Annotated in this window: 45 protein-coding genes (2 of these 45 only partly in view); 24 read left to right on the top strand and 21 right to left on the bottom strand. The window is 70.2% G+C overall.

Annotated elements, in window-relative coordinates; genetic code table 11:
• The 3 genes in view from RB614_RS09815 to RB614_RS09805 are tightly spaced (at most 48 nt apart) and all read right to left on the bottom strand, a layout consistent with a single transcriptional unit that may run on beyond the window.
• A protein-coding gene (locus RB614_RS09815; RefSeq protein WP_308712085.1) for a citryl-CoA lyase crosses the window boundary here: on the bottom strand, positions 1–511 show its 5' portion. The gene continues 293 nt to the left of window position 1, outside the view; only the first 511 of its 804 coding nucleotides appear in the window; the start codon lies at positions 509–511; its stop codon lies off the left edge, out of view.
• Entirely contained in the window at positions 508–1,683 is a 1,176-nt protein-coding gene (locus RB614_RS09810) for a CaiB/BaiF CoA transferase family protein (protein ID WP_308712084.1), read from the bottom strand. Before RB614_RS09810 ends, RB614_RS09815 begins: the two co-directional genes overlap by 4 nt.
• A 48-nt stretch (positions 1,684–1,731) precedes the next feature.
• A complete protein-coding gene (locus RB614_RS09805) occupies positions 1,732–2,535 on the bottom strand; it encodes an IclR family transcriptional regulator (protein ID WP_308712083.1) in 804 nt (267 codons plus the stop codon).
• A gap of 155 nt (positions 2,536–2,690) precedes the next feature.
• On the opposite strand from RB614_RS09805, the gene RB614_RS09800 reads away from it, so the two are divergent.
• From RB614_RS09800 to RB614_RS09765, 8 genes are all read left to right on the top strand, one after another.
• Positions 2,691–4,181, top strand: a complete 1,491-nt coding sequence (locus RB614_RS09800; protein ID WP_308712082.1) for an aldehyde dehydrogenase family protein — start codon at positions 2,691–2,693, stop codon at positions 4,179–4,181.
• Positions 4,178–5,947 (top strand): thiamine pyrophosphate-binding protein, encoded by a 1,770-nt coding sequence (locus tag RB614_RS09795; RefSeq protein WP_308712081.1) that lies wholly within the window; start codon positions 4,178–4,180, stop codon positions 5,945–5,947. Before RB614_RS09800 ends, RB614_RS09795 begins: the two co-directional genes overlap by 4 nt.
• A gap of 32 nt (positions 5,948–5,979) precedes the next feature.
• Positions 5,980–7,140 carry an ABC transporter substrate-binding protein gene (locus RB614_RS09790; RefSeq protein ID WP_308712080.1) on the top strand — a complete coding sequence of 387 codons (1,161 nt, stop codon included), beginning with the start codon at positions 5,980–5,982 and terminating at the stop codon, positions 7,138–7,140.
• Positions 7,141–7,206: 66 nt separating this feature from the next.
• Positions 7,207–8,076, top strand: coding sequence for a branched-chain amino acid ABC transporter permease (locus RB614_RS09785; RefSeq protein ID WP_308712079.1), 870 nt, complete (start codon positions 7,207–7,209; stop codon positions 8,074–8,076).
• On the top strand, positions 8,073–9,899 hold the full coding sequence (locus RB614_RS09780) for a branched-chain amino acid ABC transporter ATP-binding protein/permease (RefSeq protein ID WP_308712078.1): 1,827 nt from the start codon (positions 8,073–8,075) through the stop codon (positions 9,897–9,899). Before RB614_RS09785 ends, RB614_RS09780 begins: the two co-directional genes overlap by 4 nt.
• Positions 9,896–10,606 carry an ABC transporter ATP-binding protein gene (locus tag RB614_RS09775; protein WP_308712077.1) on the top strand — a complete coding sequence of 237 codons (711 nt, stop codon included), beginning with the start codon at positions 9,896–9,898 and terminating at the stop codon, positions 10,604–10,606. Before RB614_RS09780 ends, RB614_RS09775 begins: the two co-directional genes overlap by 4 nt.
• Before the next feature lie 3 nt (positions 10,607–10,609).
• On the top strand, positions 10,610–11,473 hold the full coding sequence (locus tag RB614_RS09770; RefSeq protein ID WP_308712076.1) for a DMT family transporter: 864 nt from the start codon (positions 10,610–10,612) through the stop codon (positions 11,471–11,473).
• A 105-nt stretch (positions 11,474–11,578) separates the two neighbouring features.
• Positions 11,579–13,684 carry an outer membrane protein assembly factor BamB family protein gene (locus RB614_RS09765; protein ID WP_308712075.1) on the top strand — a complete coding sequence of 702 codons (2,106 nt, stop codon included), beginning with the start codon at positions 11,579–11,581 and terminating at the stop codon, positions 13,682–13,684.
• A 4-nt stretch (positions 13,685–13,688) separates the two neighbouring features.
• Here RB614_RS09765 and RB614_RS09760 read toward each other — a convergent pair whose 3' ends face one another.
• A complete protein-coding gene (locus tag RB614_RS09760; protein WP_308712074.1) occupies positions 13,689–16,460 on the bottom strand; it encodes a TIM barrel protein in 2,772 nt (923 codons plus the stop codon).
• A 371-nt stretch (positions 16,461–16,831) separates the two neighbouring features.
• On the opposite strand from RB614_RS09760, the gene RB614_RS09755 reads away from it, so the two are divergent.
• Entirely contained in the window at positions 16,832–18,832 is a 2,001-nt protein-coding gene (locus RB614_RS09755; RefSeq protein WP_308712073.1) for an alpha/beta hydrolase family protein, read from the top strand.
• Here RB614_RS09755 and RB614_RS09750 read toward each other — a convergent pair.
• From RB614_RS09750 to RB614_RS09740, 3 genes are all read right to left on the bottom strand, one after another.
• Complete coding sequence (locus tag RB614_RS09750) at positions 18,773–19,543, bottom strand: SDR family NAD(P)-dependent oxidoreductase (protein WP_308712072.1); 771 nt, start codon at positions 19,541–19,543, stop codon at positions 18,773–18,775. The two genes, RB614_RS09755 and RB614_RS09750, sit on opposite strands and share 60 nt — an antisense overlap.
• A gap of 64 nt (positions 19,544–19,607) precedes the next feature.
• Entirely contained in the window at positions 19,608–20,234 is a 627-nt protein-coding gene (locus RB614_RS09745; RefSeq protein WP_308712071.1) for a TetR/AcrR family transcriptional regulator, read from the bottom strand.
• Between the two features lie 193 nt (positions 20,235–20,427).
• Complete coding sequence (locus RB614_RS09740) at positions 20,428–21,051, bottom strand: TetR/AcrR family transcriptional regulator (protein WP_308712070.1); 624 nt, start codon at positions 21,049–21,051, stop codon at positions 20,428–20,430.
• Between the two features lie 190 nt (positions 21,052–21,241).
• On the opposite strand from RB614_RS09740, the gene RB614_RS09735 reads away from it, so the two are divergent.
• A complete protein-coding gene (locus tag RB614_RS09735; protein WP_308712069.1) occupies positions 21,242–23,578 on the top strand; it encodes an MMPL family transporter in 2,337 nt (778 codons plus the stop codon).
• A gap of 72 nt (positions 23,579–23,650) precedes the next feature.
• Here the strand turns inward: RB614_RS09735 and RB614_RS09730 are convergent, their stop codons facing one another.
• From RB614_RS09730 to RB614_RS09720, 3 genes are all read right to left on the bottom strand, one after another.
• Positions 23,651–23,809 (bottom strand): hypothetical protein, encoded by a 159-nt coding sequence (locus RB614_RS09730; RefSeq protein ID WP_308712068.1) that lies wholly within the window; start codon positions 23,807–23,809, stop codon positions 23,651–23,653.
• 515 nt (positions 23,810–24,324) lie between these two features.
• Positions 24,325–24,762: a RidA family protein gene (locus RB614_RS09725; protein ID WP_308712067.1), complete on the bottom strand. Its 438-nt coding sequence runs from the start codon at positions 24,760–24,762 to the stop codon at positions 24,325–24,327.
• The gene (locus RB614_RS09720) at positions 24,759–25,553 is read right to left on the bottom strand and encodes an IclR family transcriptional regulator (protein ID WP_308712066.1); all 795 of its coding nucleotides are present in this window, start codon (positions 25,551–25,553) and stop codon (positions 24,759–24,761) included. The genes RB614_RS09725 and RB614_RS09720 overlap by 4 nt, the downstream gene beginning before the upstream one ends.
• A 285-nt stretch (positions 25,554–25,838) precedes the next feature.
• Here RB614_RS09720 and RB614_RS09715 point away from each other — a divergent pair, with 285 nt between their 5' ends.
• The 6 genes from RB614_RS09715 to RB614_RS09690 all read left to right on the top strand — a co-directional run bounded on the left by RB614_RS09715 (position 25,839) and on the right by RB614_RS09690 (position 31,702).
• Complete coding sequence (locus RB614_RS09715; RefSeq protein WP_308712065.1) at positions 25,839–27,116, top strand: ABC transporter substrate-binding protein; 1,278 nt, start codon at positions 25,839–25,841, stop codon at positions 27,114–27,116.
• Between the two features lie 102 nt (positions 27,117–27,218).
• Positions 27,219–28,142 carry a carbohydrate ABC transporter permease gene (locus RB614_RS09710; RefSeq protein ID WP_308712064.1) on the top strand — a complete coding sequence of 308 codons (924 nt, stop codon included), beginning with the start codon at positions 27,219–27,221 and terminating at the stop codon, positions 28,140–28,142.
• Positions 28,126–29,001 carry a carbohydrate ABC transporter permease gene (locus tag RB614_RS09705; protein ID WP_308712063.1) on the top strand — a complete coding sequence of 292 codons (876 nt, stop codon included), beginning with the start codon at positions 28,126–28,128 and terminating at the stop codon, positions 28,999–29,001. The genes RB614_RS09710 and RB614_RS09705 overlap by 17 nt, the downstream gene beginning before the upstream one ends.
• A 46-nt stretch (positions 29,002–29,047) precedes the next feature.
• Complete coding sequence (locus RB614_RS09700) at positions 29,048–30,196, top strand: mandelate racemase/muconate lactonizing enzyme family protein (protein ID WP_308712062.1); 1,149 nt, start codon at positions 29,048–29,050, stop codon at positions 30,194–30,196.
• The gene (locus tag RB614_RS09695; protein WP_308712061.1) at positions 30,193–31,146 is read left to right on the top strand and encodes a D-2-hydroxyacid dehydrogenase; all 954 of its coding nucleotides are present in this window, start codon (positions 30,193–30,195) and stop codon (positions 31,144–31,146) included. The genes RB614_RS09700 and RB614_RS09695 overlap by 4 nt, the downstream gene beginning before the upstream one ends.
• A gap of 19 nt (positions 31,147–31,165) precedes the next feature.
• On the top strand, positions 31,166–31,702 hold the full coding sequence (locus RB614_RS09690) for a carboxymuconolactone decarboxylase family protein (RefSeq protein WP_308712060.1): 537 nt from the start codon (positions 31,166–31,168) through the stop codon (positions 31,700–31,702).
• Positions 31,703–31,713: 11 nt separating this feature from the next.
• Here RB614_RS09690 and RB614_RS09685 read toward each other — a convergent pair whose 3' ends face one another.
• The 3 genes from RB614_RS09685 to RB614_RS09675 all read right to left on the bottom strand — a co-directional run bounded on the left by RB614_RS09685 (position 31,714) and on the right by RB614_RS09675 (position 34,627).
• Positions 31,714–32,556, bottom strand: a complete 843-nt coding sequence (locus tag RB614_RS09685) for an SMP-30/gluconolactonase/LRE family protein (protein ID WP_308712059.1) — start codon at positions 32,554–32,556, stop codon at positions 31,714–31,716.
• Positions 32,557–32,559: 3 nt separating this feature from the next.
• On the bottom strand, positions 32,560–33,588 hold the full coding sequence (locus tag RB614_RS09680; RefSeq protein ID WP_308712058.1) for a Gfo/Idh/MocA family protein: 1,029 nt from the start codon (positions 33,586–33,588) through the stop codon (positions 32,560–32,562).
• A gap of 169 nt (positions 33,589–33,757) precedes the next feature.
• Positions 33,758–34,627 carry an aldo/keto reductase gene (locus RB614_RS09675; protein WP_308712057.1) on the bottom strand — a complete coding sequence of 290 codons (870 nt, stop codon included), beginning with the start codon at positions 34,625–34,627 and terminating at the stop codon, positions 33,758–33,760.
• A gap of 103 nt (positions 34,628–34,730) precedes the next feature.
• Between RB614_RS09675 and kduI the strand changes: the two genes are divergently transcribed.
• Genes kduI through RB614_RS09660 form a run of 3 tightly spaced genes read left to right on the top strand, consistent with a single transcriptional unit; the run spans position 34,731 to position 37,062 of the window.
• Positions 34,731–35,546, top strand: coding sequence for a 5-dehydro-4-deoxy-D-glucuronate isomerase (gene kduI, locus RB614_RS09670; protein ID WP_308712056.1), 816 nt, complete (start codon positions 34,731–34,733; stop codon positions 35,544–35,546).
• Entirely contained in the window at positions 35,543–36,295 is a 753-nt protein-coding gene (locus tag RB614_RS09665) for an SDR family oxidoreductase (RefSeq protein ID WP_308712055.1), read from the top strand. Before kduI ends, RB614_RS09665 begins: the two co-directional genes overlap by 4 nt.
• A gap of 5 nt (positions 36,296–36,300) precedes the next feature.
• A complete protein-coding gene (locus RB614_RS09660) occupies positions 36,301–37,062 on the top strand; it encodes an IclR family transcriptional regulator (protein ID WP_308712054.1) in 762 nt (253 codons plus the stop codon).
• A 147-nt stretch (positions 37,063–37,209) separates the two neighbouring features.
• Here RB614_RS09660 and RB614_RS09655 read toward each other — a convergent pair whose 3' ends face one another.
• Complete coding sequence (locus tag RB614_RS09655; protein ID WP_308712053.1) at positions 37,210–38,721, bottom strand: pentapeptide repeat-containing protein; 1,512 nt, start codon at positions 38,719–38,721, stop codon at positions 37,210–37,212.
• A gap of 97 nt (positions 38,722–38,818) precedes the next feature.
• Positions 38,819–39,655: a DUF4097 family beta strand repeat-containing protein gene (locus RB614_RS09650; RefSeq protein ID WP_308712052.1), complete on the bottom strand. Its 837-nt coding sequence runs from the start codon at positions 39,653–39,655 to the stop codon at positions 38,819–38,821.
• A gap of 154 nt (positions 39,656–39,809) precedes the next feature.
• Here RB614_RS09650 and RB614_RS09645 point away from each other — a divergent pair, with 154 nt between their 5' ends.
• Positions 39,810–40,799, top strand: coding sequence for an ATP-binding cassette domain-containing protein (locus RB614_RS09645; protein ID WP_308712051.1), 990 nt, complete (start codon positions 39,810–39,812; stop codon positions 40,797–40,799).
• Positions 40,796–41,530 (top strand): ABC transporter permease, encoded by a 735-nt coding sequence (locus tag RB614_RS09640; RefSeq protein WP_308712050.1) that lies wholly within the window; start codon positions 40,796–40,798, stop codon positions 41,528–41,530. The genes RB614_RS09645 and RB614_RS09640 overlap by 4 nt, the downstream gene beginning before the upstream one ends.
• Here RB614_RS09640 and RB614_RS09635 read toward each other — a convergent pair.
• Entirely contained in the window at positions 41,514–44,654 is a 3,141-nt protein-coding gene (locus RB614_RS09635) for an ATP-binding protein (protein ID WP_308712049.1), read from the bottom strand. The genes RB614_RS09640 and RB614_RS09635 overlap by 17 nt on opposite strands.
• Before the next feature lie 64 nt (positions 44,655–44,718).
• Entirely contained in the window at positions 44,719–46,830 is a 2,112-nt protein-coding gene (locus RB614_RS09630; RefSeq protein ID WP_308712048.1) for a catalase, read from the bottom strand.
• Positions 46,831–46,977: 147 nt separating this feature from the next.
• Here RB614_RS09630 and RB614_RS09625 point away from each other — a divergent pair, with 147 nt between their 5' ends.
• Positions 46,978–48,192, top strand: coding sequence for an alpha/beta hydrolase family protein (locus tag RB614_RS09625; RefSeq protein WP_308712047.1), 1,215 nt, complete (start codon positions 46,978–46,980; stop codon positions 48,190–48,192).
• Between the two features lie 52 nt (positions 48,193–48,244).
• Here RB614_RS09625 and RB614_RS09620 read toward each other — a convergent pair whose 3' ends face one another.
• Positions 48,245–50,080, bottom strand: coding sequence for a Calx-beta domain-containing protein (locus RB614_RS09620; RefSeq protein WP_308712046.1), 1,836 nt, complete (start codon positions 50,078–50,080; stop codon positions 48,245–48,247).
• 468 nt (positions 50,081–50,548) lie between these two features.
• Here RB614_RS09620 and RB614_RS09615 point away from each other — a divergent pair, with 468 nt between their 5' ends.
• Positions 50,549–51,262 (top strand): Clp protease N-terminal domain-containing protein, encoded by a 714-nt coding sequence (locus tag RB614_RS09615; protein ID WP_308712045.1) that lies wholly within the window; start codon positions 50,549–50,551, stop codon positions 51,260–51,262.
• A 501-nt stretch (positions 51,263–51,763) separates the two neighbouring features.
• Here the strand turns inward: RB614_RS09615 and RB614_RS09610 are convergent.
• Positions 51,764–53,461 carry an LTA synthase family protein gene (locus RB614_RS09610; protein ID WP_308712044.1) on the bottom strand — a complete coding sequence of 566 codons (1,698 nt, stop codon included), beginning with the start codon at positions 53,459–53,461 and terminating at the stop codon, positions 51,764–51,766.
• 103 nt (positions 53,462–53,564) lie between these two features.
• On the opposite strand from RB614_RS09610, the gene RB614_RS09605 reads away from it, so the two are divergent.
• Complete coding sequence (locus RB614_RS09605) at positions 53,565–55,493, top strand: alpha-glucuronidase (protein ID WP_308712043.1); 1,929 nt, start codon at positions 53,565–53,567, stop codon at positions 55,491–55,493.
• On the opposite strand, the gene RB614_RS09600 is transcribed toward RB614_RS09605, so the two are convergent.
• A complete protein-coding gene (locus RB614_RS09600; RefSeq protein WP_308712042.1) occupies positions 55,487–57,487 on the bottom strand; it encodes a beta-galactosidase in 2,001 nt (666 codons plus the stop codon). The genes RB614_RS09605 and RB614_RS09600 overlap by 7 nt on opposite strands.
• Positions 57,484–57,671, bottom strand: the 3' portion of a protein-coding gene (locus tag RB614_RS09595) for a YesL family protein (RefSeq protein WP_308712041.1). It continues 568 nt past the right edge of the window; 188 of the gene's 756 nt are visible here — the last part of the coding sequence; the start codon falls outside the window, past its right edge — the gene reads right to left on this strand; the stop codon is at positions 57,484–57,486. Before RB614_RS09595 ends, RB614_RS09600 begins: the two co-directional genes overlap by 4 nt.

The following is a 57,671-nucleotide window of genomic DNA, read 5'->3' as shown; positions in this document are numbered from 1 at the left end:
CCTCGTCCACAAGGGACAGCAGCGGCTCGCGGCGGGGATCGACGGTGTGGAAGCGATGACCGAAGCCGGGCAGGTACCGGGAACGGTCCCGCCAGGCCGCGATGGCGGCCGTGGCGGCCGTCTCCAGGCTGTCGCCGCGGGCTTGGCGGGCCAGCACGTCCGCGAGCAGCTCCAGGCACTGCTGGCCGGCACCGCCGTGCGTGTCACCGAGCAGGTTGACCCCGGTCGCCACCGCGTTGTTCAGGCCCACACCGCAGGTCGCGGCGATCCGCGCGGCCGCGATCGACGGCGCGTGCGGACCGTGGTCCACCGACGCCACCAGCGCCGCCTCCAGCAGCCGTTCCTGGGTGGCGGTGGGCAGATCACCGCGCAGCATCAGCCAGATCGTCGAAGCGAAGCTGGTGGTGCCGATGAGCTCCTGGACCGGGCGGCCACGCAGCTCGATCACCCCCGGCTCGACGCGCGACACACCAGTGGCCCACCAGTCGGATACGTCCTGCACCGTGGTCATGCGGCTTCTCCGGAGGTAGCGGGATGACGCAGGTCGCTGTTGTGCTGGCCCAGCAGCGGTGGTGGGTTGGTCGGGCGCAGCGGCCGCCCGTCGACGAGCACGCCGTTGCCGCTGACCCGCAGTGTCCGGGGCGATCCGTCCGGAAACGGCAGGTCGGTGAAGAAGCCCCGATGCGCCAGCTGGTCCAGCTCGACGGCTTCCGGGACGGTCAGGATCCGCGCCGCTGGGACGCCGGCGCGCGACAGTGCGGTCTCCCACTCGGCTGCTGGCCGCTTGCGCAGTGCCGCGTTGAGTTCGGCGTTCAGCGCGGCGCGGTGGCGTTTGCGAGCGTCGCGGGCGGCAAACCGGACGTCGCCGATCAGGTCCTCCCGACCGACCAGCCGGCACAGGGTCTCGAACTGTTCCTGCTTGTTGGCGGCGATGTTCAACGGCCCGTCGGCGGCGTCGAACGTGCCGGACGGCGCGGCGGTGGCGTTCTGGTCGCCCATCGGCTCCGGCGGTACGCCGCTGACCAGATAGTTGGAGACGGCCCAGCCCATCGCGGACAGGGACGCCTCCAACATGGACACGTCGAGGAAGACGCCTTGCCCGGTGCGGGCCCGGCCGGCCAGCGCCGCCGCGATCGAGAGCGCGGCGACCAGCCCGCCGACCGAGTCACAGACCGGAAACCCGACCCGCAGCGGGGCGGTGTCGGAGGTGCCGGTGATGCTCATCATCCCGGACAGGCCCTGGATGATCTGGTCGTACGCCGGGGCCTGGCTCATCGGCCCGCTTTGACCGAAGCCCGAGATCGCGCAGTAGACCAGCCGCGGGTTGAGCTCGCGCAGCCGATCCCAGCCGTAGCCCATCCGGGCCAGCGTGCCGGCCCGGAAGTTCTCCAGCAGCACGTCCGCCTCGCCCAGCATGTGCTGAAACCGGGCCCGGTCGGCGGCGTCCTTGAGATCCAGCTCCACCGACTTCTTGCCGGCGTTCTGGGCCAGGAACGAGGCACCGATGCCTGCCTCGTTCAGCTCCGGATCCGGGCCGAGGCGTCGCGCGAGGTCGCCGTGGCCCGGGATCTCGACCTTGACCACCTCGGCGCCGAGCAGCATCAGCTGGTAGCTGCAGTAGGGCCCGGCCAGAACGTTGGTCAGGTCGAGGACCCGGACACCGCTGAGCGGTCGGTCAGGCATTCGCGTACTCCTTCGTGGGCGCCGCGGACAGGCATCCGGACCGGCCGGTCAGGCCGGACTCGCGAGGGGATGGTCGAACCCACGCTCGGACATGCGCGCCGCAACGCGTTTGAGGTCGTCGATGAAATCGGCGATCCGGTCGTCGGTGAACCGGATCGTCGGGCCGCTGAGCGACAGCGCCGCGACCACAGCCACGGAACGGCCGGTGACCGGCACCGCGACCGCGGACAGGCCCGGCTCGCGCTCACCGGCGCTGGTGGCGTAGCCGGTCTTCAGCACGCCGTCGACCCACTCGCGCAGGGTGTCCACATGCGACTCCCCGTACGGGGAACTGAGCGCCACCCGGGTGAGCAGCGCGGGGGAGGCGTCGCGCAGCAGCACCTTGGAGGAGGCACCGGCCCACATCGGCAACTCGTCGCCGACCTGCACCACGTGCCGCAGCGGCTGCGGGCTCTCCTGCTGGGCCACGCACACCCGGTAGATGTCGCGGGCGACGTAGAGGTTGACCGTCTCCCGCTGGCGGGCGGCCAGCTCGCGCATCAGCTGCTGTGTCTCCGGCGGCAGCTCCCAGGCCCGGCGAGCCAGGTGCGCCCAGCGCCACAGGCCGGGACCGGCGGTGTAGCCCTTGGCGGTGGCCCACAGCAGGCCGACCTGCTCGAGCGTCTGCACCAGCCGGATGACCGTGGTCTTGGCCAGGCCGGTCTCGTCGACGATCTCGCGGATGCTCACCACCGGCCGGGCGTCGGTCAGCAGCGACAGGATGTCCATGGCCCGCTGCACGCTGCGCACGCCGCCGGCTTCGGACACATCGGCGGCGTCCGACCGCGGTGTGGGTGCTTGGTGTTTGGTCACGGACTCCATGTTCTCGTGCCTCCCCGGACGGGTTCACGTCCGCGTAACGGTTTCGGAACCGGCTATTGCCAGCGGGCCTCGCCGCCCGTACGTTACACCTAGTCCGCACAACGGTCCAGAAGTACCGTCCAGCGGATCACTGGAGAGGATTGATCATGCTCGACAGTCCAGCTCGGCCCCGATTGCAGGACCCGGTCCGCGAGGTCGGCTGCCTGGTCGCCGGGGAGTGGATCACGGCGGGGGAGCAGTCCGAGCGCACCGGCCCCTGGGTGCGTGCCGTGGTCAGCCGGGCCCGTCAGGCGGACCATGCGGATATCGATGTCGCACGGGAGTACGCGCGCCGTGCTGCCGGCACCGTCGCCCGGCTCGCCCCAGCAGCCCGGGCCGCGGTGCTGGAGCGGGCGGCGGCGCTGGCCGGCGAGCGGCGTTCCGAGGTCGCCCGCCTGCTCGCGTTGGAGCTGGGCAAGCCACTCAAGGACGGCCTCGGCGAGATGGACCGGGTCGCCGACACCTTCGCCGTCTCGGCCGCCGAGGCCCGCCAGATCAACGGCGAGGTGCTGCCGGTCGCCGGCTGGGCCCGCGGCGTGGGCAACACGGCCTTCACCTACCGGGCGCCGGCGGGCGTCGCGCTCGCGATCACGCCGTTCAACGCACCGGCCAACCTGCTGGCGCACAAGCTCGCCGCCTCGTTCGCGGCCGGAAATACCACGATCGTCAAGCCGCCGCCGCAGGCCCCAGCGGCCTCCGCCGCCCTCGTTTCACTGCTGCTGGAGGCGGGAATGCCGCCGGAGGCGGTGCAGCTGCTGCACGGCGACGCCGAGATGGGTGCGCGGCTGTGCGCGGCACCGGAGGTAGCGGTGATCAGCTTCACCGGCGGCGCCGACACCGGCGCCGCGGTGGCCCGAGCCGCCGGCGCCAAGCGGCTGGTGCTGGAGCTGGGCGGCAACGCGGCCACCATCGTGTGCGAGGACGCCGACATCGACCACGCCGCGAAAGTGTGCGCCCGTACCGGTTACAGCAACTCGGGCCAGAGCTGCATCTCGGTGCAGCGGGTGTACGTGCACCGATCCCGCTACGAGCGGTTCGTAGCCGCGCTCACCGACGCGGTACGCGCGTTGCGGCTTGGTGACCCGCTCGACGCCGCCACCGACGTCGGGTCCATGGTGGACGACGCGGCCGCCGAGCGGGTCGTGCGGTGGACCGCCGAGGCGGTCGCCGCCGGCGCTACCGTCACGACGGGTGGCCAGCGAGACGGCGCCACGGTCGTGCCGACGGTCGTGGCCGCCCCACCCGCCGACGCCGCCGTGGTCCGCGAGGAGGTCTTCGGCGCGCTGGTAAGCGTGCTGCCGTACGACGACTTCGACGCGGTCCTGGCCACTTGCAACGAGAGCCGGTACGGGCTACAGGCCGGACTGTTCACATCGGACATCCACCGCATCGTCACGGCCTGGCGCGACCTGCAGGTGGGTGGTCTGGTCGTGAACGGCTCCTCCAACTTCCGGTTGGACCACGTGCCGTTCGGCGGGGTCAAGGACTCCGGGTTCGGCCGGGAATCGCCCCGATTCATGATCGAGGACTACACCGTCGTCAAGACGCTGATGCTGCGCGGCATCTCCCTCTGGACGGGTCAGGAAGGACAGGAATGACGCTCGACCAACTCCCCCGACCGGCGGTCACCGAACCGGCCCGGACCGGCGCCCAGGCGATGGTCGCACAGCTGGAGTCGTACGGCGTGGAGTACGTGTTCGGCCTCTGTGGACACACCAACATCGCGCTGCTGGACGCGCTTGGTCGCAGCCGGATCAAGTTCGTCATCAGCCGGCACGAGCAGGCCGCCGCGCACGCCGCCGACGGCTACGCCCGCACCACCGGCAAACCCGGCGTCCTGCTGACCCACGTGGGGCCTGGCCTGACCAACGCGGTCACCGGCGTGCTGACCGCCGCGCTCGACTCGGTGCCGATGGTGGTCATCTCCGGCGACATCCCGTCGTACTTCTACGGCCGGCACCCGCACCAGGAGGTGAACCTGCACGCCGACGCCGACCAGGCGGCCATCTTCCGCCCGTTCGTCAAACGCGCCTGGAACGTGCACCACGTGCGCGACCTGGCCCGCTTCACCGAGCGCGCCTTCTGGACCGCCACCTCCGGACGCCCCGGCGCCGTGCTGCTCAACGTGCCGATGGACCACTTCTCCCGACCCGCGCCAGCCGCGACGTACCCACTGGTCGCCGATGCCCCCGCACCGGCGTTGGCCAAGAGCGTGGCGCGGCGGATCGCCGAGGCCCTCGCGGGAGCGCGCCGCCCGCTGGTCTACGTCGGCGGTGGCCTACGCCGCGACAGCGGCGTCGCCGCGCTCCGCGCGCTGGTCGAGCACCTGGACATCCCGGTGGCCCATTCGCTGATGGCCAAGGGCACGCTGCCCGACTCGCACCCGCTGCTGTTGGGCATGCCCGGCTTCTGGGGCCTGGAGCTGACCAACGAATACACCCGCGAGGCCGATGTCGTGCTTGCGCTGGCCACCCGGTTCGCCGAGACCGACGCCAGCTCCTGGGACCGCCGGCACACCTGGCGGTTCCCGCCCACCCGGCTGATCCAGATCGACCTGGACCCGGCCGAGATCGGCCGTAACTACCCGGTGGAGATCGGCGCGGTCGCGGACGTCAACCAGGCGGTCGAGGCGATCGCCGGCGCCGTGCCCGACCTGCGGCCGGAACCGGTACACCGCCCGGATCTGCGCGAACAGATCCGCGCGGCGCGGACCAGCCTGTTTACCGCCAGCCGCGAACGAGGCCGCAGCGACCAGTTCCCGCTGCGCCCCGAGCGGATCCTGACCGACCTGCGCCAAGCTCTGCCGGCCGACGCGGTCCTGGTAACCGACGTCGGCTGGAACAAGAACGGCGTCGCCCAGTGCTACGAGCTGCCCGAGCCGGGCCGCTTCATCACCCCAGGCGGTGCCTCCACCATGGGCTTCGGCCCGGCCGCCGCGGTCGGCGCGCAGATCGCCCAGCCGGACCGGACGGTCGTCGCCCTCGTCGGCGACGGCGGGATGAGCGCCCAGTTGCCGGCCGTACCCATGGCCGTGGAGCAGGGCGCACCGGTGATCTTCGTCGTGATGAACAACCGGTCCCACGGCACCATCTCCGACCTGCAGGCCAGCAACTTCGGCCGCAGCTTCGGCTGCGACTTCCTCGGCCCCGACGGCGAGCCGTACAGCCCCGACTTCGCCGCCTTCGGCCGTTCCTGCGGCGCCGACGGATACACCATCGCCGCCGCCGAAGACCTCGAACCCGCGCTGCGGGCGGCCGTCGCGGCCCGCCGACCGGCGGTACTGGACGTTCCGATGGTCAACGAACCGGTCCCGACCCCGGGCCACTGGAACATCAAGGACATCTATCAAGGCATCTTCGACTGAACCCACCCCCGAAACCCACGAGGTGATGTGTCATGTCCCTGTTCGCCCGACGACGTGTCGCCATACTGTCCACTGTGGCCGCCGCCACGATCGCGCTGTCCGCCTGTTCGGCACCGGGTGAGGACGAGGAGTCGAGCTCGTCCGGTGACGGCCCCATCAAGATCGCTGTGGTGAACGCCCAAAGTGGACAGCTCAGCTCACTCGGAGCTTGGGAGCTCAAGGGCGTCAAGCTCGCCGTCGACGAGTGGAACAAGGCCGGCGGCGTCGGCGGCCGGCAGATCGAGCTCGGCGTCTTCGACGACCAGGGTGACCCGACGGTCGGCACCAACCTGGCCCGCAAGATCGCCAGCGAGGGCTACGTCGCGATGCTCGGCACGGCGGAGAGCGCGGTGACCATCGCGATGGCGCCGATCCTGCAGCAGGAGGAGATCCCGAACATCACCTCCGGCCAGTCGCCCGGCCTGGTCGCGGTCAAGAGCCCGTTCCTGTTCCTCAACGGACCGACCAGCACCACCTACGACGAGACCCTCGCCAAGTACATCGTCGACACCAAGGGCATCAAAAGCATCGCGGTGATTACCAACAACGGCTCCTACGGCAAGGGCGAGCACGACGCGTTCCTCAAGGCTCTGTCCAGCCGCGGTGTCACACCGGTCGCCGACCACGCGGTGACCACCGACCAGAAGGACTTCAGCGCCGCGCTGACCAGCATCCGGCAGAAGAACCCTCAGCTGATCTTCGTGGGCGCGGAGGAGGTGCAGTCGGGACTGATCGTCAAGCAGGCCCGGGACCTGGGCATCAAGGCGCCGTTCGCGGGCGCCGCACCGCAGGGCACGCCGGTGTTCATCGACACCGCCGGCGCGGCCAACGCCGAGGGCACCATCGTCAGCTCGCCGTACCTGAGCAACGAGATCAGCGACGCCTCCCGCACGTTCGCCGCCGCGTACAAGGCGATGCACGGTGAGGACGCCGAAATGCACGGTGCCAAGGCGTACGACGGCGCGCAGATCATGCTGACCGCCCTGAAGAACAGCAACCTGGCGACCGGCAAGCCGCTCGCGGATGCCATCCGGTCCACCAAACACGCCGGCCTGCTCGGCAACTTCACCTTCGACGAGACCGGCGTGGGCATCTTCGAAACCTCCATCGGCACCATCACCAGCGGCAAGCTGATCGCCGCCACCGACGCCTGACGATGTCGTGATCCCCGGGGCGGCGCTCACCGCGGCCCCGGGGTTTGCCCACCCACAGGGAGAACCATGCAAGTCACCATCCAGACGTTCATCGGAGGGCTGAGCCTCGGCGCGATCTACGCGTTGGTCGCGATGGGCTTCTCGCTGGTCTACCGCACCATGGGGCTGGTCAACTTCGCGCACGGCAACGTCGTCATGATCGGCGCCTACTTCGCCTCCACCTTCTACCTGTCCGCGAAGCTGCCGTTCGCGGCGGCGATGGTGATCGCTCTGGTGGTGACCGGCCTTATCGGCATCGTCATCGAACGCGTGCTGCGCCCGCTGGAAAACAAGGACTTCGACCTGATGCTCATCGGCACGATCGGGTTCGGCATCGTCCTGGAGGCCCTCGCGATCATCATCTGGGGCGCCACCGGCCGGGCGGTGCCCTCACCCGTGCCAGGCGCGCCGCTGGACGTGTTCGGCATCCGGATCCGCACCTACGACCTGGTCGTGCTCGCCATCGCCGCGGCCGCCACTGCCGTGCTGGTGCTGTTCCTACAGCGCACCAAGCGGGGCGCCGCGATGCAAGCCGTCGCCATGGACCACCAGGCGGCCACCGCGGTCGGCATCCACGTGGGCCGCAGCAACTCCATCGCGTTCATGATCGGCGCCGGACTCGCCGCCCTCGCCGGCGGGCTGGTCGGCCCGCTGCTGTACGTCAGCCCGGCGATGGGCGGCACGCTCGGCATCAAGGGGTTCGCCGCGGCGATCCTCGGCGGCTTCGGCAGCATTCCCGGCGCGATCATCGGCGGCCTGTGCATCGGGGTGCTCGACGGCTTCACCGCCGGCCACTTCCAGGGCTACTCGGAACTGGTCACGTTCCTGGTCTTCACCGTGATCATCATGGTCCGGCCGACCGGCATCTTCGGGGAAAGGACGGTGAACCGCGCATGAGGTACCGCGTCGGCGGCATCGCCCTGCTCGGCGTGGCCGCCTGGCTACTGCCGTACCAGCTGGACTCGTACGCCATCCACGTGGTCAACGTGATGCTGCTGTACGCGCTGCTGGCCATCGGGCTCGGCCTCGCCATGGGCATCGCCGGCCAGATCAACCTCGCCCAGGTCGCGTTCTTCGGCGTCGGCGCGTACGTCACCGCCATCCTCACCACCAAGTCCGGGTGGGGGTTCTGGGCCGCCGCGGTCGTGGCGATCCTGGCCGCGGCCGCCATCGGCCTGCTGGTGGGTACCCCCGCGCTGCGCATGCAGTCGCACTACCTGGGCATCGTCACGCTCGGGCTGGCGCTGGCCTTCACCAACTGGGTCACCAACTCCCACCTGGCCGGGGGAGCGGAGGGCATCACCGGCATCCCCCGCCCGCAGCTGCCCGGCGTCGACCTGTCCAGCGAGTACCTGTTCTACTACGTCGAACTGATCGTCTTCGCCGTCGCGTTGGCGTTCGGCATCTTCGTGGTCCGCACCCCGCTGGGCCGGCGGATGCGGGCCATGCGCGACGACGCCCTCGCCGCCGGCGCGGTCGGTGTCGAGGTGCCGATGCTGCGGATGACGGCGTTCCTGTTCGCCGGCGTGTACGGCGGTATCGCGGGCGTGCTCTACGCCGGCCTGATCCGGTACGTGGCCCCGGAGACGTTCAGCATCGCCAACATGTTCCTGCTGCTCGCCATGGTGATCATCGGCGGGCGGCAGAGCCTGGTCGGATGCGTCATCGGCGCGATCAGCCTCGCCCTGGTCCGCGAACTGCTCGTGGACTACCCGACCTACGCCCAGGTCGCCTACGGCTCGGTCGTCGTGCTCACCGTCGTGTTCGCCCCCACCGGCCTGGCCGGCCTGCCCAGGCGGGTGACGGGCTGGCTGCGTCGACGCGGCTGGCTGCCCGGCGGTGCGGCCACCGCCGGCGCGCTACGCCCCTTCCAACCCTACGGCCAGGCGCCGGCGCCCCAGGCCGGACCGATGCTCGAGGTCACCGGTGTGAGCAAGCACTTCCGCGGCCTGACCGCGTTGCAGGACATCACGCTGACCGTCCCGGCCGGACAGATCCGCGGCATCGTCGGCCCGAACGGCTCCGGCAAGACCACCCTGTTCAACGTGGTCAGCGGCCTCTACAAACCCAGCGCCGGACGGGTGGCCATCGCCGGCACCGACCTGACCGCGGCCCGCCCGTACCGCCTGGCCCAGGCCGGCATCGCCCGGACCTTCCAGAACCTGCGCCTGTTTGCCGCCCTCACCGTGCGGGAGAACGTCCTCGTGGCACTGGACCGCAGCCGGATCCGCAGCATCTGGCGGTACGCGGTCTGGCAGGTGGGCGTCTGGCGGCACGACCGCGAGCTGCGCCGCCGGGCCGACCAGATCCTGGAACGCTTCGGGCTGACCGACTTCGCGGACAGCCTGCCCGGCGCCCTGCCGTACGGCATCCAGCGCCGGGTCGAAGTCGCCCGGGCCATGGCCGCCACACCACGGCTGCTGCTGCTCGACGAGCCGGCCGCCGGCCTCAACGGCGAGGAGGTGCGCCAGCTCGCTGAGATCGTCCGCTCGATCCGCGGCGCCGGCGTCACCGTCGTGGTCATCGAACACAACATGGGTCTGGTCATGTCACTGTGCGACCAGGTCACGGTCCTGTCCAACGGGCGGATCATCGCCGACGGCGAACCGGCACGGGTCGCGGTCGACCCACACGTGATCGAGGCGTACCTCGGCGACAGCACGGTCATCGACGTACCGGCCGCCGAGGAGGCTACGCAGGCTACGGAGGTGAAGCTGTGACCACCCTCGTGGTCGACGGGCTGTCCGTCCACTACGGTGGCGTTTGCGCGGCCCAGGACATCGGGTTCACTGTCGCACCTGGACAGTCGGTCGGCATCATCGGGGCCAACGGGGCGGGCAAGACCTCCACCCTCAAAGCGCTGATGGGGCTCGTACCCCGCACGGTCCGCTCCATCCGGTTCGGCGAGCACGACCTGACCCGGGTGCCCGGCCGCAAGATGGTCCGGTACGGCATCGGCTACGTGCCCGAAGGCCGGCACGTCTTCCCCGGCCTGCCGGTGGAGAAGAACCTGCTCCTGGGCGCATACAGCAAGCCGTGGAAGGGCGCCACCCTCGACACCCTCGACGAGGTCTACACCCTCTTCCCGGTGCTCGGCGAGATGCGGCACCGGCTCGCCGGCGCCCTGTCAGGCGGGCAGCAACAGATGCTCGCCATCGGCCGGGCGCTGATGTCCGCCCCGCGCCTGATGCTGCTGGACGAGCCGTCGATGGGCCTGTCCCCAAAGCTCGTCGAAAACATCGTCGCCGTCCTGCAGAAGCTCAACCGCGACGGGCTGGGCATCCTGCTGGTCGAACAGAACGCCAAGCTGACCTTCGAGGTCACCACCGAATGCCTGGTGATGGAGAACGGGATCGTCGCCATGAACGGCACGTCCGAGCAGCTCCGGGAAGACCCCCGGGTCCGCCAGATCTACCTCGGCCTCTGACGGGTGCGCCGCGGTTCCGTCCCGCTCCTGGTGGCCTGCGGCGCGCTCTTCGGCCTGTCATACGTGTTCGTCCGCGCGGTCGTCCCGGTCCTCGGTCCGGTGCCGGTCACGGCTGGGCGCACACTGATTGGAGGGGTGCTGCTGCTGGTGGCCGCGGTCGCTGGCCGCCATCCACTACGCGGCCGTCCTTTGTGGAGCTACGCGATCCTCGGCGTACTGTCGGCGGCGGCGCCCTTCACCCTCATCTCCGCCGCGATGCTCAGCCTCAACGCGGGCACCGCCGCCGTGCTCAACGCGTCCACGCCGGCGTTCGCGCTGGCCATCGAGGCGTCCGCCGCGCGTCGGTGGCCGACCAGGCGCGCGGCCGCCGGCCTGGTGGTGAGCTGGGTCAGCGTCGCCGTGGTGATGGCCCAACGCGAGCTCGGGCTCGATCGGGACGACCTCATCGGCCTGCTTCTCGGCCTCGCCGGCGCGGCCGTGTTCGCGTACGGCGCCGCCTACGCGGCCCGCCGGTTCGGCGACGTACCGCCGCTGACGCTCGCCGCCGGACAGCAACTGGGCGCCACGGCCGCGCTGGCTCCCGCGCTGCTGGTCGTCCCTGCGCCGACCCACGTGACCGGCGTCGCCGTGGTCCAGCTCGCGGCGCTCGGCGTGCTCGGCAGCGGCCTGGCCTACCTGCTGTTCTACCGGCTCATCGACCGGGAAGGACCGGTCTACACATCGAGCGTCACCCTGCTGGTCCCGCTGTTCGGCGTCGGCTGGGGATGGCTGCTGCTCGACGAACCAGTGCCACCGCTCAGCCTTCTCGGCATGGCCGGCACGCTCCTCGGCCTGCGCTGGATGCTCACCGCCAAACGTCCCTTGTAGACAGCCAAGGCCCCTCTTGTCACGAACGTGTTAACCAGCGTACCGTGCGACCATCAAGCGGATCTATCGGTCCACCAGGTGGACCTTATCGATCAGGGGAGACCCATGGCAAAGATCCAGCGAAGAGACCTCCTCAAAGGTGCCGCCGCGACCGCGGTCGGCGTGGCCGTCACCGAGGCGGGCACCGCCCCGGCAGCGGCCGGCACCCGTGCGCGAGCGCGGTGCACGACCCCGGGCGGCCACGACTTTCCCAAGGTCGGCGGCAACCTGGGAAACCAGAACTACTCGTCCCTGGCCCGCATCCACCGCGGCAACGTCCAGCGCCTCGGCGCGGCCTGGGTCAACCGCATCGAGGGCGGCCTCAACACCGGCACCAACCAGAGCACCGCGGTCGCGGTCGACGGGGTGCTCTACATCGAGTCCGCCCTCGGCAACGTGCACGCCGTCGACGGTGCCACCGGCCAGACCCGGTGGACCTACCAGCAGACCCGCGGCAGCCTCACCCGCCGCGGGGTGGCCGTCGGCGCAGGGCTGGTCTACACCCACGGCCGCGGCAACTGGGTGATCGCGCTGGACCGACGGACCGGGCAGGTCGCCTGGGAACGGCAGGTAAACGGGTACGGCAACGTGGAGAAGGTCGCCGTCACCTACCACGACGGGATGCTCTACTGCGGCACCAACGACGGCGCCCGCGGCGCGGCACTCGCCCTCGACGCCGCGAACGGCGACGTGGTCTGGCACTTCTGGGGCACCCCCGGCCCGGGCGAGTTCGGCAACGACACCTGGGAGGGCGACTCCTGGCAGGTCGGCGGCGCCACCCCGTGGCTGCACCCGGCCCTCGACCCGGAGCTGGGGCTCAGCTACTGGACGTTCGGCAACGCCCGCGGCAACAACTCCTCACAGGACGGCTCCGCCCGCGGCGGCCAGAACCTGTTCGCCAACTCGCTCGTGGCCCTGGACCTGAAGACCGGCGCCTACCGCTGGCACTTCCAGTCGGTGCACCACGACATCTGGGACATGGACAACAGCATGGCGCCGGTCCTGGCCGACGTGCGGATCCGCGGCCGGATGCGCAAGCTCGTCGTCTACGGCAGCAAATCCGGCATGTACTTCATCCTCGACCGCGCCGACGGCAGCGCCCCACTAGGCATCGACGAGGTGCCAGTACCGCAGGAACCCCGCCAGAAGACCTGGCCCACTCAACCCTTCCCCCGCCAGGGCGGCTGGACCGAAAACCGCGTCGTCGACCAGCCACTGGGCACCGCGGTGCCCGGCGACCCCAACCGCGCCGTACCCAACTACGTGCGGGGCAAGCTCTACGACCCGCACTGGGACGTGCCGATCCTGTCCATCCCCGGCCACGGCGGCGGCGCCGACTGGAACCACCAGTCGTTCAGCCACAGCACCAAGCTCGTCTACACCGGGTACGGGTACGTGGCCGCCGCCCACTCGCTGACCGAGAGCAGCAACGGACTACGGCCGCCGGGGGAGTACATGACCGGCGGAGTGGTGGCCGTGGATCCGAGCACCAACCAGGTGCGGTGGAAGAAGCGGATGCCGTACTCCCTGGCCCACGGCAACGGCATCCTCACCACCGCCAGCGACCTGCTCTACATCGGACAGCCAGACGGCAACCTGCTCTGCCTCGACGCCAGGACCGGCCGCGAGCTGTGGCGGTTCCAGACCGGTGCGGCGATCAGCAGCAGCCCCATCGCGTACGAAGTGGACGGTGTGCAGTACGTCGCCGTGTACGCCGGCGGCACCGGTATCCCGTACGGCGACTCCGCGCCGCGCGGCGACTACCTGTGGGCGTTCAAGGTCGGCGGCACCGTCGCACCCGCCCCCACACCACCGCCGCCAATCGTGCGCCGCCCCGTCTCCGGCGGACCGGTCGAGGGGATCGCCGTCGACAACACGATCGTGCTCGCCCGCACCTACAACGCCGCGACCGGGCAGGTCGGCACCACCGAGTCGACCGCGGTCAACGCGATGGCCCCCACCCACCTACGGGTACCGGTCGGCACCACGGTCACCTTCCGCAACCCGGCCGACAACATCCACGTCCACGGCGCGACCCAGTTCTTCGAAGGCCTCTTCGACATCCGCCTCCAGCCGGGCGAGTCGTTCCAGTACACCTTCACCAAGAAGGGCGAGTACTTCTTCAACGACCCGCACAGCGCCCGCCCCACCGGCAAGGTCGAGGTGTACTGACAGCCTATGCCGCTGGCCGTCGCCGCGCCCGGTCAAGATGCTCGCGGGCCGCGGCGATGGCCATGCGAGCGTGCTCCTTCGCGCCGACCTGGGCCACGAGTGTCGCCCGGGGGATCTCCAGCGCGTACGGGATGCCGGGTGGCAGAGCGGCGAGGATGCCGTGCACGTCGATACCGCCCTCGCCGGGAAACAACCGCTCGAACCGTGCGGTGTGGATGACACCGTCGATCGTGGCGGGGACGGCGGCCGGGGCGTCGCAGACGTGGGCGAAGTGGAACCAGCCGGCCGGAAGGTCACGAAGGTCGGCGATGCTGGATCCGGATCGGGCGAAGTGCAACAGGTCGACCAGGATGCCGGCGTTGGGTTGGTCGGCTGCCCGCAGCACACGCGTCGCCTCGGTGAGGTCCGGGGTCTCGGTCCACGAGGGAAACTCGAGATCGACGGTGAGCCCGAGCGGCTTGGCCAGTTGGCACAGCTCGGCGAATCGGTCGATCTTGCGGGTGCGGTCCGGGTCGGGCAGTTGGGTGATGACGTGCCGGGCGCCCAGCTCCGCGCCCGCCTCGAGGAAACGGAGGAAGTCACGCGGCTCCTCGCGCGGGCTGATCCGGGCCAGTTCGATGTCCAGGACCTCGATTCCGGTGGCGGCGAGGCGAATCTTCGTGGTCCTCATCAAGGCCGGGTCGGTGGCGAGTGGGTGGTGCGGCTCCTGCGCGGTGACCCGGGTCAGGCGCAGGCCGACATACCGGTAGCCGGCCTCCGCGGCGGCCTCCACCAACTCGGGCGGGGACAGACTCAGCGCGGTCAGGTGCGCCAGCGAATACTCGTGTGCGCCACTGTCCCCGGCCCGCGAGCCTTCGCGGAGCGCGATCAGCCGGCGCTGCCGGTGCGCGGCCATCCGCACCGGGATGCTGCCCGCGGCGCCGTAGCCGGCGTACCCGCCGATCCGCTGCACCACCTCGAAGAACACCCGGGAGCCCAGCATCTCCGTATAGAAGTGCAGGTACTCGCCCTGGTCGTCACGGTCGTAGAGGATCGAGTTCTCGCGCAGCGCCGCCAGCGTCCGCGGCGGCGGTGCCAGGCGGGCGTCCAGGTCGTCGTAGTAGTTGTCGGGAATCTTCAACAGCGGGGCGCCGAGGTGGCGCATGGCGGTGGCGGTGGCGATCGCGTCGTCCGTGGCGAACGCGATGTGCTGCGGGTTGGGAATCGTTGGTGCCCAGGCGCCCCGGCGCAGCGGCGCGGTGTTGAGGGTGATCCGGACCCGATGGCCCGGGTCGGTCGCGGCCCGGCTGCGGATCAGGCCGAACGGCGCGGCGAGCTCGGTCGTGGTGCCGGACCGCAGCCCGAGCACCGAGCGGTAGAAGAGCGCGACCTGGTCGAAGTCGTCCACCGATTCGGTGAGCGAGATGTGGTCGGTTCCGGTCACCAAGCCGTCGGATCGTGGCGTCCGCCCGGTGGGAACGAAGTCGTGCAGCCACCCTTCGTCCGCCGCGCCGCCGCGGCAGAAGAAGACCGCGGTCCCGTCGGGGGCGGCCACCGAGCTCAGCTCGGCTTCGTCCGGTTGGCGCACCCGGGGCAGTACCGGCGCCAGCAGCCGCTGCGCCCGAAGAGCCGAAGCGGTCGGATCCGTGCTCTCCACGGCCACCGCGCAGATCGCCGCCGTCCCCGGCGGGACCGTCCTTTGTGGCGCGGAGTTCAACAGGATCCGGGCGTCGGCCTGCTCCCACAGCTGGACCGGCTTGGAGCGATGCTGTCCGCGGTGGGTGAAGCCGAGCGCGGTCAACGTCCGCGCGACAACCGGTCCGGAGATCTCGTCGACGGCAAGCTCGGTGAACACCAGGCCACCCAACCGAGGAGGCGCGGGCAAGCCGGCCGGCCGGACCACCTCGCGGCCGGCGGCGGCCGGCTCGCGGCGGTCGATGGACTCCTGAAGGACCAACAGAGATCGCATACCGTCGATCGCCGCCTGCCGCGGGTCCGCCTGGCGGTAGACGTCGTTGAACACCTCTAGCGCCCACGGGCCGGCGTACCCGGTGGTCAGCACGTGGCTGACGAAGCCGGACAGGTCGAACGACCCCAGGCCGGGAAAGAGCCGATGGTGCCGGCTCCACTCCACCACGTCCATCTTCAGCGGCGGCGCGTCCGCCAGTTGCAGGTGAAAGACCTTCGACCCGGGTATGACCCGGATTCCGCCGGGGTCGGCACCGCGGGACAACACATGGAAGCTGTCCAGGCACAGACCCAGCGCGGGATGGTCGGCGTGGCGCACGATCCGCCAGGCGTGCGCGTACGTGTTTACGAAGCGGCCCCACGCCAGAGCCTCGTACGCGATCCGCATGCCGCGGTCGGCCGCCCGTGCGGCCAGCTCGTGGAGCTGCTCGGCGGCGAGGTCATCGTCGTCGACCGCCTCCGCGCAGACCGACGAGCAGACCAGCATCGTGGCGGCACCGAGCCGCTGCATCAGGTCGAACTTGCGCTCGGCCCGACGCAGGTTCGCCTGGAGGAGATCAGGGGGCACCGCCTCGAAGTCCCGGAACGGCTGATAGAGGTCGATCGACAGGCCGCGGCGATCGCACTCCCGCCGCACCCGCTCCGGCGACCAATCCGATGCGACGAGGTCGTCCTCGAAGAGCTCCACCCCGGTGAAACCGGCCGCGGCTGCGGCCGCCAGCTTGTCCTCGAGGCTCCCGGACAGACACACGGTGGCGATGGCAGTACGCGGAGGCGTGCGCGGCTCGGCGGTGGATCCCGGCCCGCAGACCTGTGCGGCGGTGAGCATCCCAGCTGCCCTCCTGGCGACGACCGCACGTCGCGGCGTTCTTCCCGACAGAGACCTAATGTACGAACTAGTACGTTAGTTATACGCCTGCCGGGTGGGCATCGGAAGGAGGCGTGGGGCCTCCAAACCTCCGTGAAACCAGGTCTTGCCGGCCGATCGCCGTCCACGTTATGGTCTGCCTAGCAGAACTATCGGTCCACTAGATGGACCTCGTGTGAACGTATCGGCGGCAGGCCCCTCAAGTGCCTCGCCTGATCCGAACATGGCCGGTCGCGGCCGAACCTCCCCGGCTCCAGCCCCCGGCACACCGGCAACCCGGCACCCATCCATGCCACACCAGACGACTCGATCACCAGGCGAAGGGCACCGCCATGAACACAATCGACCGACGTCAGATGCTGCGGGCAACCGGCACCCTTGCGCTGACCGCGGCCCTGGCGACGCAGGCACCGGCTATGTCGGCCGCGCACGCCCATGGCAGCGGCGGCCAACCGGGCGCGGACCCCGGCGAAGCGCGCCCGCTCGACGGCCGCCCGTTCCCGGCCTACGACTACAGCCGGGCGAACAAGCTGCCGAAGGAGATGACCGGCTACTGGACGAAGTCGTTCGACATCGACGGCCAGCCACGCACCGCGAAGGTCTACATCTCACCCGAGACGCCGATCCGCTCCTACTTCACGGTCATCGCGGTCCCCGACGGCATCACCACAAGCGCCTTCCTGCGAACGTCGTCCTGGCTCGACATCGCGCGCCGGCGACAGGAGGGCCTGTTCGTCCTCGAGCCCGGCGAGGGCGGGTGGGGTGCCCCCGCGAACGAGGCCGCGTACGTCGAGGCGGCGATGGCCTTCTACCAGAGCAATCGCTACTTCTCCATCTTCGGCGAGCACTACCTCGTCGGGTACGGCAGCGGCGCACCCGCCTTGGAGGCGTGGGCGGTCGCGCATCCGCTACGGGTGATCAGCCAGGCCTACATCGACTCGGCCGGACTGAGCACCGCGTACCTCAGTTCGTACGCAGCCCAGGAGTTCGGCGGCGAGACCGAAGGCACCTACACCGACGTCGTGTTCCCTGACGGTTTCGACCTCATCCGCTACGACCAGACCGTCCTGCCCACCTGGTACATCCACCCGGACCAGCGGTCCATCGGCCCGAGCCTGGCCTACTGGAAGCGGGCCAACGACACCGTCAGCACCGGCGCCAGGCATGGCACGCTCGGCACCGTCTACAAGCAACGCCGCGGATCCGGCCGGTGGATGACCTCGTACGCCGGACCGATATCCCAGGTCGCCGTCCACAACCGGCAGAGCCGGCCCGCGAGCACGGTCAGCACCAGCCAGATCGTCGACTTCCTCACCACGTACACCCGCTATGAGAACTTCTTCGCCTACGGAAACCAACTGTTCGAACGCGCCGACTACGCCAAGCTTGGCGTCCAGGTACGAACGATGATGGTCGAAGGATTCCTGAGGGAGTACCTCGTCTACGTCCCCCGCTCGGCCCGCAAGCTGTGGCGCACCAAGGCGCCCGTCGTGTTCGTGTGGCCCGGCAACAGCCAGACCGACAAGGTGTTCTTCGACGCCGCACAGTGGTGGAAAGTCGCCGAACGCGAAGGATGCATCCTCGTCACCATCTGCGAGCAGTACAGCAACACGTCCGTCTCGGTCAGCCACCGGGACTCGGTCGCGTTCTTCCGCCAGCTGCGCGACATCATGGTCAGCCAGTACCCGGTCGACCCGACCAGGTTCTACTCCACCGGACAATCCGCCGGCAGCGGAGTGACCCAGAACCTGGCCATCGCGTTTCCGGAGTACTTCGCAGCCGTCGCCTCGACTTCCTTCACCGCCGCCCCAAGCGCCTCCGGCACCGTCACCCTCGACGGCATCGAGTATCCGGCCAGCAGCCAGACGATCCCCAACTACCAGATCTACGGCTACGGCGACCTCAGCTTCCTCGCCGGCGGACTCTGGGACGACACCGAAAACAGTCTCGACAGCTGGGCGCGGCACCACCTACGCCTCAACGGCCTCCAACTGTCCGATGTCGACACTCTTGCCGGCCAGCGCAGCGGATGGCACGACCGCTTCCAGACCTGGACGTGGCACGCCCGCGACACCCACGTCCCGGTGCTGAAGCTCACCAAGAACCTCTACCGCTCGCACAACACCATCCCAGAGGAGTCCCCCCTGATGTGGGACTTCCTCAAGCACTACAGCCGCAAAGTCGACACCCACGGAAACGTGACCCGCTACTACAGCCGATCAGGCTTCCGCCCTCCCGAAGACAAGAAGCTGATTGGTGCCTGGGGTTGTCGGTCAGCGGACCATGGTCCAGCCGCCGTCGACGGCGATTGCTTGGCCGGTGATGAAGGATGACGCGTCGCTGGCGAGGAAGACGTTGACGGCGGCGATCTGTTCTACGGTGCCGAGCCAGCCGCCGAGCGGGATTTTCGACTTGTAGAGGGCTTTGTAGCGGGCGAGGGTCTCGGGGTCCATCGCGCCGAAGTGTTCTTTGGTCATGTCGGTTTCTGCTGCGGGGAGGATCGCGTTGATGCGGATGAGCTTGTCTCCCCAGTCGAAGGCGACGGTGCGGATGTATCCGAGCATTGCCGCTTTGGCGGCGGAGTAGACCGGTGATCCGGGATAGCCGGTCACTCCGGCGCCTGAGGAGGCGTTGATGATCGAGCCGCCGTGAGCCTGCATGGCGCGGTAGGCGGCGGCGTTGGTGAAGAACATGCCTTTGACGTGTACGTTGAAGATTTTGTCGATGTCTTCGGCGGTGACGTCTTCGGCGGGTTTCTGGGCTTCGTTTCCGGCGATGTTCGCCAGGACGTCCAGGCCTCCCAGGAGTGTGACGGCTTCGTCGAAGACGTGGTTGACCGCGTCCTGGTCGGAGATGTCCAGGTGCCGGTAGGTCACCTTTCCGGAGCCGAGCCGGTTGGCTTCGTCGGCGATGCGTTGGCCGGCCTCGTCGTTGATGTCGACGGAGACGACCGATGCTCCTTCTCGCGCGTAGGCCAGGACGGTGGCGGCGGCGATGCCGCTGGCTCCACCGGTAACGATCGTGCGCTTACCTTCCAGTTGCATGGTGTTTCCTTCCTTCCGAGCGGCTGCCGCCGGCGGTGCCGAGCGACAGCCGTCCACTTCCGGGTCACTGGTCTGCTGCCATCCAGGCTGGGATGAACATCATCAGGTGGTCCACGAGTCGGTCGGCGTCCATGACCACGTCCCCGCGCAGCCAGCTGCCGAGCAGTCCCATCACTCCGGCCGCTACGAACGCGGTCACGGCCTCGGCGTCGACTGCGTCCGGCGCGGCGTCGGTGTAGGGGAGGATCGCCCGGGTCTCGGCGGCGAACAGCTCGATCGCGGCGAGGTGTGCGCGGGCGCTCACCGGGGCCGCGAACACGTTCGCGTACAGGGCGCGGTGCCGGTCCAGGTGCTGGGTGAGCAGGGTCAGTGAGCGGCGGGCGGTCTGTGCGCCCGACAGCGTCTGGGTGCGGCGAAGCTCGATGTCCGCTGCGCCGATCTCGTCGAACGCCCGCGAGAGGATGAAGAGTGCGAGCTCGTCGAGGCCGGAGAAGTGCGTGTAGAAGGCGCTGCGGCTGATGCCCGCCTCGCGCGCGAGGGAGCTCACGCTCAGCGCGGTGCCGCCGGTCTCCAAAGACTCCAGCGCCTTGACGATCGCCTCTCGGGTGCGCGCGACTCGTGGGTCCGGGGACGCGTGGATGACGCGTCGCACCTCACCGAGCGACAGCGGCGCTGGATCCGCATCGGCCATGCCACCAGCCTACGCCCACTTCTAGACACGCGTCCACAAGATAGATCGTCTCGACTCGACGCCGTCGCTTCGGGACGAGCGGCGGCGCCGGCGATCAGGTGGGGTCGGATGCCGCGCTCGTCGAGGACTTGCAGGACGCCGAGGTGGGCGGCGCCGAGGGCCGCGCTGCCGCTGAGGGCTGGTCCGATGGTGTTTACGTGCGGGTCGGGCCGCGTTTGGCTGGTCGTCGTGGCTGGCGTGTGGGTAGGGGTGTGGCCTGGGCGGGGTTGAGTGCGTCGAGCAGGAGGCTGAGGTAGCGGCGGCGGGTGGTGCGGTCGGCGTCGAGGACGCCCAGCGCCGCGGCGACCATGGCCAGTAGGTGGGGGATGTCGTCGGCGTCGATGTCGGGGCGGATGGTGCCGGCCTGTTGGGCGCGCTGGACGATGGGGGTGATGGCTTCGGTGCTTCGTTGCAGCAGTTCGGTGGTGGCTTCGGTGAGGTTGCCGATGGAGGAGACCAGCCCGCGCTCGCGTTGGGCGATGTCGCTGAGGCGTTCGGCGACGTCGAGCAGGACTGGTCTGGGTGCGTCGCCGTCGCTGATCTGAGCGAGGATCGGCTGGATCTCTTCGGTGAAGATGCGTTCGTAGACGGCGCGGGCCAGCGTCTGGCGGTTGGGAAAGTGCCGGTAGAGGGTGGCGATGCCGACTCCCGCTTCCCGTGCGATCCGGTCGAGTGTGCCGGCACCGTCGCCGGTGGCGAAGACCCGGCGCGCGGCGTCGAGGATCCGGGTAATGCTGGAGAACGCGTCGATGCGCAGCGTGTGGCCCTGGCTTGCCATGACGCTCCCTTCGTCCGACCCGGGTGCCGATAGCTTACTACGACTTCGATAGCAAACTCTCACTTCGGTGAGATGGCCCACGCTGCGCTCCAAGGTGATAGCGAACTATCGTCTGCGGTAGTTGACTATCAGTTCGTGGGGGTGTGTGTCGGCTGCCCCTGCCGCGTCTGGAAGGCGGGGTCGGATCCCTTTGTCTGCGTTGTTGTATCGGCTCGGCCGGCTCGCGTACGCGCGGCCGTGGCGGGTCATCGGCCTCTGGCTGGCGGTGTCGGTCCTGGTCGCCGGCGTGTTGGTGCTGAACCCGCCGCAGCTGACCAGCGAGGTACGGATCGAAGGGACGGCCGCGCAGGATGTCATCGACGAGTTGGCGGTGTCGATGCCGGAGGCGGCCGGTGGTCAGGGCACGCTGGCGTTCGAGGCCGCCTCGGGTACGACATTCCATGACCCCGAGAATGTGAATGCGTTGGTCGCGGCGGTGGACGCGGTCTACACCGCCGACCGGGTGGTGGATCCGCGTGACCTGCTGGCCGCGGAGGCCGCCAAGGGCGCCGGCAGCCACCTGGCTCAGGCCGGCGCAGCGATCGCGCGGGTCACGCCGTCCACCGGCGCCGGACCGTCCCCGCTGACCGTCCAGGGTCAGCCGGTCCCGGGCGTGTTGGTCGCTGCGGACGGGTCGGCGGCGCTGTTGCAGTTCCAGTTCGACGCGCAGACGTTCGAGTTGCCCGGGGGTACCGTGGCCGCGGTCATCGATGCCGCACGGTCCGCCGCCGAGCCGGTCGGCATGACCGTACTGCCGTCCGCCGCGATGATGGAGATACCCGACGTGGTCGGGGTCGGCGAGGTCGTCGGCGTCGCGGTCGCCGCCGTGGTGCTGCTGGTCACGCTCGGCTCGGTCGTCGCCGCCGGGCTGCCGTTGCTGCTGGCCGTCACGGGCGTCGCGCTCGGTGTCGGTGGCGCACTCTGCCTGTCCGCACTGTTTCAGATGCACTCGCTCGGTGTCGTATTGGCGTTGATGCTCGGGTTGGCGGTCGGTATCGACTACGCGCTGTTCATCGTGAACCGGCAGCGTCGGCTGATCCTCGACCAGAACCTGACCAGCGGCGAGGCCGCCGCCCGCGCGGTCGGCACCGCCGGCAGCGCTGTGGTGTTCGCCGGTTCGACCGTCATCGTCGCCCTGCTGGGCCTGCTGCTGGTCCGGATCGAGCTACTGACCATCATGGCGCTGGTCGCCGCCGCCACGGTCGCGATCGCCGTGCTGCTGGCCGTAACCCTGCTGCCCGCGCTGCTCGGGCTGGTCGAGGAACGTATCTGCTCACCGGCGGCCCGGGCCAGGCACACCGTCGAGCGGCACACGGTCGCCACCCGATGGTCGAGGTGGATCGTCCGCCACCGGTGGGCGACCTTGGCCGTCGTGGTCGTGGTCGCCGGCACCGTCGCCGTCCCCGCGGCGAGCATGGACCTCGGCCTGCCCTCCGGCGCCAGCTACAACAGCGACACCCCGCAACGGCGAAGCTACGACCTGGTCGCCGACCGGTTCGGCCCCGGCTACAACGCGCCACTGCTCGTCGTCGTCCACACCACGACGCCCGCACAGACCCTGCCCACCGCGCTGGCCGGCGTCTACCAGGACCTGCGCGGCATCAGCGGCGTCTCCGCGATCTCGCTGGCCGGGACGAACCAGGACGGCGACACCGGGCTGCTCACCGTCGTGCCGGCCACCGGACCCGACGACCAGCAGACCAAGGACCTGATCAACGCCCTGCGGGCGCAGTCGACACAGTCGCACACCCGATACGGCGTCGACATCGGCGTCACCGGCTTCTCCGCCCTGGCCATCGACGTGTCGGACAAGCTCGCCGACGTCCTGCCGACCTACATCGGCGTGATCCTCGTACTGTCCCTGCTGATCCTGCTGCTGGTCTTCCGCTCCATCGTCGTCCCGGTCAAAGCCACAGCCGGGTTCCTGCTGTCGGTCATGGCCACCTTCGGCCTCACCACCGCCGTGTTCCAGTGGGGATGGCTGCAACAACTGCTCGGCACCGACGCCACCACCCCGGTCCTGAGCCTGCTGCCCATCGTCATCACCGGCGTGCTCTACGGGCTTGCCATGGACTACGAGATGTTTCTGGTCACCGCGATGCGCGAAGCGTACGTCCACGGTGGACACGGCCGCCGAGCCGTCGTCGACGGGTTCCGCCACGCCAGCCGCGTCGTGGTCGCCGCCGCGGTGATCATGTTCTCCGTCTTCGGCGGCTTCGTCTTCAACGCCGACCCCATGATCAAACAAGTCGGCTTCGCTCTGGCCGCCGGCATCCTCATCGACGCCTTCCTCGTCCGCCTCACCCTCGTCCCCGCCATCATGGCGCTGGTCGGCGACAAAGCCTGGTGGATCCCCCGCTGGCTCGACCGCATCCTGCCCGATCTCGACGTCGAAGGCGACAAACTCGCACAGCAGCTCGCCACCCCACCCCACACACCACTGACCACCCCGGCGACCGCGACTGACCCACTCGTGGCTGAACGGTGAAGGCGGTGGAGGTCCCGAAGCCGTACGGTGGTGGGACGCGGATTCTCCGCATGTCGACGGCAGCAGGTTTCGTCACTCGCCGTCGGGGGTGGTGACGTCGGCCTCAACGTACTCCACGCCCGGGATCCTCGCCGCCTTGTCGATGCTCTGGGCGAGGTCGACGGCGTAGACCCGCGCCCCTTCGCCGGCCAGCGTTGCGGCGGTCGCGGCGCGCCGGCGCGCCGGGCCCACAGGACCATTGGCCAGATCGGGGTTATGCCCAGATCCACGCGGATCCACCGCGGCCCTGCGGTTTCCGAAGGACCGCGACCGTCCAGTGTGTCCGGTCGGACCAGTCTCCGGTCAGGGAGTACTGCCGAATCCGATCCGGCCCGGTGCTGATGTCGATGCGCGCCCCAGGCGTCCACGGCGGCAGGTCGCCGCCGTTCTGGCCGGCCGAGGCTCAGCACCGCGACGTCCGACGAGGCGGTCTGGCTGGCGAGCACGACGAGGTCGGGTGCGAGGCCCCGCTTGGCGTCGAGATCCATGAGCCGCTGCATGACGATCCGTTGGCCCTGCGGCGATCCCGCGCCGTGCATCGACTCGGTGAGGTAGCCGACCGCGTTTCGGCGAGTAGCGCCTGCCCAACTTCGGCCCCTACGTGTGACCTCTCGCCGCCGGGGCCGGACCGCAGCGTCTTGCCCCGGCGGCCCCGGCCGGCCGAAAGCGGCGCCCTCGGTGCGCGGCTGAGGCCGGCCTGCGCGTTCTCAGTCCAGCGCGCTGTCGCCGCGTGGTGTGGCGACGGCGATGATTTCCAGCTGGAGACGTAGTTCCTCGTGGAAGTCGGCGAGCGGGGCGACGATGGCGTGCCGGGCCGGGCGGTTGTCGGGGTCGGGGAATCGGCGTTCCCACTCCTGGTTGACGATCGCCCGGTCGGCGAGGTCTTGCAGGAAGATCGTCATGTGTCCGATGTGGTCGACTGTGATGCCGGCGGCGTCGAGGAAGCTGTCGAGGTTGGCGAAGGCCTGGCTGATCTGGGTGTGCGGGTCGAGGTGGAGGCGGCCGGTGGCCGGGTCCTTGCCCGTGATTGCGGAGGAGAAGATCATGTCGCCGATCCGTACGCCGGCCGGGATCGGCGACGCGTGTTCGAGCCGGGGCAGGAAGATCCGCGAGCGGGGCGAGATCCGGTTGTCTGCGGTCGTCATAGGTGTATGGCTTTCGGTGTCGGGTTCCATCCGAAGCGGGATGACACGGTGTCGGCGGCCTCGATGAGAAGTGGATGGAGCTCGAGAAGCTCGTCCAGGGTGGCCAGTGCGGTCGGTACGGAGATTGAGACGGCTGCCTCGGCGACACTGTGGACGTTGCGAATGGGTGCGGCGATGCACCGTACCGAGTCCTCGTTCTCCCGCTCGTCTATGGCGAAGCCGCGGCGGCGCACCTCGGTCAGGTCGTCGCGCAGCGTCTCTGGGGTGGTGTGGGTGCGCTCGGTGCGGGGGAGCAGGGTGCAGCGGGCGATGATGTCGTCGGCTTCGGTCGGCGGGCGGAAAGCGAGCATGGCCTTGCCCAGCGCGGTGCAGTGCATCGGCAGCCGGGCGCCGACCCGGGAGTACGACCGGACCGGCATCCGGCTTTCCCGCTTGTCGATGTAGACCACGTCGGTGCCCTGCCGCTCGGCGAGCTTGACGGTGTGGCCGCAGGAGTTGGCCAGCTTGGTGAGGGCGTCGGCGGCGACCTCGCGCAGGTCCATGTCCTCAAGGGCGCGGTTGGCCAGCGCGAAGAGTTGGCTGCCGAGGTGGTAGCGCTGCTGGTCGTCTCGGCGTACGAACGAGCGAGCCTCCATCGTCTGAAGCATGCGCAGGACGGACGACTTGTGTACGCCGAGGCGTGTGGCGAGCTGCGCCAGCGTCGCGGGCTCCTCGGCGAGGACGGTCAACGCGGTCAGTGCGCGCTCGACGCCCTGGTTGGCGCGTGGGGGTTCGCGTTCGCTCGGGTCCACTGTGCTTGGTCCTCCGTTCGTTTCCCCTGGCCGCCTCGTTGTTTCCGGGATGTTGACAGCGACTGTGACGAGGTTATAGTTCGGATGTCAACAAGGCAATAGCGTTGCCGCCAGGGCAACAGCGCGATGGCCAAGCGAGCGACGGCCGGTTCCGCGACGAGCGTCCCGGACCGGCGCCCTTCAGGCGGATCCGTCCGCCGCGACTCATGTCACGGGTCCCTGCTTGCCTACGTGCGTCGATACCCGGTTTGCTCAGATATGTGAATGTATGGGAGAGATAGGCCCATGAAGAGACGGATAGTAGCTCTGCTGGCCGCGACGGCGCTGCTCTCAACGGTTGCCGCCTGCGGTGGTGGCGACGGCGGGTCCGAGCCAGGCCCGGTCCGGCTCCTGCTCCCCACGGGGGCGTTCGAGCGGTCCATGCAGCCCGTCCTGGCGGCGTTCACCAAGGAGACCGGCATCAAGGTCGAGGCGATCTCCATGCCGCAGGAGGACGCCCGGTCGCGTCAAGTTCTCGACCTGAACAACCGGGCCGGCAACATCGACCTGATCCTGCTGGATGACGTGGCGTGGCTCAGCGAGGTGGCCGCGCAGCTGGAGCCGCTGGACGAGCGGATGGCCGCGGACAACGTCGACATCGGCGACTTCCTGCCGCAGTTGGTGGACGTGTTCAATATCGACGACAAGCAGTACGCGTTTCCGCTGGGCGTGAGCCCGCGGACGTTGATCTACCGGGCCGACCTGTTCGAGGCCGCCGGGCTGACCCGGCCGCCGACGACCTACGACGAGTTCCTGGACTATGCCCGCAAGCTCAACACCGGTGGGGTCTCCGGCTTCGTGGGGCCGTGGGGGCGGGCGTCCAGCAACGTGTCGATCTGGCTGGAGTTGGCGTTCAACCACGGGCTGGAGAGCGCGCTGAGTCCGGATGGGAAGAAGGCCGCGTTCAACAACCCGGCCGGCGTGGCGGCGTTCAAGCTTATGGGCGATCTCTACACCGGTGGCCTGATGCCCAAGGACTCGATCGAGTTCGCCCACGACGGCACGCTGGTCGCGATGCAGAAGGGGCAGGCCGCGATGACGATCCTGCCGATCACCTTCTTGCGCGCGATGAACGACAAGAGCGCGTCACCGCACGCCGGCCAGTTCCGGATCGCGCCGATGCCCACCGCCGCTGGCGTGAGCACCGCCCGGTATGTGGTCACCGGCTGGGGGTACGGGTTGTCCAAGCACACCAAGAACGCGGACAACGCTTGGACGCTGCTCAAGTTTCTCAACGACAAGTTCCAGCGTCCGGGCGCCGACGCGGACCCGGAGCAGTTGATCCGGCCCGCTTCCAACACCGCGTTCGCCAACCCCAAGACGCAGGAGATCTTCCCGGACGGGCAGATCGACATCGTTCGCAAGGCGCTGGAATCACCGGAGACCAGGCCTGGAGTCGTGCAGTGGGGCGAGATCGAGTCGGTGCTCGGTGAGTCCCTCCAGCAGATGTTCCTGGGCAAGATGACCGCTGAACAGGCCCTGGCGGACGCCGAAGGCAAGGTCAACAAGATTCTGGCCGGCTGACCCAAAGCGGGACTGGAGATGACAGTGGATCACGAGTCCGGGCGTACGGGCGCCAGCGTGGAGCCGGCGTCCGTACCGTCCGGGGACGCATCCCGGCCGTCCATGTCGGACGGTCGGGGGAAGGCGCCGGCGCATGCGGCGCCGGCCCGGCCGCGGTGGTGGCGTGGCCGTGATGGGCTCGGCCTGCTCTTCGTGCTGGCGCCCATGCTGTTCCTGTTTGCCGTGCTGATCGTGCCGATCGTCTACAACATGTGGGTGAGCCTGCACAGTTGGCGGCTTACCGACGTGGGCGGACCGGAGTTCGTCGGCCTCGACAACTACGTCGAGGTGCTGTGGACGCCGCGGTGGCGGGACACCATCGTGCGTACCGCCGCGTTCGTGGTGCTCACCGTGGGGCTGCAGGTCGTGATCGGCTTCGGCGTCGCGCTCTTCCTCCACAAGCACTTCCCCCGCGCGCGGGCGCTGCGCGTGGCGCTGCTGCTGCCGATGATGGTCTCCGAGGTTGCGGTCGGAAACATGTGGCGGCTGCTCTACAACTACGACGGCGGGCTGCTCAACTGGGCGCTCGGGCTGGTCGGCATCGACCGGGTCTTCTGGCTCGGCCCGGACATGGCGTTCGCCAGTATCGTGCTCACCGACGTGTGGCAGAACGCGCCGTTCGTCACCCTGGTCATCTTCGCGGCCCTCCAGACAATGCCGAACGAGCTGCTGGAGGCCGCCGATCTCGACGGGGCGAGCGGTTGGGTGCGGATCAGGCGGGTCATCCTCCCGATCGTGCAGCCGGCCGTGCTGCTGGTGCTCATCTTCCAAACCATGTTCGCCATCCGCGCCTTCGGCACGATCTGGATCCTCACCGAGGGCGGCCCGGGCACCGCGACGACGCTGCTGTCCATCGACATCTTCCGGGTCGCGTTGCAGAGCTACGACGTGGGTCTGGCCTCCACGCTCTCCTGGTTCCTGGTCGCCATCAACCTGATCGTCGCGATCATCTACATGAGGTGGTTGAAGCGTGAGCCGCTCACCTGAGGCGCCCGCGCCGTCCCGTCCCGGCGCGCGGCGGATTCCCACACCAGGGCGCCTGCTGGCGTACGCCGTCGCCGCCGCGCTGGTCTTTGTCGCGTTGTTTCCGATCGCCTGGCTGTTTCTGGTCTCGTTCATGCCGGAGAATCTCATCCTCCGCGCGGACCCCACATTCGTGTTCGAACCGACGCTGGACCACTACCGAGCGATCTTCCAATCCACGCGGTCGTCGGTGACGGACAACCTGGTCAACTCGATCGTGGTGACGGTGGTCTCCACGGTCGGAGCCGTGGCCCTGTCCGTGCTGGCCGCGTACGGGCTGGCCCGGCTGCGCCCGCGCGGCCACGCCCAGCTCAGCCTCGTCATCCTGGCCACGCGGATGCTGCCACCGGTCGCGCTGGTGGTCCCGCTCTACGTCATCGCCAACCGGGCGGACCTGTTTGACACGCGGACCGCGCTGATCGTGCCGTACATCGCGCTGAACATCCCGCTCGCCACCTGGATGCTCCAAGGCTTCTTCATGGACCTGCCCAGGGAGCTGGAAGAGGCGGCGCTCGTCGACGGCTGCAACCGGTGGTCGGCGTTCTGGCGGGTCATCCTGCCGCTGGCCGGTCCGGGGATCGCGGCCGCCAGCATCTTCTCGTTCATCCTCTCCTGGAACGACATGGTCATCGCGCTGCCGCTGACCCTGTCCGACGCGGTCACGCTGCCGCCGTTCGCGTCCCAGGTGCGCGAGGAGGAGGGCGTGGCCTGGGGGCAACTCGGCGCGGTCACCGTCCTGATCATGACGCCGGTGATCATCTTCACCCTCGCCGTGCAGCGCTGGATCATCAGCGGCCTGACGGCGGGCGCGGCCAAGGGCTGAGCACACACCGAGAGACGCGTCATCACCAGTAGAGAGGAAGCACTTCGTGAAGATCGCCCACGTGACCGCCGTGCCGTTGTCGTACCGGTACAAGGAGCTGCCGATGCCGTTGGCGACAGGGCAGTCGTACAAGCGGGACACCGTGATCGTGCGGGTGCGCGACGCCGACGGCGCGGTCGGGTACGGCGAGGCGTACCACGGCAAGGCGCCGACCGCTATGGCCGAGCTGATCAACACCACACTCGCCGACCTGGTCGTGGGAGAGGAGGCGGACAACACCGAGGGGATCTGGACCAAGGTCTTTCGCCGCCAGGTGCGCGGCGCGGGCACCGGCGCCGCCGCCATGGCTGGCCTGGGCGGCATCGACATGGCCCTGTGGGATCTGCGCGGCAAGCGCCTCGGCGTGCCGGTCTACCGGTTGCTGGGCGGGGAGCGGCGGGCCTTCCGGGCGTACGCGGGTGGGATCCGGCTCGGCTTCCAGCCTCCGGAGCAGCTCGCGCAGGAGGTGACCCGGCTACGCGAGCTCGGCTACACGGCGGTGAAGATCCGGCTCGGCGACTCGTACGCCAACGACATGGCCCGGCTGCGTCGCGTGCGCGAAGAGGTCGGTGACGACTTCGACATCATGGTGGACATCAACCTCGGCTACTCCTTCGACGAGATGTACCGGCTCCTTCCGGTCCTTGGCGAGTGCGCGGTGACCTGGGTCGAGGAGCCGTTCGAACGTACCGATGTCGGCTCGCTGCGGCAGTTGCGCCGCCGCTCGCCGGTGCCGGTCGCGACCGGTGAACACCTGTTCGGCGTGCACGAGTTCCTTCCGCTGCTGCAAGCGGAGGCGGTGGACTTCCTCCAGCCCGACCCCAGCAGCGGCGGCGGCATCACCGAGCTGAAGAAGATCGGTGACCTGGCGAAGGCGTTCCACGTCCGGTTCGCCCCGCACATCAGCAACTCACGGCTCAACCACGCCGCCGTGCTGCACGTGATGTCCGCGGTCTCCTGCTCGTACATCTTCGAGGCGGACGCGACCGACAACCGGTTCGCCGAGGCGCTCTGCACGGCCCCGCTCGCCATCGACGCCGAGGGGCTGGTGCGCGCGCCGGACGCGCCGGGGCTGGGCGTCGAGGTCGACGAGTCGCTGTTCGCGGAGTTCCCGGCCATCGCGGGTTCGCCGCACCTGCAGGACCGACCGAGGTGACCGCCGCGACCGAGGTGCTGTTGGCCTACGCCGGGCACTTCCGGCTGGATGCGGCCGACGTGGCCGAGCTACGACACCAGTTCCCGCGCGTCCGCTTCGCCGAGACCGACGTCTCGGCGATCGGACCGGCCGATGTGGACACGGTCGACGTGATGATGGGTACGCCGCCGGCCGAACTGCTCGGCGGTCGGCGGCTGCGCTGGCTGCAACTGCCGAGCGTCGGGCTGGACGGCCACCGCTTCCCGCAAGGGCTGCTGGTGACCAACGCGCGTGGGGTGTTCACGATCCCGGCCGCGGAGCACGCGGTGGCGCTGACCCTGGCGCTGTGCCGGAGGATCGACGTACACGTCCGGCAGGCGCGTGAGGGGGTGTGGCGGCGCAACGACGCGTGCCTCGAGCTGACCGGCTCCACCGCGCTGGTGGTCGGACTCGGCGACATCGGTATGGCCGTGGCCCAGCGCCTCCACGGCCTCGGCTGCACAGTGGTGGGAATCCGGCGGCGGCTGGACGGGCCGATCCCGCCGTACGTGTCCGCGGTGGTACCGGCTGACCAACTCGTCGCCGCGGTGGCCGGCGCTGACGTCGTGGTGCTGGCGCTGCCGCACACGCCGGGTACCGCCGGCCTGTTCGACCGGGCCGCGGTCGCCGCGCTACGCCCGCGCGCGCTGCTGGTCAACGTGGGGCGCGGCGCGGTGCTGGACGAGCCGGCGCTGATCGAGCGGCTCGCCGCCGGCACCCTCGCGGGGGCCGGCCTGGACGTGTCCGCCGAGGAGCCGCCGCCACCGTCGAGTCCACTCTGGACCCTGGACAACGTGATCCTCACGTCCCACTCGGTCGGCGTGAGTCCACATCGGTCCCGGCGCCGGCGGGAGCTCTTCGCCGACAACCTCGACCGCTTCCTCACCGGCCGGCCACTGCGCAACGTTGTCGACCCGGCGCGGGGGTACTGATGTGAGCAGGATCCCGCGGTTGACACCGGAGCGCCTGACCGCCGCCCAGCAGGACCTCTACGCCGAGATCACCGGAGGCGATCGGGCGGCGGCCGGTGGCGCTCCCGTGCCGGAGGCGGACGGCGCACTGCCCGGACCGTTCAACGCCATGCTGCTCAGCCCGGTGCTGGGGGATGCGCTGCAGCGACTCGGCTCCGCCATCCGGTATCACGGCACGCTGCCGTCCCGGGCGCGGGAGATCGCGATCCTGACCGTCGCCGCGCACCACGACTGCGCCTTCGAATGGCGGACGCACGAGCCGATCGCCCGCGACGCAGGGCTGAACGACGCGGACCTGGCAGCGGTGCGGGCGATGACCGCCCTGCCCGACCCGAACCCTTACGAGGCGGCCGTGCAGACGCTGACCCGGCGGCTACTGCGGTACCGCGGCCTGGACGACGAGGCGTACGCGGCCGCGGTGGCGACAGTCGGTGCGCCGGCGCTGTTCGAGGTGGTCACGCTGGTGGGCTACTACAGCCTGCTAGCGCTGCAGATGGACGTCTTCGCGGTGTCTTGATTGCCGTGAGGTCACTGCGGGGCACCACGTACCGTCATCCGTCGCACGTACAGGGAACCGCCGGCGGTGATGTACAGGTCGCGCCGGTCCGGCCCGCCCCACGCCATGTTGTGCACCCGCTCGGGGACCGTTATCACGCCGGCCGGTACCCCCTCCGGCGTGAAGGCGTGGATGCCCTGGGGGCCGGTGACCAGCACGTCGCCCCGCTCGGTGCAGGCCATCCCGTCCGGACGCCCGGGCCGGCCGGGCGTGGCCAACCCTCCGGCGAACACGGACCACGGCCCCGCCGGTGCTCCGTCGACCAGCGCGACCCGACGCACCTCGGCGCGCTCGGTGTCGGCCACGTAGAGCGTCCGCTCGTCCGGTGCCAGGCACAGGCCGTTGGGCTGGACGAAGTCGGTGGCGAGCAGGGCCAGACCGCCGGTGGCCGGGTCGATCCGGTACACGCCCTGGAAGTTCAGCTCGGTAGGGCGGGCCAGGCCCAGCCGAGCCCGCCGCCCGTACGTCGGGTCAGTGAAGTAGACCTGCCCGGATCGGGAGACGATCACGTCGTTGGGGGAGTTCAGTTGCCGCCCGTCCCAGCGGTCGGCCAGCACGCGGCACTCGCCGTCGGGCTCCTCGCGTACCACCCGGCTCGTGGTGTGCTCGCAGGCGATCAGCCGGTGCTCCCGGTCGAACGCCAACCCGTTCGCCCGATGCGTGGGTGCCTTCACCACCCGCAGCCCGTGCTGCGGATGCCAGGCGCGGCGTACGTCCATCAACAGGTCGCTGAAGATGACCTCACCGGCGGACGCGTCGAACAGCGGCCCTTCGGTGAAGCCGAACCCGGTGGCGAGCAGGCGTGTCTCCGCCACGGCTCAGCCGGCCACCGGCTCGACCTTCTCCCACTGTCCAGACCGGACAGAGCGGAGGATGGCGTCGTTGACCGCCACGTTGGCCATCGCGTCGGAGACCGGCACCGCGAACTCGGTGCCCTCGACGACCGACCGGACGAAGTGCCCGAACTCGGCCGCGAGGCTGCCCACCAACCGGTCGTCCACCTCGGCGGAGTAGATGAACTCCGGCATCTGGGTCTGCCCCGTCGCGTACACGGTCACACCGCTGCCCTGCGTGTTGAGCTCGACGGTGCCGGCGGTGCCGACCAGTTCCATCCCGATCCGCAGACCGGCCGGCATGTGCTCGGCCATCGACCAGCCGAAGCAGAGCTGCCCGACCGCGCCCGACGCGAACCTGACGATCGCGACGATGGCGTCCTCGGAGTCGACACCGAGCGTCGGCATGTGCTTGGCGACCTTGGCCGCGGAGACCTCGGTGATCCGCTCGCCGCTGATCCACTGGATCGCGTCGACCTCGTGGATGCCCAGGTACCACAGCACGGAGCTGTTGCCGCGGTTGCGCTGCCCGACCCGGGCGAAGCTGAGCCGGCTGGCGGCCCCGTGCAGGAAGGTGCCGATCGCACCCGCCTCGACCGCCTTGCGCATCGACAGGTATCGGCCGTCGAAGCGGAAGAGCTGCCCGACCATCAGGCGCGCGCCGGACTTGTCGGCCACCTCGCGCATCCGCTGGGCCGCCTCCAGGCTGTGCGCCATCGGCTTTTCCACCAGGACCGCCTTACCAGCGGCCAGCAGCGGCTCGGCCGCCTCCAGGTGCAGCCGGTCCGGCACCGCGACGGTGAACGCCTCGATTTCGCCCTGGGCGAGCGCTTCCTCCACAGTGGAGACATGACCGCAGCCGAACCGGTCGGCGACCGCACGACCCTGCTCCACGTTGGGATCGACGATGAGCCGTAGGTCCGCATGCGGGTTCTCGGACAGTACACGGGCGTGCCGCTGGCCGAAGATGCCGGCGCCGACCACGGCGATCGGCAGCGCGCTGCGGTGCGTCATGACGAATCTTCCTTTCCCGACCCCTCCGGAGCGGCGGGGCTCGTGCTGGTCATTTCGGTGTCCCTACCGCGAGGGCGGGTCATGCCGGCTCGCCACGCGCGACGGCGGGGCATGCCGGCTCGCCCCGCGCCAGGGCGGGGCATGCCGGCTCGCCAGGTGCGAGGGCGGGTCATGCCGGCTCGCCGACCGCGACGGCGGCGCTCACCTCGGCGAGGTCGGTGGGGGAGAGGCACACGATGGCGGCGCGGCGCGCACTGTCCACCATCGACGGCGTGGTGCAGCCCGGGATCGCCACGACATTCGGCCCTTGGGCCAGCAGCCACGCCAGTGCGATCTCGTGCGGGGTGGCGCGGTGCCGGGCGGCGACCGGGGCCAGCGCCGGCAAGGCGGCGGCGAGCCGGGGCGCCCGCCGCCGGCCGCCCAGCGGGCCCCAGGCGAGGAACGCGATGCCGAGCCGCTGGCAGTGCGCCACCGTCGCCAGCTCCTCCCGGTCGAAGAGGGAGAGCCGGTTTTGCACACTGCCGATCGGTGTGATCGGGCGGACCCGCTCGATCATGTCGACGCTGAAGTTGCTGATCCCGATGTGCTGGATCTTGCCCTGCCGTCGCAGCTCGGCCAGAGTGCCGACCGACTCCTCGATCGGCACCGCCGGATCCGGACGGTGGAGCTGGTAGAGCGGAATCGACTCCAGCCCGAGCCGCTGGAGGCTGGCGTCGCAGGCCCGGACGAGGTGCTCGGGACGCGCGTCGTTGATCCAGCCGCCCGTCTCGCCGCGAAGCAGCCCGCCCTTCGTCGCGATCAACACCCGGTCTGGCCAGTCCCGGCCGAACGTGGCCAGCGCCGCCGCGGCGAGCCGCTCGCCGTAGCCGTGCTCGTGACTGGTCAGGCCGTAGCAGTCTGCGGTGTCCAGGAACGGCACGCCCACCTCGACGGCGTGACGCACCGTGGCAATCGCGTCGTCGTAGTCGGGTCGGCCCTCGGCGGCCAGCGGAAGCAAGCCCAGGCCGATACCTCCGACCTCCCTACCCGCTAACTGCATGGATCAACTCTCCAGAAACTCCTCGTGCTGGCCTTGCGTTCGACCCCAGTATCAGGCATCTTCCGTGAGAAGGAAAGAGCTTCCGCCAGATGGAAGGAATGTTATGCGCGTTCAACACGCGACCCACCCCGCTGAGATGGCCGGCCTCACCACCGCCGCCCTGCGCGAGCGGTTCGTCGTGCCCGACCTGTTCGCACCGGGCGAGATCCGGCTGTCCATGACCCACCACGACCGGATGCTGATCGGTGGCGCCGTCCCGGCCGGCCGGTCGCTCACGCTGCCCACGCCGGACCAGCTACGCGCCAGCTACTTCTGCGAGCGGCGGGAACTAGCGGTGATCTGCCTGGACGGCACCGGCGCGGTCACCGCCGACGACAGCGGCTACGAGCTGGTCGCGGGAGACGTGCTCTACGTGGGGATGGGCAGCCGGGAGGTACGGCTGGCCGGCACGGCCGTCTACTACCTGGTCTCCGCACCCGCGCGCCGGCCCGACCCCACGCGGCTGGCCCGCCGTGACGAGGTGGAGGCCCTGCATCTGGGCACACCGGCGGAGTCCAACGTGCGCACCATCCGCAAGTACGTGCACGCCGGCGGCGTTACCTCCAACCAGCTCGTCGTCGGCATCACCGAGCTTGCCGAGGGCAGCGTGTGGAACACCATGCCGTGCCACGTGCACGAGCGGCGTACCGAGATCTACCTGTACTTCGGGCTCGGCGAGGAGGGTCGCGTCGTGCACCTCTGCGGCGAGCCGGACAACACGCGCAGCCTGATCATGGCGGACCGGCAGGCCGTCGTGTCGCCACCGTGGTCGGTGCACAGCGGCGCCGGCACCAGGGCGTACTCGTTCGTCTGGGCGATGGCCGGCGAGAACGTCGACTACGCGGACGTCGAAGTCGTCCCGACCCGGGATCTGCGGTGAGCGGCGGCCTGCCGCTGGCCGGCCGTACCGCGCTGGTCACCGGTGCTCGCACCGGTATCGGCCGGGCGAGCGCACTGGCGCTGGCGGCGGCCGGCGCCGACCTGGTCTGCTGGGACCGGGCCACGTCCGGCGACGTACCCGACCAGGCACGGGCCCTCGGCCGCGCCGCCGAGTCGGTCGTCAGCGACCTGACCGACGCGGACCGGGCCGCCGACGAACTGGACGCGCTGCTCGCGCGCCGCCGGATCGACATCCTGGTGAACAACGCCGGGACGATCCACCGCGAGCCGGCCGAGCAGACCTCGATGCCGGACTGGCGCCGCGTGCTGACCCTCAACCTCGACGCCGTCTTCGCGATGAGCGTCGCGGTCGGTCGCCAGATGCTGGCCAACGGCGATGGGCGGATCATCACGATCGCCTCCCTGCTGTCCTTCCAAGGTGGCGTGACCGTGCCGGCCTACGCGGCCAGCAAGCACGGAATCGTGGGCCTGACCAGGGCACTGGCCAACGAGTGGGCCGGCCGCGGCGTGAACGTCAACGCCGTCGCCCCTGGCTACGTCGTGACCGAAAACACCGCGCCGCTGCGCCGGGATCCGGACCGGCAGCGGGCCATCAGCGAACGCATCCCCGCCGGCCGGTGGGGTACGCCCGAGGACATCGCCGGGCCGGTGGTATTCCTGGCCGGTCCCGACTCCCGCTACGTACACGGACACGTGCTCGTCGTCGACGGTGGTTGGATGGGACGCTGATACCCGTGACCGCCGAACCGCCCTCCGCCGTCGAGAAGGTGTTGCTCGTCCTCGACGCGGTGACCACCGAGCGGCGGCTCTCGGACATCTGCCGGGCCACCGGCCTGCCGCTGAGCACCGCGCACCGCATCCTCAACGAGCTGGCCGCCGCCGGCTGGGTCCGGCAGGACCACGACCGCGGCTACGCACCGCACACCAGGCTGCTCGGCCTCGCCGGGCGTCTGATCAACAAGGGCGGCCACGCCGAGCTGGTCCGGCACGCGATACACCGCCTCAACGAGACCACCGGCTACACCATCCACCTCGGGGTACGGCAGGGCGACCAGGTGCTCTACACCGAAAAGCTGGACGGCCAGCGGGCGTACCAGATGCGCTCGTACATCGGCCAGGCTGTACACCTGCACTCCACCGCGATGGGCAAGGCCATCCTGGCCCGCCTACCCGAGCCCGAGGTCACCGCGATCGCCGCCCGCACCGGACTACCCGCCATGACCCCGGCCACCATCACCGACCCGGCACAGCTGACCGCACACCTCGCACAGATCCGGGCGCGAGGCTGGGCCTGGGACGACGGCGAAAACGAACAGCACACCCGCTGCATCGCCGCCGCGGTCCTGGACGACCGCGGCGTTCCGGTGGCAGGCATCAGCATCTCCGGACTGGAGTACGACCTCAGCCCTGACAGAGCTGCCGAATTCGCCACCCCCCTACTCGACGCCGCCGAGGAGATCGGCCGCGCGTTCGGCGCCGTTGGCATCCGTCCATAGTGGACAATGTTTGGTTGCCGTCCAGGAGTAGGTGCCAGTGTTGGAACCGTCGTCGCCCGCCGGTCCACATGAGCAGAGCGAGGCCGGTCATCGCGGTTCTGTCGCACCTGGCACCCGGCCTCCGTCGGCTCCACCAACGAGCACGCTCTACCTATCTCCCAGCGAAGCAAGCTCTTCGCTACTTGGCCAGGCCACGCCGGGTTCTTGACCGGTCAGTCCCGCTGGCGGCCGACTCCAGTTGGTCGGTTGGCTCAGGTCGAGCAGGCCCCCGGCGATCTCTGTTTTCCTGAAGGTGACTTCGGTGCCGGAGAATGCCGCACCGGTGAAGCTGACCGTGCCGCCGCGGATCGCCGTCTCGTCCAACCAGATGTGACCGCCGGTGAGAGCTGTGTGGATGAGGGCGATGCTGCCCCCGGAGATCTCCATGTGACGAAGGTCGACGGTACTGCCGCTGAATCTTGAGCTGTTGAAGTTGATCTCTCCGGCAGACAGGACCCCACCAAAATTGACCCGGCCGCCGGAGAACGTCGCTGCGGCCAGGTCGAGAAAGGCTCCGGCGAACCTCGCGCCGCCGAAGTCGACGAAGCCTCCGGAGAAAGTCGCCTCGAAGAAGCTGACGTGGCCGCGGGCGAACGTCGCGCCCTGGAGGTTCAACTCGGTCCCGCGTGCGACGTGGATGCCCCTGAAGTCGCCGCCGTCGAAGACGGTGCCCATCAGGTCGAAGCGGTGACCGTGCCAGTGCTTCCTGTTGCTGGCGGTCGGCTCTTGGAGATGGTCTCGAATCACGGCGATGACGGTGTGCCGAACCTGTCGTTCCTGGCGGGCGTTGTCGTCGCCGGCGTCCTTCTGGACGCCTGGCGGACGTCCAGACTTGGTGCCGGACGGGGCGGATTCGGCTGCCGGCGGGGTGTATGGCATCCGAAGGTAGGCGCAGAGGACGTCGAGGCAGGTCTGGCGCCCTTCGGTCCAGTCGTCGGCGAGTCCGGCCATCGCGTACACGCCGGCGAGCCGGATGGCGGCCTTGTCCGAGCCGAGTTGGTCAGTCGCCTTGCCGAAGCGTTCGTTGAACAGCTTGGTCTCCTCGCGGCGCTCGGCTGCCTCGCTGTGGCCCTGTCTTCGATAGGCGACGGTCAGCGCCACGACGCCGCCGATCCCGGCTACCACCGACAGGACGATCTTCATAGCGTCGAACGTGTTTTGCGTGCTCCAGGCCTGCGCCCCAGCGGATGCCGCCCGCGAAGACGCCGAGCCGGTAGCCGCCAGATCCGGGCGGCCGAGCAACCACCACAGGCTCGCCCCAGCGGCGACCGCCACCAGCAGGCCGACCAGCAGCAACAGCGCCACATGCGCGAACAGGGGCGCCCGTGACGTCGCGGGCCGCCGCCCGTCGCTGGCCCAGCCACGGATCACCGCTCCGGCGATCCCCGCCAGACCGCCTGCCAGCAGAAGGACCGGTAGCCACCACCGCCAGTCCGGCGCGGCGAGCAGCCGCGCGCCGGCCCGCCACCACGAGCCGGGTACCAGCCACGCCGCGCCGGCCAGCGTCGCCAGAACTGAGATGCCCAATCGCCACTGGCCTGGCCGCACCCTGAGCAGTTCCAGCCGTACCCGAGCGAGAGGACGGGCTGCCGCTGCCGAGACCTTCCCTATCGACGTCATGGTCCTCATTTCATCCGACGTCGCCAAGGCGCCGCCCGCGCCCGACCGGAAACCGGCCACCGCAGTGGCGCCGTAACGGCGCCACTGCGGATCCGGCTCAGACGGCCGCGCGGTGGATGACGATGTCGTCGCGCCGGGTACGGGCGTAGACCGTGACCTTGTCGTCGGACCCGCCCGGGCCGTCCTGGGCGGGCAGCGAGTTGCGCACCTGCCCCTTGGTGCTCTCGGCGTCGACCGCGGCGGCGGCGCCCTCGCGGATGCCGACGTCGATGCCCCCGGAAGCGTTCATCAGCTCCGCCTGGCCGCGCGTCATCCGGCCGACCCGGATGGGGCAGTTGGCCGCCTTGGCGGTGACGCTGCCCTCGGCGCGGTCGATGTCGAAGCTGCCGCTGGCGCCGTTCAGGTCGACGTCGGACCGGGCGTGGCCGATCCAGACCTTTCCGGTCGAGCCCCGGTACTTGACGGTGCCCTCGACCTCGCCGATCCGCACGCTGGCCGCGCCGCCTTCGATGTCGACGGTCCCGGCGACGTGCCCGATCGCGACCCCGCCGGCCGCCAGGTTTCCGCGCAGCGTGGCGATCCGGTCGAGCTGTACCTGCCCCGAGGCCAGGCTCAGCTCGCAGTCCCCGAACGGGCCGTCGGCGTGCACGTCCGTCCAGGCGGTGTTGAGGACCAGCTTGGATCCGGCCGGCAGTTCGATCGTGATGGCGACGGAGCCGTCCTTGTCACCCGCCTTGATCGTCTTCACGGACAGTTCGCCGGCGGTGAAGTCGACCTCGGTCTTCTCGGCCACCTTCACGTCCGTCTTGTTTCCGCCGTTGATGGGTTCGACCAGCACTACCGTGTCCAGCCGGTCGCTCGCGGTGATCCGCACCTCGGCGCCCGCGGTGGTCAGCGTGGCCGTGATCAGCTCTGGCGTGGCGAACGTAGGCATGACGATCTCCCCTTTGTCGTGTGCGTGTTTGTTGACGTAGCCACGGTCGCCCGCCCTCCTGACACCGGACCGCCACCGCCCTGACGCGGCGCCGCCACCTGCCGTGACAGGGGCGTGTCAGGTCGGTGTCAGGCCGCCCGATGACAGTGGGCGCATGACGGATTTCGCGATTACGGCCTCCGATCTGCGGAAGGCATACAAAGACAAAGTCGTGCTTGACGGCATCGACCTGAACGTCCGCGCGGGAACGGTTTTTTCCCTGCTCGGTCCGAATGGGGCCGGCAAGACCACGACGGTGAACGTACTGACCACATTGTCGAAGGCCGATGGCGGGACGATTCACGTCGCCGGCTACGACGTCGCGACCGAGGCCAAGGCGGTGCGCGCCGCCATCGGGGTCACCGGTCAGTTCGCGGCGGTCGACGAGCTGCTGACGGGCCAGGAAAACCTGCAACTGATGGTGGACCTGAACCAGCTTTCCGCGGGCGCCGGCAAGCGGATGGTCGCCGAGCTGCTGGAGCGCTTCGAACTGGTCGATTCGGCGCAGAAGCCGGCGTCGACCTACTCCGGAGGCATGCGCCGCAAGCTCGACCTGGCGATGACGCTCGTCGGCAACCCGCGGATCATCTTCCTGGACGAGCCGACGACGGGCCTGGATCCGCGTAGCCGGCGCACGATGTGGTCGATCATCCGCGAGCTGGTGGCGGGTGGCGTGACCATCTTCCTCACCACCCAGTACCTCGACGAGGCCGACCAGCTCGCCGACCGGATCGCGGTGCTCGACCAGGGCCGCCTGGTCGCCGAGGGGACTCCCGACGAGCTCAAGCGCCAGATCCCCGGTACCCACGTGCGGCTCCGGTTCAGCACCGCCGAGGAGCTCGACGCGGCCGCGCGGATCCTCCCCGACTCCACCCGGGACGACGAGGCCCTGACCCTGCGGGTGCCCAGCGACGGCGGGACCAAGGCGGTGCGGGCCCTGCTGGACCGGCTCGGCGAGTACTCGCTCGACGCCGAAGGCTTTTCCGTCCACACACCGGACCTCGATGACGTTTTCCTCGCCCTGACGGGCCACACCACGAAGGCCCTGACAGGCCACATGACGGACGCCCTGACGGGCCACACCACGGAGGTAGTCGCGAAATGAAATCGCCGTCGATAGTGATGTTGCGCCGCAACTTCAAGCACATCGCCCGGAACCCGACAACGGTGTTCAACGCGGTCCTGATGCCGGTCGTGGTCATGTTGATGTTCGTGTACGTCTTCGGTGACGCTTTCAGCGTCGGTGTCGACTACGCGACGCCGGGCCTGCTCCTGCTGGCCGTCTGCTACGGCCTGGGGTCTGTTGCGGTGTCGGTGAACTCCGACGTGACCAAGGGCATCATCAACCGGTTCAAGGTCATGGACGTCCCGCGCAGCGCGGTGCTGACCGGTCACGTCATCGCCAGTGTGCTGACCAACATGCTCGCCGTCGCGGCGATCGTCGGGGTCGCCTTCGCGCTGGGATTCAGTCCGTCGGCGAGCCTGTTGGACTGGCTCGGCGTGGTCGGCCTCGTCGTACTGCTCAGCTTCGCGGCGGGCTGGCTCACGATCGCCATGGGGCTGGCGGCGAAGTCCCCGGAGACCGCGGGTCTGGCCTCGCTGCCGCTGGTCATGCTGCCGTTCTTCAGCAGCGCGATCTCGCCGACGGACAAGATGGGCCCGGGCGTCCGGGAGTTCGCGGAGTACCAGCCCTTTACGCCGATCATCGAAACCCTGCGCGGGCTGCTCAACGGCGCGCCCTCCGCCGGCGACGTGATCCCCGCCCTCGCCTGGTGCGTCGGGTTCGCCCTCGTCGGCTACCTCTGGGCGTCCTCCACGTTCAAGAAGCGAGCGTGACCGCGGCCAACTCGCCCCAACTCGCCTGCGCACCCTCCCGCGCCGCCTCGGTGAACCGCGTGTCACCGAGGCGGCGCCGCGCTTCCCGCTCGATCCGGGCAACGTCCGGCTGGGAACGGTCGGCCAGGCCGCCCACGGCGGCGCTCGCCGCGAGCAGCCGCGCCGCCTGCTCGTACTCCTCCTGGCGCAGCGCCAGATCCGCCACCCCGACGAGTACCCGCGCGATCGCGAGCGCGCTGCCCGACTCGGTCGCCGCCTGGATGGCCGCGGCGCGGTGTTTGCGGGCCTCGTCGAGAGCCCCGGCGAGGTACCCGAGCAGGTCCTGGGCCACCGCGCGGATCTGTGGCCGCTCGGCCGCGGTGCCGAGCACGGCCGTCGCGGCGTCGAGCTGCCGGCGTGCCTGCTCGGCGTCACCGCTCCAGCGGGCCAGCTCCGCCTTCGCCAGGGCCAGCTCGGTCAGCGCCTGCGGCCAGGCGACCCGTTCCGCGTACCGCTGGGCCTCGGCCATGGCGGCCGCGCTCGACTCCTCGTCGCCGGACAGCCAGTAGAACTGGGCCTGCCGGGACCGCATCCGCACGACGTCTTCGATGGCGCCGACCTCGATGACGACCGCGATCGCCTGGTCGTAGTGCTCGCGGGCGGCGGCGAACTCGCCGCGCATGGCGAGCCGGTCGGCCAGCTCGGTCAGGGCGAACGAGATCCCCCACCGGTCGCCGAGCGCGCGAAACTCGGTGAGCGCCGCTTCGAGGTACGCGTCCGCGTCCCGCCCGCCCTGGCCGAGCAGGATCCGCATCTTGCCGAGCTGCAGCCGGGCGAGGGCGCCGACCCAGGGGTCCTCGTCGGTGAGCAGCGGCTCCCAGGCGGCCAGGAACGCGTCCGGCGTCCGCAGCATGCGCTCCAGCGCGGCGACGAGCGCCACCGCGGGGTGGCGGTGCCGGCCGCGCTGGCTGAACTCGTACACCTTCCGGATCCACTCCGCCGCCTGACGCTCGTCGCTCTCCCGCCCGGAGGTCAGAAACCCGGCGACGAACGCGTACACCACGGCCTGGATCTCCTCGGGCACCTCGCCGGGCACGGCGATGGCCGCCATGATCAGCTCGTTGCCCTCGGCCTTGTGCCCGTTGAACCACCAGTACCAGCCGGCGGCAGCGGCGAGCCGCATCGCCCCTTCGGCCTCGCCGGCCGCGAGCGCGCCGCGCATGGCGGCCGCGATGTTGTCGTGCTCGGCCTCGAGCGTGGCGAGCCACCGCAGCTGCTCGGCGCGGCGCAGGTGCGGGTCCGCGGTCTCGGCGAGGTCGGTGAAGTAGGCGAGGTGCGCGCGGCGCGCCAGGTCCGACTCGCCCGCCTCCGCGAGGCGCTGCCCGGCGTACTCCTTGATCGTGCCGAGCATCCGGTAGCGCGGCGCCCCCTCGCCTTCGGTGACCACGAGCGATTTCTCGGTCAACGCGGTCAGCAGCTCGAGCACCTGCCACGCCTCGACCGCATCGCCGGCGCAGACCCGCTCGGCCGCCTCCAGGCTCGCCCCGCCGGAAAATACCGAGAGCCTGCGCAGCACCGTCCGTTCCGCGTCGGTGAGCAGCTCCCAGCTCCAGTCGACCACCGCGCGCAGCGTCCGGTGCCGGGGCAGCGCCGTGCGGCTGCCGCCGGTCAGCAGGCGGAACCGGTCGTCGAGCCGGTTGGCGAGCTGATCGAGAGACATCGTGCGCAACCTGGCGGCGGCGAGCTCGATCGCCAACGGCATCCCGTCGAGCGCCCGGCAGATGCGCGCCATCGTAGATAGTGTACGGACGTCGGTGGCGATGTCCTTGCGCACCGCGCTGGCTCGGTCCTGCAGCAGCCGGACCGCCGCGGACGCACCGATCACGCCGGCGTCGGCGTCCGCCGCGGGGACCGCCAGCGGCGCGACCGCCCACAGCGCCTCGCCGGTGATGCCGAGCGGTTCCCGGCTCGTCGCGAGGATCCGCAGCCGCTGGCACTCGCCGAGGACCCGATGGGCGAAACTCGCCGCGGACTCGATCACGTGCTCGCAGTTGTCCAGGATCAGCAACATCGCCCGCTCGCGTACCGCGGCGATGACCCGATCGGTCGGCTCCGCGTCCGGTGCCTCGCCGAGCAGCGCATCGCGCAGGCTGAGCGCGGCGAGTGTCGCCTGCGCCACGTCACCGTCGGCACCGATGGCCGCGAGCTCCACCAGCCAGGCCCCGTCCGGCAGGTCGCCGAGCAGGGTACGCGCGGTCTCGGTGGCCAGCCGGGTCTTGCCCGTACCGCCCGGCCCGATCAGCGTGGTGAGCCGGCGCTCGGCGACGAGCTCGCGGACCGCGGCGACATCGGCGTCCTTGCCGACATAGCTGGTCAGCTCGGCGCGCAGGTTGGTCTTTCGCTGCTCCTCCCGCCGCCCCAACTCGCCCCGCAGCAGCGCGACGTGCAACCCGGACAGCTCCGGCGACGGGTCGACGCCCAGCGTGTCGGCCAGGGTCTGCCTGGTGCGCTCGTACACCAGCAGCGCCTCGGTGTCGCGACCGGTCGCGACCAGGGCCCGCATCAGCGCGGCGACAAGCCGTTCGCGTACCGGATGCGCGGCGACCACGTCGGTCAGCTCGGTGACCAGCTCCGCGCCGTGGCCGAGGCCGATCTCGGCGTCGAACCGGTCCTCCATGGCCGCGAGCCGCAGCCCTTCGAGCCGGGTGACCGCCGCGTCGAACGCCGCGCTCTCCTGCAGACCGACGTCCTGCATGGCCGCACCACGCCACAGCGCCAGGGCCTCGCGCAGCCGTGCCACCCCGCGCAGGTCGGCGTCGTCGCGGGCCTGGGTGACGAGGCGCTCGAACCGCACGGCGTCGACCGCCTCGGGCTCGACCCGTAACCGGTAGCCGTCCGTCAGCCCCTCGACCGAACCTTCCGGCAGCGCCTTGCGCAGCCGGGAGACCAAGCGCTGCAACGCGTTCGCCGCGTCGGAGGGCGGCTGCTCGCCCCAGATCCAGTCGACGAGCGTCGCCTTCGGGACCGCGTGACCGGCTTCGAGGGCGAGCGCGACCAACAGTGCGCGCAGCCGGGCACCCGGCACGTCGGCCAGGGCGCCGCCGTCCGTGCGAACCTCGAATGGTCCAAGTATCCCGATCTGCACTCAGTTGATTTTGCCATGGGCGATCGGCGATCCTCTGCCCCCGACGGCGGCGCCGGAGCCGAGGTCAGGACGGCGCCGCCTGGCGGTCCCAGATCCGTAGCCGCCGGCACCGGGTCAGGAAGTCGGCCGCCGGGCGTTGGCCGTCGTCGATCCGTACGAACCCGTCGTCCAGGTGCCCGTTCAGTCCGGTGGCGGCCAGCAGCGCGGTCGCCTCCTCGACGTACCCGACGAACTTGCAGTGGGCGTACGCGTCCGTCACGAAGTCGCGGGCGGCCGGCAGGTTGGCCAGCTGAGTGGCCCCCTCCTTGGTGGTCAGGATCGCGACCGCGTCGTAGAGCACCGACGGTGCGCCTTCCAGCTTCTGGTCGGCGGAGACGTGGTTGCCGTCGCTGGTGTCGACGCCGCCGACCGCCGGCGCGACGATCTCGACGTTGGTCTTCTCCTCGGCCGCGGCGGCCCGTAGCTCGGCCAGGACCCCGGCGTCCGCCCCGTCGGTGACCAGGATGCCGATCTTCCGGCCGGCGAAGCTCTCCGGGCCGTTCGCGATGATGGAGAGCGCCGGCGAGGGCGCCAGGTCACGGACCGGCTCGCGGGCCGGCGGCAGCGGATCGGGCAGCGCGGGCAGGCCGAGGCCGTCGGCGACGGTACGGGCCAGGTCGTCGTCGACGTTGCGCAGGCCGGCGACCATCCGGGCCCGGATGTCCGGCCGTTCGCACTTGCTGAGCTCGAAGGTGAACGCGTCCACGATGTGCCGCCGCTCCACCGGCGCCTGGCTGAGGTAGAACTGGCGGGCCTGGCTGTAGTGGTCGGCGAAGCTCTCCGGGCGGAGCCGCCGCTTGGGGCCGGAGTCCGTCGAGGGGTACGTGGTGAAGCCGCGTACCGGGTCCTCCCGCGGTCCGCCCTCCTCCGGCGACCAGGAGTTGGGCTCGTAGTTGGCGCGGCTCGACGGGTTCATCGTGGCCATGTGCCCGTCCTGCTGGAAGTGCGCGACCGGGCAGCGGGGCGCGTTGACCGGCAGCCGGGTGAAGTTCGGGCTGCCGAGCCGCTTGAGCTGAGTGTCCAAATAGGAGAAGTTGCGGCCCTGAAGCAACGGGTCGTTGGTGAAGTCGATCCCCGGTACGACGTTTTGCGTGCAGAACGCCACCTGCTCGGTCTCGGCGAAGAAGTTGTCCACCACCCGGTCGAGCACGAGCCGCCCCACGCGGCGGACCGGCAGCTCCTCCTCCGGGATGATCTTCGTCGGGTCGAGGACGTCGAACGCGAACCGGTCCGCGAAATCGTCGTCGAACAGTTGCAGGCCAAGCTCCCACTCCGGATACGCGCCCTGGGTGATCGCGTCCCACAGGTCGCGGCGGTGGAAGTCGGGATCGGCCCCGTTGATTTTCACGGCTTCGTTCCAGACCACCGACTGCATGCCTTGCTTCGGCTTCCAGTGAAACTTGACGAACGTCGACCGTCCCTGCGCGTTCACGAACCGAAACGTGTGTACGCCGAAACCCTCCATGAACCGGAAAGAGCGCGGGATAGCCCGGTCCGACATGATCCACATCAGCATGTGCGTCGACTCGGGCATCAGGGACGCGAAGTCCCAGAAGTTGTCGTGCGCGGTCTGCGCCTGCGGAAATCCGCGATCGGGCTCCGGCTTGGCGGCGTGGATGACGTCCGGAAACTTGATCGCGTCCTGGATGAAGAAGACCGGGATGTTGTTACCGACGAGGTCCCAGTTGCCTTCCCGGGTGTAGAGCTTCACCGCGAAGCCGCGTACGTCCCGGGCCAGGTCGAACGAACCCTTGCTGCCGGCGACCGTGGAGAACCGTACGAACGCCTCGGTCCGCTGGCCGGCCCGCTGGAACAGGTCGGCGCGGGTCAGGTCGGAAAGCGGCTCGTACGCCTCGAAGAAACCATGCGCCCCGAAACCGCGCGCGTGCACCACCCGTTCCGGGATCCGTTCGTGGTCGAAGTGGAAGACCTTCTCCCGGAAGTGGAAGTCCTCCAGCAGGTCCGGACCGCGCTCGCCGGCGCGCAGCGTGTTCTGGTCGTCGGAGACCGGGATGCCCTGCTGCGTCGTGAGGCTGGTCCGGCCGTCCCGCGCGATCTGGTGCGTCTCGCCGCCGGCGCCGCGCGCGACCGTCTCCTCGCCGTACCGGATCCCGTCCCGCCTCGCCTTGTCGTCCATGTCAGCTCCCTGCCGTCGCTTCGCCATGGATCGGAGGTGCCCCGATGCGGCACGGGGAAACGCGAGGCCGGGGCCGGGCGCCCCGATGTGGCGCCGGGATACGTGAAGCGCCTGCCGGGCGTACCCGTGCGGGTTTAGATTGGTTGAATGCCGTCAAATCAGGTCTTTTCTCGCGGCTTCTTCCGGGATCGAGACCTGGACTACGAGACTCGCGTGGTCCTGGGGGCGGCGGTGCACGGCGCCAGCGAGATCGGCGAGGTGCTCGCCACGGTCGACCGGGTCGAGGGGCGGGTCGACTGGCGGCGCCAGTGGACGCAGACCGCCCGGCGCGCCCGCGTGTCGGCCGACAGCCAGCGGTCGCGCGGCGACGCGCGGGGCGCCGGGATGGCGTACCTGCGGGCGGCCACCTACTGGGCCTGCGTGGTCGACGACTTCGCGGAGGGCGACGACAGCGACGGCCTGCGGCAGGCTTTCGAGGCGCACCGGGAGTGCTGGGACGCGTTCGTCGACTCGTTCGACGGCGCGCACGTACGGGTCGACGTGCCGTACGAGGGCACGACCCTCCCCGGCTACCTGCTGCGCCCCGACGCCTCCGGCGCGCTCCGCCCCACGCTCGTGCTCACCAACGGCAGCGACGCCGCGATCAGTGCACAGTGGAGTAACGGCGCCGCCGGCGCGCTCGCCCGGGGGTGGAACGCGTTCGTGTACGACGGTCCGGGGCAGCAGTCGATGCTGTTCGAGCGCGGTGTGCCGTTTCGGCCGGACTGGGAAGCGGTGCTCACACCGGTCGTCGACACGCTCGTGGCGCGGCCGGACGTGGACGCCGGACGCCTCATGGCGTACGGGGTCAGCCAGGGCGGCTACTGGGTGCCGCGCGCGCTGGCGTACGAGCACCGGTTCGTCGCGGCGGTCGCCGACCCCGGCGTGGTGGACGTGTCGACGCGCTGGATGCTCGCGCTGGGCAGCAGCATGCGCGGGCTGCTGGACCGGGGCGAGCGGGCGGCGTTCAACCGGGACATGCGGATGGCCACGCTGCTGCCGGGCCTGCGCCGGACGCTGACCTACCGCAGCCGCCCGTACGGCTCGCGGGACGACTGGTTCGACCTCTTCAGCGAGGTGCGCACGTACGCGCTGGACGACGAGACCCTCGGCCGGATCACCACCCCGGTGCTGGTGACCAACCCGGAGGGCGAGCAGTTCTGGCCCGGGCAGCCGGAACAGCTGGCGAAGCTGCTCGGCGATCGGGCCGAGCTCGTCGACTTCACCGCGGCCGAGGGGGCGAACCTCCACTGCCAGCCGCTCGCCCGGCAGCTCACCGACGAGCGCATGTTCGGCTGGCTGACCACTCAGTTACCACGTTGAGGCGCGGCCCCGGGAGCGAACTCCCGAGGCCGCGCGTCCGGAGCGCTTCAGGTCAGGCCTCGCAGGGCTTACCCTCCACATTGGCCTTCGACTCGGCGAGGACCACGTCGGTCAGCAGCGTGTCCAGGAAGACCGCCCGCTGTACGACGGTGTTGCCGGTCGTCTGGGTGCTGTTGATCTGGAGCGAGCCCACCACCAGCGGGATGGTCAGCGGCGCGGTGCCCACCGTCACCGGGAGACCGTTGATCTTCAGGCTGGCGATGGAGGAGGCGCCGGCGAACTTCGGCGTCAGCCCCGCGGGTCCCGCCGTGCAGGTCGCCGAGGCCGACGACTTGATCACGCCCAGCTCGATCACCACCGGGCCGGCGATGATCTTCGTGGAGTCGATCCCGGCCTTGGCCGTGGCGCTGTCGCCCGCGGCTGGCGGCGCGCTGTTGAGGTTGTTGGGCGTCTGGTCGGTACGGGCGTCCAGCACGCTGGTCTGGACCTTGACGATGCCGGCGTTCAGGGTCGACTGCGCGACGGTCGCGGCGTCGTCGGCGCACGGTACGTCGGCCGGGTTGGCCTGGGCGGCCTTCAGGCTGGCGATCTTCACCGCGGTCGCCTGGCAGGAGAACGAGCCGTCCCGCTCGTTGTCCAGGATCTTGCCCACGCCCGCGCCGTCGACGATGGCGGCGCCGGTCGGCGCGGAGAGGTTGACCGCGAACGTCTCGTCCGGCTCGTTCACCGCGTCATCCTTGATCGGTACGGGAAGGGGCTTGGTCGTCTCGCCCGCGGCGAACGTGAGCGTGCCGTTCACGGCCGTGTAGTCGCCCGGCGCGGTCGCCGAGCCGTTCGCGGTCGCGTACTTCACGGTCACCGGGTTGTCGGTGGGCCCGGTCCGGGTGACGGTGAAGACCGCCGGCCCGCCCGGCTCGGGGACCTCGACGTCGTTGATCTTCAGCCCGGGAACGTTGACGGTGAGTTTCTGGATGAATCCGCGGCTCTCGCCGTCGACCAGGAAGTCCACCGTGCACTGGTGGGCGCCGGCCGGCACGCTGCCGGAGAGCGCCACGTGCTCGGTGAACGTGGCGTCCTCGCCGCTGGTGACCGTGCGGTTGGCGGGGGAGAACGTCACGGAGACGCCGGCCGCGCAGGAGACCACCTTCGGCGTGACGGTGACCTCGATGGCCTTGATGCCGGCGAGGATGGCGTCCGCGACCTCGTCGCCGGCGACGCCGCTGAGCAGCACCCCGCCGGTCGCGGCGGTGAGGTTGCTGAACTGGCCGGAGCTGTCCAGCGCGCCCACGTCCACCGCGACGAGCCGGATGCCCGCCGCCTGGAGCGCGGCCGAGGTGTCGGCGAGCGTGTGACCACCGCTGGGGTCGTGCGACGGCGCGTCGCCGAAGATGACCGCGATCCGGGTGCTGTCCGGCCGGAACGCGATCGCGCCGGTGGCCACCTCGTAGAGCGCGTTGAGGTTGGCCTCGGGAAAGTCGCCTCCGCCGGAGGCGACCCACTGGTCGATGCCCGCCTGCACCGCCGGGTCGTCGCCGGTCAGGCCCTGGTTCACCCGGAACGGGGAGGAGTCGGTGAAGTCCTTGTACTCCGCGACCGCGAACTGCGCCGTCGGCTGCGCGCCGCTCACCTCGCTGAGGATGTCGGCGGCGTTGGTGCGGACGTTCGCGATGGCGCCGCCCATGCTGCCGGTGGTGTCCGCGATGAACACCAGGTCGGGGTTCGGCGGGATGGGCGGGGTGTGGACGACCTTGGTGACGTCGGCGGATCCCCCTGGGCCGAGCGTGAGTGTCACGTTGGACGGCTCCACGCCCGGATCGGCCGCGGCGGCACGGGCCGGGACGAGGGCCCAGCCGGAGCTGGCTAGGCACCCGGCCAACAGGGTCGCCATGAATCTCCTCTGGCGGCGGCTGCGTACGCGCATGGCGCTTCTCCTCCCCTTTTTTGGGGCACGGTCCACCGCATTCCGAATTGCACATGGGAAACGGATTCGCGCTTTGTTGGAAAGCGCCGGAAGGCGGTGGATGACTATGCAGAGTGAAGCAGTCGCGACTTTGCGTCAGCAAATCTTGACTAGCCGTCAATGGTCATGTACGCAGCACCTTCTCCTGTCGTATTGCTGACAGTCGCGAGCGCGCGCCCGGTGGTCGACTCAGCCATTCGGACTACCCTCCGGGGTGGATGAGATGAGGTCGTTCATTTCGTTCACGCCAGCCGCCCGTCCGCCGAACGGTGGATATCCGGTATCGCGCGAGAGAAACGGACGGAATTGCCCGGTAGGCCACCGCGAGGCGACCCGGCCGCCCGTGCCGTCAACTTGAGGTTGACGCGGGCCGGTCGTCAACCTAGGGTTGACGGCATGACGATGCCATCAATCAAGCTCGACGACCTCATCGCCGGGATCAAGCAGGTGCACAGCGAACCCCTTGAGCAGCTCAAGGACGCCGTGCTCGCCGGCGAGCATCTGGGCGAGCTGGCCGACCACCTGATCGGCCACTTCGTCGACCAGGCCCGCCGCTCCGGCGCCTCCTGGACCGACATCGGCCAGAGCATGGGGGTGACCAAGCAGGCCGCGCAGAAGCGGTTCGTGGGCAAGGGCGAGCCGTTCACCCTCGACCCCTTGGAGGGCTTCCGCCGGTTTACGCCGCGGGCCCGCACCGTCGTGGTGGAGGCGCAGGAGGCCGCGCGGGCCGCCGGCAACGCCTTCATCGGCCCGGTGCACGTCCTGCTCGGCCTGCTCACCGAGCCCGAGGCGGTGGCCGGCAAGGCGATCGTCGACCAGGGCGTGACGCTCGATCGGGTCCGGGAGGCGGCGACGGCGGCCCTGCCGGCGGGCGGTGAGCGGCTCGAAGGGCTGATCCCCTACGACGCGGACGCCAAGAAGGTCCTGGAGCTGACCTTCCGCGAGGCGCTGCGGCTCGGCCACAACTACGTCGGCACCGAGCACATCCTGCTCGCGCTGCTGGAGCAGGAAAACGGCAGCGGGCTCCTGGCCAGCCTCGGCATCGGCAAGGAGGCGACCGAGGAGGAGATCACCGCCCTCATCGCCGCCGCCCGCGACGCCAAGGGCTAGACGATCTGTTCCAAGAGTTGGGCTACCGCGATGTCCGCGCTGGTCCAGACCGTTGCGCAGGGTCCCCGGGGAAACGTGGAGCGCAGCGGAGCGTTTCTTGGGGTGCGTTCCCGCGGCGTCACCCTCCGCGCCACCAGGGATCGCCTCGACCGCGCCTCGGAAGGACCGCTCCTTGATCGACGTCGACGCCGGCTGACTCTGAGTAGATCGTGGTACTCGGGTGCCCCTGGAGGGGCAGCTACGTACCACGATCTGCGCCTCCGGCCGGATCTGAGGGCGCCGATCAAGGGACAGCGGCGCGGTGCGAGGCGCTTTGAGAGTGAGCCGCGGAGGGCGCGGCTGCGGGAACGGCGTGGCGGTTGCGAGGATGCCAGCTGGCGGCGTACCCCGAATGGCTCTCCCGCGGTGCCGGCCGTGACCGGCACGACGAGCCGGACCACGCCGACCAGCGCGGCCAGGCTGACCACGACGGCGGCCAGGCGCCCCAACGACCGCCACACGCTAGCGCGGCGGGCTGTACGCGGTCAGGAAGCGGTCGCGGAAGGTGTCCATCCGCCAGACCGGGGCCTGTTTGCCGGGCTTGAGGCCTGGGTCCCAGTGCCAGCCGGAGATCCGGTCGAGCACCGCGCGGTCGCGGGTGAGGATCGTGATCGGTACGTCGTGGGTGGCGCCCTTGCCGGTGAGCAGCGGTGCCGGCTGGTGGTCGCCGAGGAAGACCAGCACGAGGTTGTCGTCGCCGTACTTCTCGATGTACGCGATGAGGGCGTTCAGCGAGTACACGATGGAGGTGCGGTAGCCGGCGCGGGTCTTGTCGGCGTCGCGCCACACCTCCTCCGGGGAGTCGCCGGCCTTGGCCATCGGGCCGAAGACCGAACCGTCGCCGACGTCACCCCAGTCGATCATGTGGGGGAGCGGTGCCCACGGCGCGTGGCTGGAGGTGAGCGGCATCTCCGCCATCAGCGGCCCGCGCCCGGCCCGGCCGTACTCCAGCCGCTGGAACGCCGAGAGCGTGTACTGGTCGGGCATCGTGCCGAGCGCGAAGGCCGGCCCCTGGTAACCCACGTTCTTGGCGTCGTAGACCTGGTCGTACCCGTAGAAGCGCCCTTCCGGCCAGGCTTTGGTCACACCCGGCATCATGCCGACCGTCCGCCAGTTCGCCCGCTCGAAGGCGCTGGTGAGCGTGAGGCGGTCGCTGGAGACCAGCGAGCGGTACCGCTTCTGGTTGTTGATCCAGAGGCCGGAGTTGAACGTGGCCTGCGCCATCCAGCTCCCGCCGCCCGCCGTCGACGAGGTGAGGAACCCGCTGCGGGAGTCGAAGCCGGCGGCGGCGAGCCGGCGGGTTCCGTCGTCGAGCACCGCGCCGACCTCCGGCGCGTACAGCGGGTCCTCGATCGCGTCGCGGCCGTAGCTCTCGATGAACGTGAAGATCACGTCCTTGCCGCGCAGTGCGGTCAGCAGCTGGTCGCCAGGTGTGTTCCGGAACGCGTCGACCGCCGCCACCCCCTCGAACGCCTGCTGGTCGCGCAGGCTGCTCCGGGTCTGCGCCGCGTGCCCGCGCACGATGCCGGCGGTGTCGCTGGCGGCGAGCGGCGCGCCGGAGACCACGTGCGCGCCGAGCGCGGCACAGACGAACCAGGCCAGGACCAGCGCCGCGGCGGCCCGGGTGGCGGTGCGCTGGTGGGTCACCACGTGGCGGGTCGCCCGCAGCACCGACAGCGTCATCAGCACGATCACCGCGATGACCAGCAGCACGGCGCCGACGACCGCGCCGATCGCGCCGGCCCGACCGATCGACTGGGTGAGGAAGACCAGCGCGGGGTCGAAGAGGCTCAGGTCGAAGACCGGGTCGAACGGCCGGTCGAGGACCGAGTAGAAGCCGATGTCGAAGAACTTCAGGATCGTGACCAGGCCCAGGCCGGCGCCGCCGAGGAGGGCGAGCACGCGGCGCGGGCGGGGCGGCAGCGCGAGCAGCACGGCGATGCCGACGACCGCCTCGATCGGGATCCGCAGGAACGTCCACGGGGTGACCTTGGCGAGCTCGTTCGGGAGCAGGAGCGCCCCGATCACCAGCAGCCAGGCCAGGACGGTGGCGATGCGGCCGGCGACCGGCCGGATGCGCGCGAGCCGCGGCGGCCTGCCGGGCTCCTCCGGCGGGACCGGCGGCGCGGCCGGTTCGGCGGGGGAGGTCAAGGTCCGCACGACAACTAGAACGGGCACCGCGTGGCAACAGTTCAACGCCTGCCCCGGTACCGGCTGCATCTTCCGGTAAATTTACGGAACAGTTCTGACCTGGGGAGGTTCCGTGAGCACCGATGAGCTTGCCGGCGTGCATCCGGCCTGGCTTCCGCCGGCGGCGTTCCGGGCGATCGCGGCGCGCCGGGTGGCCGTCCACGGCACCGGCACGCTGGTGGACACCGTCCGCGCGGAGGTCGGCGCCACCGTCGACGAGGACGCCGAGCTCGTCCTCCGCGTGACCGGCGAGGTGGGGGCGCTCGGCGAGGAGGGCTTCGAGCTGTACCGGCGGGACGGCGTCACGGTCGTGCTGGCCGGCGCGCCGGCCGGACTGCTCTACGGCTTCTTCCACGTGGTACGGCTCGGCGAGGCGGCGTTCACCGGGGAGCGGCCGGTGGAGCGGCACCTGCCGGCGATGCGGCGGCGGATGCTCGACCACTGGGACAACGTCGCGGTAAACCCGGTGATGGGGCAGGTCGAGCGGGGCTACTCGGGCGGCTCGATCTTCTGGCGGGACGGCGCGCAGTGCGACCTCGCCCGGGTGCGCGCGTACGGGCGGCTGCTCGCGGCCACCGGGGTCAACGCCATCACGATCAACAACGTCAACGTCCAGGCGGCCGCGGCGCGGCTGCTCACCGACCGGCTCGGTGAGGTCGCCGCGGTCGCCGGCGTGCTGCGGCCGTACGGGATCCGGGTGCACCTCTCGGTCAACTTCGCCGCGCCGGTAATGCTCGGCGGCCTGCCCACCGCCGACCCGCTCGACGAGGGCGTGCGGGCCTGGTGGGCGGAGACCACCCGGCGGGTGTACGAGGCGATCCCGGACTTCGGCGGCTACGTGGTCAAGGCCGACTCCGAGGGGCAGCCCGGCCCGTTCGGGTACGGGCGCGACCACGCGGACGGCGCGAACGTGCTCGCCGACGCCCTGGCCCCCTTCGGCGGCGTGGTGCACTGGCGCGCGTTCGTCTACAACCACCGCCAGGACTGGCGGGACCGCTCGACCGACCGGGCCCGCGCCGCGTACGACCACTTCGCCCCGCTCGACGGCAAGTTTCGGGACAACGCCATCCTGCAGGTCAAGTACGGCCCGATCGACTTCCAGACCCGCGAGCCGATCTCCCCGGTCATCGCCGCGATGCCGGCCACCAACGTCGCGGTCGAGCTTCAGGTGACGCAGGAGTACACCGGGCAGCAACGGCACGCCTGCTACCTCGGTCCGATGTGGAGCGAGGTGCTCGGCTTCCCGCTGACCCCGGACCGCGACGTGGCCGGGCTGGCCAAGGAGCTGATCGCGGTCTCCAACGTCGGCGACGATCGGTTCTGGACCGGGCACCCGCTCGCCCAGGCCAACCTCTACGCGTTCGGCCGCTTCGCCTGGGACCCGTCGCTCGACCCACTGTCCATCCTGGACGAGTGGATCGACCTCGCGCTCGGCCCGGACGTGGACCGGGCGGCGCTGCACGCGATCCTGGACGACTCGTGGCGCACGTACGAGTCGTACACGGCGCCGCTGGGCGTGGGGTTCATGGTGCGACCGGGGCACCACTACGGCCCGGACGTGGACGGGTACGAGTACACGCCCTGGGGCACGTACCACTTCGCCGACCGCGACGGCGTCGGGGTCGACCGCACCCGCGCGACCGGCACCGGCTTCACCGGGCAGTACCCGCGGCCCTGGTCCGACGTGTACGAGTCGCTGGAGCGGTGCCCGGACGAGCTGCTGCTCTTCTTCCACCACGTGCCGTACGGCCACGTGCTGCACAGCGGCTCGACGGTGATCCAGCACATCTACGACACGCACTTCGCCGGCGCCGAGCGGACCGTGGAGATGCGGCGGCTCTGGGAGCGGCTCGCCGGCCAGGTGGACGCCGACCTGGACGCGCGGGTGCGGGAGCGCCTCGACGAGCAGGTGCGCTCGGCCGCGGAGTGGCGCGACCAGATCAACACATACTTCTACCGCAAGTCCGGCGTGCCCGACGAGAAGGGCCGGACGATTTACTGACGCAGCACCATCACGCCGCGCGCGTCCAGCCGGATCACCTGTCCGATGTGGACGCGTGCGCCGGTGAGCAGGTCGAGGCCGCCCGCCCGGGCCACCACCTCGACCGGCTCGGGGTTGTGGTTGAGCAGGAAGAGCAGGTGCGTGCCGTCCCGGGTGACCCGGACCGCGGTCTCCAGGTCGGGCACGTCCGGGTACGGGCCGCTCAGGTTGTGCCAGTCGAGCACCTGCCGGACCACCCAGCAGACGCCGGTCTGGTCCAGCCCGGCGCCCACGTACCAGCCGTAGCCGGCGCCGAAGACGTTGCGGGTCACCGCCGCCGTACCGGCGTAGAAGTCCTCGCCGTACGTGCCGACGACGTCCGCGCCCTGCGGGATCACCAGCTCTAAGAGGAGCCGCGCGTCGACGATCGGGCCGTTGTCGAAGCAGACCGGGTTGACGAACTCCGGGCCGCGCGCGTCCCACTCGTCGATCCGGATCCCCATCAGCGGGCCGAGCGGGCCGGGCACGTCCGCCAGGAACGCGTTGTCGTCTTCGTCCACCCGCCCGGACAGGAACGTGGTCACCACCGAGCCGCCCCGGCTGGCCACCTGCTCCAGCCGCTCGGCCAGGTCGCCCTTGACCATGTGCAGCGCCGGTGCGATCACCACGTCGTACCGGGAGAGGTCGGCGGTCACCGGTACCACGTCGACGTCGGCGCCGGCATCCCACAACGCCCGGTGGTACGTGAGCACCACCTGCTGGTACCGGACCAGGCGGGACGGCCCGTCCGAGATCTCCAGCGCCCACCAGCTGTCCCAGTCGAAGAGGAGCGCGACCCGGGCCGGCGTACGCGCGCCGAGCGTCACGCCGCCGACCCGCTCCAGCTCGGCGCCGAGCTCGGCGACCTCGCGGAAGACCCGGGTGTCCGAGCGTCCACTGTGGCCGATGACCGCGCCGTGGTACTTCTCGGAGGCGCCGCGGGAGGCGCGCATCTGGAAGAACAGCACCGCGTCGGCTCCGTGCGCGACCGCCTGCCAGCTCCACAGCCGCATCAGGCCGGGCCGCTTGAGCGGGTTGACGTCGCGGGACGCGGTGTAGCTCGGCGTCTGCTCCATCAGCCAGAACGGCTGGCCGTCCTTGAGCCCGCGCATCAGGTCGTGGGTGAGCGCCATCCGCGCCTGCGAGGTGTCGTCCGGCGGGTAGTTGTCCCACGAGGCGAAGTCGAGATGCGGCGCCCAGCGGTGGTAGTCGATCGGCCGGTACATGCCCATGAAGTTGGTGGTGACCGGGGTGTGCGGGTCGGACTCGCGGATCGCCCGCTTTTCGTCGCGGAAGTTGGTGAGCATGGCGTCCGACATGAACCGCAGGTAGTCGAGCGTGATGCCCTGGAACGCGGTGTGGTCCGGCCCGCGCCAGTGCTCGGTCAGCGCCGACGGCGGCTCGATCTCGTCCCAGTCGGTGAAGGTGTGCGACCAGAACGTCGTGTTCCACGCCGCGTTCAGCCGCTCCACAGTGGAGTACCGGGCGCGCAGCCAGCCACGGAAGGCGGCCGCGCAGAGGTCGCAGTAGCAGGCACCGCCGTACTCGTTGCCGACGTGCCAGGCGATCACCGCGGGGTTGCCCGCGTACCGGGCGGCGACGCGGCGCGCCATCTCGGCGGAGAGGCGGCGAAACACCGGAGAGCTGGGGCAGGCGTTGTGCCGCTGGCCGTACCGGTGGCGCCGCCCCTCGAAGTCGGTGCGGTTGACCTCGGGGTGCGCCTTGGCCAGCCAGGGCGGCAGCGCGCCGGTGCCGGTGGCGAGGCAGATCTGGCGCCCCTCGGCGGCGGCCCGCTCGACGATCCGGTCCAGCGTCGTGAAGTCGTACATGTCCGGGGCGGGCTGGGTCTGCGCCCAGGTGAAGACGCCGAGCGTGACGGTGTCTATCCGGGCGGCGTCGAAGAGTTCGTAGTCCTGCTTCCACACCTGCTCGGGCCATTGCTCGGGGTTGTAGTCGCCGCCGTACGGAACCTTCATGCCGTGAACTCCTCCTCGATCGCGGTGATCATCCGGCGGGAGGTGAGTAGCAGGACAAACGCGAACACCGAGCCCAGCAGGATCAGCACCACCTCGGAGGTGGCGGCGGTGAGCAGGGCCGCCAGCGCCACGAGGCAGGCGTTGCCGAGCGTCACGGCCGGCGTACGGGCGAGGAAGAGCAGCG

Origin of the sequence: Phytohabitans maris, from assembly GCF_031085175.1 — a bacterium.
In the GTDB taxonomy this organism is placed as follows: domain Bacteria; phylum Actinomycetota; class Actinomycetes; order Mycobacteriales; family Micromonosporaceae; genus Phytohabitans; species Phytohabitans maris.
The sequence above is the reverse complement of the archived record's forward strand: the minus strand, read 5'-3'. Positions and strand labels throughout refer to the sequence as shown.

Bases quoted from the DNA above. Each gene is read 5' to 3' on its own strand.
- RB614_RS09600 (WP_308712042.1), bottom strand. From the start codon at position 57,487: ATGAAGGTTCCGTACGGCGGCGACTACAACCCCGAGCAATGGCCCGAG.
- RB614_RS09795 (WP_308712081.1), top strand. From the start codon at position 4,178: ATGACGCTCGACCAACTCCCCCGACCGGCGGTCACCGAACCGGCCCGG.
- RB614_RS09655 (WP_308712053.1), bottom strand. From the start codon at position 38,721: ATGACGTCGATAGGGAAGGTCTCGGCAGCGGCAGCCCGTCCTCTCGCT.
- RB614_RS09800 (WP_308712082.1), top strand. From the start codon at position 2,691: ATGCTCGACAGTCCAGCTCGGCCCCGATTGCAGGACCCGGTCCGCGAG.
- RB614_RS09810 (WP_308712084.1), bottom strand. From the start codon at position 1,683: ATGCCTGACCGACCGCTCAGCGGTGTCCGGGTCCTCGACCTGACCAAC.
- RB614_RS09650 (WP_308712052.1), bottom strand. From the start codon at position 39,655: ATGCCTACGTTCGCCACGCCAGAGCTGATCACGGCCACGCTGACCACC.
- RB614_RS09710 (WP_308712064.1), top strand. From the start codon at position 27,219: ATGTCGGACGGTCGGGGGAAGGCGCCGGCGCATGCGGCGCCGGCCCGG.
- RB614_RS09620 (WP_308712046.1), bottom strand. From the start codon at position 50,080: ATGGCGACCCTGTTGGCCGGGTGCCTAGCCAGCTCCGGCTGGGCCCTC.
- RB614_RS09680 (WP_308712058.1), bottom strand. From the start codon at position 33,588: ATGACGCACCGCAGCGCGCTGCCGATCGCCGTGGTCGGCGCCGGCATC.
- kduI (WP_308712056.1), top strand. From the start codon at position 34,731: ATGCGCGTTCAACACGCGACCCACCCCGCTGAGATGGCCGGCCTCACC.
- RB614_RS09785 (WP_308712079.1), top strand. From the start codon at position 7,207: ATGCAAGTCACCATCCAGACGTTCATCGGAGGGCTGAGCCTCGGCGCG.
- RB614_RS09780 (WP_308712078.1), top strand. From the start codon at position 8,073: ATGAGGTACCGCGTCGGCGGCATCGCCCTGCTCGGCGTGGCCGCCTGG.
- RB614_RS09640 (WP_308712050.1), top strand. From the start codon at position 40,796: ATGAAATCGCCGTCGATAGTGATGTTGCGCCGCAACTTCAAGCACATC.
- RB614_RS09755 (WP_308712073.1), top strand. From the start codon at position 16,832: ATGAACACAATCGACCGACGTCAGATGCTGCGGGCAACCGGCACCCTT.
- RB614_RS09765 (WP_308712075.1), top strand. From the start codon at position 11,579: ATGGCAAAGATCCAGCGAAGAGACCTCCTCAAAGGTGCCGCCGCGACC.
- RB614_RS09740 (WP_308712070.1), bottom strand. From the start codon at position 21,051: ATGGCAAGCCAGGGCCACACGCTGCGCATCGACGCGTTCTCCAGCATT.
- RB614_RS09745 (WP_308712071.1), bottom strand. From the start codon at position 20,234: ATGGCCGATGCGGATCCAGCGCCGCTGTCGCTCGGTGAGGTGCGACGC.
- RB614_RS09725 (WP_308712067.1), bottom strand. From the start codon at position 24,762: ATGACGACCGCAGACAACCGGATCTCGCCCCGCTCGCGGATCTTCCTG.
- RB614_RS09615 (WP_308712045.1), top strand. From the start codon at position 50,549: ATGACGATGCCATCAATCAAGCTCGACGACCTCATCGCCGGGATCAAG.
- RB614_RS09675 (WP_308712057.1), bottom strand. From the start codon at position 34,627: ATGCAGTTAGCGGGTAGGGAGGTCGGAGGTATCGGCCTGGGCTTGCTT.
- RB614_RS09630 (WP_308712048.1), bottom strand. From the start codon at position 46,830: ATGGACGACAAGGCGAGGCGGGACGGGATCCGGTACGGCGAGGAGACG.
- RB614_RS09715 (WP_308712065.1), top strand. From the start codon at position 25,839: ATGAAGAGACGGATAGTAGCTCTGCTGGCCGCGACGGCGCTGCTCTCA.
- RB614_RS09625 (WP_308712047.1), top strand. From the start codon at position 46,978: ATGCCGTCAAATCAGGTCTTTTCTCGCGGCTTCTTCCGGGATCGAGAC.
- RB614_RS09760 (WP_308712074.1), bottom strand. From the start codon at position 16,460: ATGCTCACCGCCGCACAGGTCTGCGGGCCGGGATCCACCGCCGAGCCG.
- RB614_RS09645 (WP_308712051.1), top strand. From the start codon at position 39,810: ATGACGGATTTCGCGATTACGGCCTCCGATCTGCGGAAGGCATACAAA.
- RB614_RS09790 (WP_308712080.1), top strand. From the start codon at position 5,980: ATGTCCCTGTTCGCCCGACGACGTGTCGCCATACTGTCCACTGTGGCC.
- RB614_RS09750 (WP_308712072.1), bottom strand. From the start codon at position 19,543: ATGCAACTGGAAGGTAAGCGCACGATCGTTACCGGTGGAGCCAGCGGC.